42 protein-coding genes, 6 pseudogenes and 1 CRISPR repeat array (1 of these 49 only partly in view) are annotated in these 44,192 nt (G+C 70.8%); of the genes and pseudogenes, 15 read left to right on the top strand and 33 right to left on the bottom strand.

What is annotated here, in order from left to right; genetic code table 11:
• A partial coding sequence (locus tag KM933_RS12305; RefSeq protein WP_221351221.1) for a hypothetical protein occupies window positions 1-223 on the bottom strand: 223 nt, incomplete at its 3' end.
• A gap of 145 nt (window positions 224-368) precedes the next feature.
• On the opposite strand from KM933_RS12305, the gene KM933_RS12300 reads away from it, so the two are divergent.
• The 4 genes and pseudogenes from KM933_RS12300 to KM933_RS40250 all read left to right on the top strand — a co-directional run bounded on the left by KM933_RS12300 (window position 369) and on the right by KM933_RS40250 (window position 4,958).
• Window positions 369-1,244: an adenine nucleotide alpha hydrolase family protein gene (locus tag KM933_RS12300; protein ID WP_221351219.1), complete on the top strand. Its 876-nt coding sequence runs from the start codon at window positions 369-371 to the stop codon at window positions 1,242-1,244.
• Window positions 1,187-2,443, top strand: a pseudogene (locus KM933_RS12295) (DNA cytosine methyltransferase). Before KM933_RS12300 ends, KM933_RS12295 begins: the two are co-directional and overlap by 58 nt.
• The gene (locus KM933_RS12290) at window positions 2,443-3,564 is read left to right on the top strand and encodes a DnaB-like helicase N-terminal domain-containing protein (protein ID WP_221351217.1); all 1,122 of its coding nucleotides are present in this window, start codon (window positions 2,443-2,445) and stop codon (window positions 3,562-3,564) included. Before KM933_RS12295 ends, KM933_RS12290 begins: the two are co-directional and overlap by 1 nt.
• A gap of 53 nt (window positions 3,565-3,617) precedes the next feature.
• Complete coding sequence (locus KM933_RS40250; protein ID WP_221351215.1) at window positions 3,618-4,958, top strand: SPDY domain-containing protein; 1,341 nt, start codon at window positions 3,618-3,620, stop codon at window positions 4,956-4,958.
• A gap of 310 nt (window positions 4,959-5,268) precedes the next feature.
• Here KM933_RS40250 and KM933_RS12280 read toward each other — a convergent pair whose 3' ends face one another.
• The 3 genes and pseudogenes from KM933_RS12280 to KM933_RS40585 all read right to left on the bottom strand — a co-directional run.
• Window positions 5,269-6,228, bottom strand: a complete 960-nt coding sequence (locus KM933_RS12280; protein ID WP_221351213.1) for a PIN domain-containing protein — start codon at window positions 6,226-6,228, stop codon at window positions 5,269-5,271.
• A 257-nt stretch (window positions 6,229-6,485) separates the two neighbouring features.
• Window positions 6,486-7,446, bottom strand: a pseudogene (locus KM933_RS12275) (DUF5655 domain-containing protein).
• Window positions 7,447-8,028: 582 nt separating this feature from the next.
• Window positions 8,029-8,362: a CRISPR direct-repeat array (repeat unit 29 nt; unit sequence CGGAGCATCCCCGCGGGCGCGGGGTCGAC).
• 875 nt (window positions 8,363-9,237) lie between these two features.
• Window positions 9,238-9,342, bottom strand: a pseudogene (locus tag KM933_RS40585) (HipA family kinase); the annotation flags it as partial.
• Between the two features lie 237 nt (window positions 9,343-9,579).
• On the opposite strand from KM933_RS40585, the gene KM933_RS12270 reads away from it, so the two are divergent.
• The gene (locus KM933_RS12270) at window positions 9,580-10,452 is read left to right on the top strand and encodes a helix-turn-helix domain-containing protein (RefSeq protein ID WP_221351211.1); all 873 of its coding nucleotides are present in this window, start codon (window positions 9,580-9,582) and stop codon (window positions 10,450-10,452) included.
• 35 nt (window positions 10,453-10,487) lie between these two features.
• Here the strand turns inward: KM933_RS12270 and KM933_RS12265 are convergent, their stop codons facing one another.
• The 7 genes from KM933_RS12265 to KM933_RS12235 form a co-directional block, all read right to left on the bottom strand.
• On the bottom strand, window positions 10,488-10,925 hold the full coding sequence (locus KM933_RS12265; RefSeq protein WP_221351209.1) for a hypothetical protein: 438 nt from the start codon (window positions 10,923-10,925) through the stop codon (window positions 10,488-10,490).
• A 156-nt stretch (window positions 10,926-11,081) separates the two neighbouring features.
• On the bottom strand, window positions 11,082-11,522 hold the full coding sequence (locus KM933_RS12260; protein WP_221351207.1) for a hypothetical protein: 441 nt from the start codon (window positions 11,520-11,522) through the stop codon (window positions 11,082-11,084).
• Window positions 11,519-12,025 carry a hypothetical protein gene (locus tag KM933_RS12255; protein WP_221351205.1) on the bottom strand — a complete coding sequence of 169 codons (507 nt, stop codon included), beginning with the start codon at window positions 12,023-12,025 and terminating at the stop codon, window positions 11,519-11,521. Before KM933_RS12255 ends, KM933_RS12260 begins: the two co-directional genes overlap by 4 nt.
• A 35-nt stretch (window positions 12,026-12,060) precedes the next feature.
• Window positions 12,061-12,510, bottom strand: coding sequence for a hypothetical protein (locus tag KM933_RS12250; protein WP_221351203.1), 450 nt, complete (start codon window positions 12,508-12,510; stop codon window positions 12,061-12,063).
• A gap of 77 nt (window positions 12,511-12,587) precedes the next feature.
• Entirely contained in the window at window positions 12,588-12,989 is a 402-nt protein-coding gene (locus KM933_RS12245; protein WP_221351201.1) for a peptidoglycan-binding domain-containing protein, read from the bottom strand.
• 106 nt (window positions 12,990-13,095) lie between these two features.
• Window positions 13,096-13,548, bottom strand: coding sequence for a hypothetical protein (locus KM933_RS12240; RefSeq protein WP_221351199.1), 453 nt, complete (start codon window positions 13,546-13,548; stop codon window positions 13,096-13,098).
• A 16-nt stretch (window positions 13,549-13,564) separates the two neighbouring features.
• Window positions 13,565-13,957: a hypothetical protein gene (locus KM933_RS12235; RefSeq protein ID WP_221351197.1), complete on the bottom strand. Its 393-nt coding sequence runs from the start codon at window positions 13,955-13,957 to the stop codon at window positions 13,565-13,567.
• A gap of 588 nt (window positions 13,958-14,545) precedes the next feature.
• On the opposite strand from KM933_RS12235, the pseudogene KM933_RS39250 reads away from it, so the two are divergent.
• Together KM933_RS39250 and KM933_RS39245 are read left to right on the top strand one after the other, a co-directional pair.
• Window positions 14,546-15,079, top strand: a pseudogene (locus KM933_RS39250) (winged helix-turn-helix domain-containing protein); the annotation flags it as partial.
• Between the two features lie 39 nt (window positions 15,080-15,118).
• A complete protein-coding gene (locus tag KM933_RS39245) occupies window positions 15,119-15,592 on the top strand; it encodes an AfsR/SARP family transcriptional regulator (RefSeq protein WP_260333433.1) in 474 nt (157 codons plus the stop codon).
• 433 nt (window positions 15,593-16,025) lie between these two features.
• Here KM933_RS39245 and KM933_RS12225 read toward each other — a convergent pair whose 3' ends face one another.
• The 15 genes and pseudogenes from KM933_RS12225 to KM933_RS12155 form a co-directional block, all read right to left on the bottom strand.
• A complete protein-coding gene (locus tag KM933_RS12225; RefSeq protein ID WP_221351195.1) occupies window positions 16,026-17,012 on the bottom strand; it encodes an LLM class flavin-dependent oxidoreductase in 987 nt (328 codons plus the stop codon).
• 105 nt (window positions 17,013-17,117) lie between these two features.
• Window positions 17,118-17,552, bottom strand: coding sequence for a PaaI family thioesterase (locus KM933_RS12220; protein WP_221351194.1), 435 nt, complete (start codon window positions 17,550-17,552; stop codon window positions 17,118-17,120).
• Between the two features lie 180 nt (window positions 17,553-17,732).
• Window positions 17,733-18,953 (bottom strand): beta-ketoacyl-[acyl-carrier-protein] synthase family protein, encoded by a 1,221-nt coding sequence (locus tag KM933_RS12215; RefSeq protein ID WP_221351192.1) that lies wholly within the window; start codon window positions 18,951-18,953, stop codon window positions 17,733-17,735.
• Window positions 18,953-19,192 (bottom strand): acyl carrier protein, encoded by a 240-nt coding sequence (locus KM933_RS12210; RefSeq protein WP_308013361.1) that lies wholly within the window; start codon window positions 19,190-19,192, stop codon window positions 18,953-18,955. Before KM933_RS12210 ends, KM933_RS12215 begins: the two co-directional genes overlap by 1 nt.
• Before the next feature lie 63 nt (window positions 19,193-19,255).
• The gene (locus tag KM933_RS12205) at window positions 19,256-20,293 is read right to left on the bottom strand and encodes a beta-ketoacyl-ACP synthase III (RefSeq protein WP_221351190.1); all 1,038 of its coding nucleotides are present in this window, start codon (window positions 20,291-20,293) and stop codon (window positions 19,256-19,258) included.
• Entirely contained in the window at window positions 20,290-21,276 is a 987-nt protein-coding gene (locus KM933_RS12200; RefSeq protein ID WP_221351188.1) for a ferritin family protein, read from the bottom strand. The genes KM933_RS12205 and KM933_RS12200 overlap by 4 nt, the downstream gene beginning before the upstream one ends.
• Window positions 21,273-21,827, bottom strand: coding sequence for a flavin reductase family protein (locus KM933_RS12195; protein ID WP_221351186.1), 555 nt, complete (start codon window positions 21,825-21,827; stop codon window positions 21,273-21,275). Before KM933_RS12195 ends, KM933_RS12200 begins: the two co-directional genes overlap by 4 nt.
• The gene (locus KM933_RS12190) at window positions 21,824-22,375 is read right to left on the bottom strand and encodes a hypothetical protein (RefSeq protein ID WP_221351184.1); all 552 of its coding nucleotides are present in this window, start codon (window positions 22,373-22,375) and stop codon (window positions 21,824-21,826) included. Before KM933_RS12190 ends, KM933_RS12195 begins: the two co-directional genes overlap by 4 nt.
• 54 nt (window positions 22,376-22,429) lie before the next feature.
• On the bottom strand, window positions 22,430-22,912 hold the full coding sequence (locus KM933_RS12185) for an SRPBCC family protein (RefSeq protein WP_221351183.1): 483 nt from the start codon (window positions 22,910-22,912) through the stop codon (window positions 22,430-22,432).
• A complete protein-coding gene (locus KM933_RS12180; protein ID WP_260333407.1) occupies window positions 22,899-24,209 on the bottom strand; it encodes an aspartate aminotransferase family protein in 1,311 nt (436 codons plus the stop codon). The genes KM933_RS12185 and KM933_RS12180 overlap by 14 nt, the downstream gene beginning before the upstream one ends.
• 40 nt (window positions 24,210-24,249) lie before the next feature.
• The gene (locus KM933_RS12175; protein ID WP_221351178.1) at window positions 24,250-25,389 is read right to left on the bottom strand and encodes an acyl-CoA dehydrogenase family protein; all 1,140 of its coding nucleotides are present in this window, start codon (window positions 25,387-25,389) and stop codon (window positions 24,250-24,252) included.
• Between the two features lie 36 nt (window positions 25,390-25,425).
• Window positions 25,426-27,060 carry an aldehyde dehydrogenase family protein gene (locus KM933_RS12170; RefSeq protein WP_308013360.1) on the bottom strand — a complete coding sequence of 545 codons (1,635 nt, stop codon included), beginning with the start codon at window positions 27,058-27,060 and terminating at the stop codon, window positions 25,426-25,428.
• A 59-nt stretch (window positions 27,061-27,119) separates the two neighbouring features.
• Window positions 27,120-28,592: an MmgE/PrpD family protein gene (locus KM933_RS12165; protein ID WP_221351174.1), complete on the bottom strand. Its 1,473-nt coding sequence runs from the start codon at window positions 28,590-28,592 to the stop codon at window positions 27,120-27,122.
• Window positions 28,576-29,598, bottom strand: coding sequence for a diacylglycerol/lipid kinase family protein (locus KM933_RS12160; RefSeq protein ID WP_221351172.1), 1,023 nt, complete (start codon window positions 29,596-29,598; stop codon window positions 28,576-28,578). Before KM933_RS12160 ends, KM933_RS12165 begins: the two co-directional genes overlap by 17 nt.
• A 160-nt stretch (window positions 29,599-29,758) precedes the next feature.
• Window positions 29,759-29,850, bottom strand: a pseudogene (locus KM933_RS12155).
• 174 nt (window positions 29,851-30,024) lie between these two features.
• Between KM933_RS12155 and KM933_RS12150 the strand changes: the two are divergent.
• Genes KM933_RS12150 through KM933_RS12140 form a run of 3 tightly spaced genes read left to right on the top strand, consistent with a single transcriptional unit; the run spans window position 30,025 to window position 32,284 of the window.
• Window positions 30,025-31,020 (top strand): DUF2156 domain-containing protein, encoded by a 996-nt coding sequence (locus KM933_RS12150; protein ID WP_221351170.1) that lies wholly within the window; start codon window positions 30,025-30,027, stop codon window positions 31,018-31,020.
• Between the two features lie 10 nt (window positions 31,021-31,030).
• Complete coding sequence (locus KM933_RS12145) at window positions 31,031-31,192, top strand: hypothetical protein (RefSeq protein ID WP_221351168.1); 162 nt, start codon at window positions 31,031-31,033, stop codon at window positions 31,190-31,192.
• Between the two features lie 39 nt (window positions 31,193-31,231).
• Window positions 31,232-32,284, top strand: a complete 1,053-nt coding sequence (locus tag KM933_RS12140; RefSeq protein WP_260333406.1) for a fatty acid desaturase family protein — start codon at window positions 31,232-31,234, stop codon at window positions 32,282-32,284.
• Window positions 32,285-32,474: 190 nt separating this feature from the next.
• On the opposite strand, the gene KM933_RS39240 is transcribed toward KM933_RS12140, so the two are convergent.
• Window positions 32,475-32,675, bottom strand: coding sequence for an alpha-L-rhamnosidase C-terminal domain-containing protein (locus KM933_RS39240; protein ID WP_260333429.1), 201 nt, complete (start codon window positions 32,673-32,675; stop codon window positions 32,475-32,477).
• 103 nt (window positions 32,676-32,778) lie between these two features.
• Window positions 32,779-32,913, bottom strand: a pseudogene (locus KM933_RS39235) (hypothetical protein); the annotation flags it as partial.
• Window positions 32,914-32,970: 57 nt separating this feature from the next.
• Here KM933_RS39235 and KM933_RS39230 point away from each other — a divergent pair.
• The gene (locus KM933_RS39230; RefSeq protein ID WP_260333405.1) at window positions 32,971-33,111 is read left to right on the top strand and encodes a hypothetical protein; all 141 of its coding nucleotides are present in this window, start codon (window positions 32,971-32,973) and stop codon (window positions 33,109-33,111) included.
• Window positions 33,112-33,154: 43 nt separating this feature from the next.
• Here KM933_RS39230 and KM933_RS12130 read toward each other — a convergent pair whose 3' ends face one another.
• Window positions 33,155-34,765 (bottom strand): IucA/IucC family protein, encoded by a 1,611-nt coding sequence (locus tag KM933_RS12130; RefSeq protein ID WP_221351162.1) that lies wholly within the window; start codon window positions 34,763-34,765, stop codon window positions 33,155-33,157.
• A gap of 109 nt (window positions 34,766-34,874) precedes the next feature.
• Between KM933_RS12130 and KM933_RS12125 the strand changes: the two genes are divergently transcribed.
• Window positions 34,875-36,383: an IucA/IucC family protein gene (locus KM933_RS12125; RefSeq protein ID WP_221351160.1), complete on the top strand. Its 1,509-nt coding sequence runs from the start codon at window positions 34,875-34,877 to the stop codon at window positions 36,381-36,383.
• 116 nt (window positions 36,384-36,499) lie between these two features.
• Here KM933_RS12125 and KM933_RS12120 read toward each other — a convergent pair whose 3' ends face one another.
• Window positions 36,500-37,132: a winged helix-turn-helix transcriptional regulator gene (locus KM933_RS12120; RefSeq protein WP_221351158.1), complete on the bottom strand. Its 633-nt coding sequence runs from the start codon at window positions 37,130-37,132 to the stop codon at window positions 36,500-36,502.
• An 86-nt stretch (window positions 37,133-37,218) separates the two neighbouring features.
• On the opposite strand from KM933_RS12120, the gene KM933_RS12115 reads away from it, so the two are divergent.
• Both KM933_RS12115 and KM933_RS12110 read left to right on the top strand, forming a co-directional pair.
• Window positions 37,219-38,427 carry a pyridoxal phosphate-dependent aminotransferase gene (locus KM933_RS12115; protein ID WP_221351156.1) on the top strand — a complete coding sequence of 403 codons (1,209 nt, stop codon included), beginning with the start codon at window positions 37,219-37,221 and terminating at the stop codon, window positions 38,425-38,427.
• Between the two features lie 145 nt (window positions 38,428-38,572).
• On the top strand, window positions 38,573-39,238 hold the full coding sequence (locus KM933_RS12110) for a hypothetical protein (protein ID WP_221351154.1): 666 nt from the start codon (window positions 38,573-38,575) through the stop codon (window positions 39,236-39,238).
• A gap of 89 nt (window positions 39,239-39,327) precedes the next feature.
• Here the strand turns inward: KM933_RS12110 and KM933_RS12105 are convergent, their stop codons facing one another.
• A complete protein-coding gene (locus KM933_RS12105; protein WP_308013359.1) occupies window positions 39,328-41,034 on the bottom strand; it encodes a peroxidase family protein in 1,707 nt (568 codons plus the stop codon).
• 318 nt (window positions 41,035-41,352) lie between these two features.
• Here KM933_RS12105 and KM933_RS12100 point away from each other — a divergent pair, with 318 nt between their 5' ends.
• Window positions 41,353-42,171, top strand: coding sequence for a chitosanase (locus tag KM933_RS12100; protein WP_221351152.1), 819 nt, complete (start codon window positions 41,353-41,355; stop codon window positions 42,169-42,171).
• A 107-nt stretch (window positions 42,172-42,278) separates the two neighbouring features.
• Here KM933_RS12100 and KM933_RS12095 read toward each other — a convergent pair whose 3' ends face one another.
• Window positions 42,279-43,676 (bottom strand): 8-oxoguanine deaminase, encoded by a 1,398-nt coding sequence (locus tag KM933_RS12095; protein ID WP_221351150.1) that lies wholly within the window; start codon window positions 43,674-43,676, stop codon window positions 42,279-42,281.
• Window positions 43,677-43,784: 108 nt separating this feature from the next.
• Window positions 43,785-44,192, bottom strand: partial view of a factor-independent urate hydroxylase gene (gene pucL, locus KM933_RS12090; RefSeq protein ID WP_221351148.1) — the 3' end only. It continues 618 nt past the right edge of the window; 408 of the gene's 1,026 nt are visible here — the last part of the coding sequence; its start codon lies off the right edge, out of view; its stop codon occupies window positions 43,785-43,787.

The raw sequence follows: 44,192 nt of genomic DNA, 5'->3' as shown, positions 1-44,192 counted from the left end.
GGTCCTCACCCACAAACACCCCGACCTGCGACAGGAATTCGAAGCAGCCCGCGAAAGCGTCAATGGAATTCCTGCCGCGTTCCAAAACCTCCAGGCCAAAGTCGGCGACCTCGAAGCCTCGAACAGAAGGCTGCGTGAGCACAACAGCGAACTTGCCGAACGAAATGAGATCTATGCCCAAGTCATCCACGCTCTCACTACCGAACTCGCCGAGCTGCGACAAGGCCGGTCCCTCCCAGCGAACGTCCGCCGTCTCCCGACCGAAGCCACAACACCACGGCGGACCTGACTCACCGACCCTCCGCCCAGGAGCAAGACCGCAACAGCCCCGAAAAGGTGACAGAGGCGCAGGCATTCAGTCCAGTGCCATGCTCGCCCTCTCCGCTAAGGGAATCCTCCCGAAGGTCGACTACGCCATATTCGCCGACACCGGATGGGAACCCAAAGCTGTCTACGCCCATCTCGACCGGCTCGAAAGAGAGATCGCCACACCCGCCGGGATACCCATCCTCCGGGTGTCCTCCGGCAACATCCGCAACGACGCACTCGACCCGGATCACCGGTTCGCCTCCATGCCGCTCTACATCCTCAACCAGGACGGCAAGCAGGGCATGACCAGGCGCCAGTGCACCGGGGAATACAAGATCAAGCCGATCAAGAAGAAGATCCGGGAACTCCTCGGATACCCCTACCCTCAGCGCATCCCGAACGGGATCTTCGTTGAACAGTGGGTCGGCATATCCACCGACGAGTTCCATCGCGCCAAGGATGCCGACGTCCGCTACATGCGCAACCGGCACCCGCTCATCGACCTCAACTGGTCACGCACGGATGCCACGCGCTACCTGGATTCCATCGGCCTCGAAAGCACACCGAAGTCGAGCTGTCTGGGCTGCCCGTTCCATGGCAATGCGCAGTGGAGAAACATCCGGGATACCAACCCGGAAGAATGGCAGGACGTCGTGGAATTCGACGCCGCCATCCGGGCAGGGAACGCCCGGGCGAACGCGAGCGGCAACCCGCTGCTGGGACAGGCGTTCCTACACCGCTCCCGCGTGCCTCTCGACCAGGCGCCCATCGATCATGTCACCGCCGCGGAATGGGCCGCGCGCCAGCACGAACTGCCCGACTCCGCGGATGCGGACGAGGCGGAGCTGGGGGTGGTGGACGGCTGCTCGCCGTGGGCATGCCGCGGGGAGGCGGACACCGGGCTGACGCAGGACGACTTCGGGCTGACCTCGTGACCGTGGTGGACCTGTTCGCCGGTCCGGGCGGCTGGAGCCACGCCCTGGCCGTCCTGGGGGTCCGCGACGTCGGCCTGGAGTGGGACCAGTGGGCCTGCACCACCCGGACCCGGGCCGGTCTGTTGACGCTGCAGACGGATGTGGCGCTGTATCCGGTGTGGCCGTGGGTGGGCCGCACGCGGGGGCTGATCGCCAGTCCGCCGTGCCAGGCGTGGTCGATGGCCGGCAAGCGTCTCGGTCTGGTGGACCAGCCGCTCGTGCACCAAGCGGTCGCCGACCTCGCCGCCGGACGCGACACCCGCGCCGCGCTGCTGGCCGCCTGCCGGGATCCGCGCTCCCTGCTGGCCGCCGAGCCCATGCGCTACCTCCACGCCCTGCACCAGGCGGGCGAGCCGGAGTGGGTGACCATGGAGGAGGTGCCCGACGTGCTGCCGCTGTGACGGCAGTACGCGGCCGTCCTGCGCGCCTGGGGGTTCTCGGTGTGGGCCGGCATCCTCAACGCCGCCGACTACGGCGTCCCTCAGACCAGACGCCGGGCGATCCTTCTCGCCTCCCGCGTCCGTACCGCCCAGCCGCCGCCTCCCACGCACGCCCGGGTCGCCGAGCCCGAGTCGCTGCTCGGTGCGGGGCGCGCCCGATGGGTGAGCATGGCCCAGGCTCTCGGCTGGGGCGCCACCGATCGGCCCGTGCCCACCGTGTGCGTCGGCGGCGGGCCCGGCGGCGGCCCCGAGCCCTTCCCCTCCGGCTCCCGTCAGAGCCTCATCACCGCGCGCGACCGCGGACTGTGGCTGCCACGGAACACCCCCGCGGACGCAACCCCTGGCTCCACCTCCGGCACGGCCGCCCGCTGGAGGTGGGCCCTGCGCAGCAACAACCAGGCCAAGGCCACCGTCCGGACACTGGACGAGCCCGCAGGAACGCTGTTCTTCGGCCACCGCTCCAACGAATGCACCTGGATCGCCGAGCCCGTCCAGAGCCCGCCCACCGATGAGTCCCCCGCGGTGCCGGAACCGATCCGGATCACCGCCCGCGAGGCCGGAGTCCTGCAGACCTTTCCCGCCGACTACCCCTGGTCCGGGAACAAGAGCCAGCAGTTCTCCCAGATCGGCAATGCCGTCCCCCCGCTGCTCGCCGCCCACCTCCTCGCTCCGCACCTTGAGGCCCCCCTTGATCCGGACGACTTCACCCTGGCGGCCTGATGCCCCCTTCTCCCAATCTCGGCCAGGACGACCACCTCACCCCCGATACTGTCCCCGCACCACGAGCGGTCTTCCACGCCGAACAAGCCCTCTTCGGCGCTCTCCTCCTCGAACCGCACCGCCGCCACACCCTCACCAACATCACCGCTGGCTCCTTCTCCACCGCCGAGCACACCGCCGTGTTCACCGCCATCACCGTGCTCCCCACCCCCGCTCAAAACACCCACGCCACGAACACGACGTGGCTCAACCAGGTTCTCGCCACCGCCCGCGAACAGGCCCGCGCCCTCACCGCCCCCTACCTGCACGCCCTCATCCAGGTCTGCCCCCAGCCGCAGCACGCGCCGGCCTACGCACGGATGATCGAGGCCGAACACGCCCAACGGCGTCTGCGTGTCGGCGCCGAACGCCTCCTGCAGAGCGTCCACGACACCTCCCTCCCTCACCCCGTCCACACGGTGCTCGCCGAAGCCGACGCCCTCGCCGCGGCCGTGGACAACATCGCGACCCGCTTCCCACCGCGCGCCGGCCTCCTGTCCCGCACCCCGCTGCCCCCGCCCGGCCCCGCACCCGAGCACGACGATGCGGCGGCAGAGGAGGAGCAGGCGTTGCTCGCGACGGCCGCCGCCCGGCCCGCGGACATCGGCTCGGCACGATGGCTGCTGCCCGGGGACTTCACCCAGCCCCTGCACGCCGGGCTGTGGCGATGCCTTACCGCCCTCGATCGCCGCCACGAGCCCGTCGACCCCGTCACCGTCTTGTGGGAAGCCCAGCAGTACGGCCTGCTGGACGACGGCAGCAAGCCAGGCGAGATCCTGCGCCTGCTGGCCCGGTCGGCTCCTTCCCTGGAGCACTGGGGCGAGCGCATCCTGCGGCGCTCCCTGCTGGCTACCGCCGCGAATGCCGCCCGCCGCATCAGGACTTACACCGATGACCTGGCGAACACGCCGTTCCAGCTCGTCGTCGGCGCCCGCAGGGCGCTGGCCGACCTCGGTGCCGTCCGCACCCGCTGGCAGCACGCCACCGGAGCAGTCCCGCCGCAGCGACCGCGTCCCGCGTCCGCTCCTCGTGCCAGCCCGCCGACTACCACGGCCGCACACGCCACCCACACACCCCGCTGACGCAGCCCAGCACGCCCCCGCCCGGCCTCACAGCCACAGGAGACCACGCCCCCGTGAGCACCGCACCCTCCATCAACGCGCACGTCGGCCTCAACACCCACCCCCACCACCCCAGTGCCGTCGTCGCCACCGTCACCGGCAGCGCCTGGCACATCGCCCAGGCGCACCTGAGTGTGCGCGGCTTCGAGTCCGTCTCCGCCGACACGCTGGTCATGGCCCGCATCGACCGCGAGGAGCCGTACTGGGCGCAGCGGGCCGCCGATGCGCTCACCGCCGAGCGCATCACCGTAGAGATCACGCCCCAGCTGCGCGAGGCCATCAACGAGGAGTGGACTTGGCCCGACTACCCCATGAGCTGGTGCACACGCAGCGAGATCCGTGAGGTCTCCAACGAGGCCCAGAAAATTCACGACGACATCCGCCACGGCCGGCTCATCGTCCACGCCCATGCCCACGACGGCTGGACCACCAAGGCCGTCGGTAGCTACCGGGACGGCAGCAGCGTCGTCCTGCACGGCGAGAATCACCTGCGCACCGTCGAGACTTCCTTCCCTACGGCCGCCGAGGCCCTCGTCGCGTTCGACCGCGTCCACGGTGACGCGATGCGCCCCGGGCCTCCTACGCCAACCGACGTCGAGCGCCAGGCCGACGAAGCCCTCAACACCCTGCGCACCGCCGCCTTCGTGGAAGCCGAGCCGACCCTCCCCCGCATCGAAACGGTGCCGGCCTACGCCGCCGACCCTGCCGACCCCGACGCCACCCTGGAAGCGTTCGTCAACGAACATCGCGAATGGGCGAAGTGGCGCACCTGGTCCGATCACACCACCCACCTCGTCCACGACCCCGATCCTCGTGAGACCGCCTGGACCTTCGCCGCCTACGAGACCCCCGTCTCCGACCGCATGTGGCACCTCACCCTCACCGCCGCCACTCCCGATCCCCTGCTCCAGTCCCTCCTGATCAGCCTCGCCCACGGCGACGCCTGGGACACCGCGCTGGGCAGTCCCGTCATCGAGCGGACTGTTTCCGCCGCCACGCGGTCTCTCACCGACGCCGGCTGGAAGCACACCATCGACGGACGCCACATCCGCTGGCAGACACCCCACGGCGACGCCGGCGTGCAGTTCGATGTCTTCGCCGCCCAGGACCCCCGCATCCACCTCCCCACCTGGACCCTCTGGGCCGGCCTCGACGTCGACCGCCCCACCTGGGCCATCCATGCCTCCCGCTACACCCCCGCTCCGCTCCTGGCCGCCCTCACCGAGGACCTCGCCCACGGCACCGGTACCCGCCAGACACGAACCACCCGCACCGAACACCGAAAAAACTCCGGCATCACTGCGCCGACCGTCCCGCCAGCGGCAGCCGGCCCCGCAGCTGGCCGCATACGCTGACCTCACCGCCCCGCTCGCACGCTCGCCCGCTGGCACCCTCCTAACAACGCTGGAGCATCCTCCGTTGTCGCCATCCGGTCATCATGGCGACTGCCACTGACAACGACCCTAGAGGCGCGGCGTAGTTGTGCTGTCTTATGAGGTTGGTTCCATCAACTGATCCCCGGCGGGCGCCGCGTGCTGACACGCCACCTGCTCCAGCGCCTCGTAGAGGACACGGGCCCGCTGGCTGCGCGGGCTGCCGAATGCCTCCGGCAGGGAACCCTGCTCGCCACTTCGCTCGGCGATCACGCGGGATCGAGCAAGGCCGTTACACCTCGTCCTGTCCATCGCGGAAGACCTCAGCCTCCCTACGGTTCTTCCGCTGTCCCCGCGTACCGTTGCCGCGTGGCTGACTGCCGCGACGGGGCGGCTCGTCGCCAGTTCCCGCCTTGCTCGGCAGCTTGGTCACGGGCAGCCCTGCCAGACGGCCACGGGTCGCTTGCCCTGTATCGCATGTCAGTAGACGTACGTCGCGGCCCGCAACGGCCTGGATCGTGGCGGCACGTTCGATGATCTCGTCATCGTCGATCGGCTGACGGGTGTGCCCCGGCTGGTCAAGCACAATCTCCACGGTGACCTGTTCGATGACGGATTGCCCCTCACCCGGCTTCCGACCATGCAGGATGCCGGTGGCTCCTGAGGTGATCGCCTCATCAAGGCGCCCCAACGTGTGACCCGCACGCCATCTGGGGTGGTCGGCACCTGTCTCCTTGAGCCGGTCGAGTTCGTCGACCACCACGATCGGAAACAGCAGGAGGATCTCTTCATCGGTGGGCAGGCCCATGACCACGTGCAGATCGGTGTCAGCGAGGGGCTTAGGGCTGTTGCAGTAGAAACTCGAATCGGCCACCGCGAGTTGCCCCGGCCCCGACCAGCGCCGAATGTGCTCCTCAAGTGCTTCCACCGCAGCGTCGAGAGCACCCACGCGGTCGTCGAGTTCCTGATGGACGAGCCCGTTGACGAGCCGCTGCTGACTAGTGCCGGCCATGGTGCCGCAGGCCCCGAGGAGGGCGTAGTACCGGCGGGTCTGGACGAGGCGTTCAACGTCCTTATCACTGACTTGATCCTGCAGAATCCGGGCGGCGACGGTGACCCAATCCAGATATCGCAGCAGCCCCTCGTAGTTGGCCGAGCCAGAACTCCGCAGGTTCGATGCGTCCTGGCGAACCTGCGCAAGGGCCCTGAGGATGTTGTCTCGGTGGGCACCGGGCCGCGGAGTGATGAGCATGAACTGATCGTGCCAGGGCACGGGGCGGAACGCCCTGAAACTAGTAGGAGCGGGCGGTGCCAAGTTCGCGACCAAGGCGAGAACCAGCAGGCACCGGGCTCATCACCAGCCATCGGCGGGGCCATATAGCGCGGGATCGTCGGTTACCCAAACCGGCGATCCCGCGCATCATTGATGCTCCACCGCCACGAACTGCCCGCCCGTCGAAGGGAGAAGCCCCGACGCCCGATGCTCACGGCCAAGACGCTGTGGCACCGTCACGCTGCCGCGTAGCTCGCCCGAAACAGCTCTTGCGCCCGCTCCACGTCCCTCGGCGTACGCAACTGCACCTCCAGATCACCCGTTCCGTGATGCCCCAGTCCGGACACGTCCCGGGTGAATCCCGGAACGAGGTCGACCAGCCCAGGATCGACCTTCAGATAGACCAGCAGCTTGCTGCGCTGCGGCGGGCAGACACACGCGAAGTTCCGCAACCGCTGATACGCCCGATACGTCTTGCGCTCCACGCGGTTCACACCGTCCCCGAGCCCCAGCAGCGCCTCGTCCACCGCGTCCGCCAACCCCACCATCGACNACACCGTCCCCGAGCCCCAGCAGCGCCTCGTCCACCGCGTCCGCCAACCCCACCATCGACGCGCCCTGAACGTCGGCCGCCGCCACCCGAACGACCGCCTGCTGGCGTGAGCGGCGCGCTGCCGGCACTCCGCCGCTCACCGACGCCACGGTCTCCAGCCCCAACAGGTCGCTGCCGAAGAACCGGTAGCGGACCAGATCGATCGACCGCTGGTGCTCACGTACGGCATGCACGTCATAGCGGGTGAAGTCGCCGGCGATACAGATCAGGCGCGGGCCGCTCCACAGGACCTGGGACGCGGCCGTCGCACCGAGCCGATCGCGGACCAGGTGCTCGAACTCGGCCCGGTGATCCATCAGCCACGCCAGGCAGAACAAGCCCTGGTTGATCACGCCGGCGTCGACACCGCGCTTGTACTCCACGATGACCGGCGAGCCGTTCTCGTCCAGCCCGAGCGAATCGATCCGGCCCCCGTGCACCGGCCCCGTGCCGTACTCGCTCGCCAGGAACCGCACCCCCAGCAGCGTCTCCATGTGCGCCTCGACAAGACCCTGCACATCTGCCTCGATCTCGGCAAGCCGCGGCAGGATCTCGATCATGCCGCCATTCGTCGTGTCCGCGCGAAACAGCTTCAGGCCCGACACTTTCCCCCCTCGGCTCGGAGATCACCAACGCCGGGAAGGTGCAGGATTATTTCCGTGAGAGGCTTCGGAAGCGTAAAGAGGCGTGAAACCCTAACTACGGCCCAGCCGAAGAGCGCTCGCGTCCCCCAACCAGGGAAATCCGCGATTCCCCCATACGTCCCCCACGCCTCGGGGGACAGTCCTAGGGGACTGCGTTTACGCAGGTCAACCCCGTAAGCCAGGGGATAGAGCAGGCGCCTTCTAAACGCTCACTCCGACCCAACGTGCGCGAGGTGGGCAACATTTTCACCGATGCCCGAACAGGAACGGAGGGTGAGCGATTGAAGCATCTAATTCCTCGTCGTCCAGTTCTCTCAGCACTCACCCAAAACTGCCCAGATAGCAATAGACGAGTGTCCCGTTGGACAGGCAATACACGCTTCTTCAATCTTCCAGTGCGCAACTAACCTGGACAGGTCGAACGGACGATCTCCGCCGACGCGGGGTCCACTCCAGGACGATGCGCGGCCGTCCCTGGTAAGACGACGATCCTCACAAGGGCGGGGTCCACGATCAGCTCGGCGAGCGTCATGGTTCGTCGTCCGGACGATCCCCGCGGGCGCGGGGTCGACATCAGGTCCGGGCCGGGGCTGGTGCTCATGGACGGAGCATCCCCGCGGGCGCGGGGTCGACCAACAGGCTGTCGTGTGGCGGGTCGGGCGTTCCGGAGCATCCCCGCGGGCGCGGGGTCGACGCGTTCAGTGCGGCGCGGAGCCGTATGTAGCGCGGAGCATCCCCGCGGGCGCGGGGTCGACGAGTTTGTCGTCGGCGACGATCGCGGACAGGTCGGAGCATCCCCGCGGGCGCGGGGTCGACACCCAGCCGGTCCGCGGGTCCAGCTCCAGCACCGGAGCATCCCCGCGGGCGCGGGGTCGACACTTGCTGAGCTGGGACTTTAGTAGGCAGGCTGCCTGTTTTCATTCAGTTGCTTTTCCTCGGCGTGGAGGAGCAGCACAACTACTACCCAACACTCTCTTCCCATGACCCAACAGGTCTACCGCACCGCGTTGGGAGCCCATGCACAGACTGCCGGGTTCGCTTCGACGGCCAATGCGATCGACACGCCACCTGCCCAGCCGCGCGGCGACCACTCATACCGGGATGGGCATCATCACCGTCAAACGATGGCGCAACGGCCCAGAACACAGCTGAGCCCTTGGCGCCAAACCGTTGTTTCCCCCACCCCATGTCTGCCGACCCCTGTTCTCACCGGTGGGTCAGAGGTCCTCGACTGCGAAATTTCAGTGCCGCGCGACGGCTTCCGTGGTCCCCGCCGATACAAGGGTGGTTCGGCGGGGACCACGGAAGCCGAGTCCTCGCCCATATACAAAGCAGCCCCACTCCAGTCCGCAGGCAGACACTGCCCACTACCGATGCGTCGCGCACCAAGATCCGGACCATACGCGGGCCAGAGCCTGCCAACTCCCCTTCCGACAGCGCGTCTATACAGGCCAGAGGCATGCAACGGCTGTACCACCAGCAGACGAAGAACCTGCTGGTGGACGACATTTTTCCTACCACCGTCAGTTACTCACCGTGTCTGTAGCAGTGTCACAGGTCGACCAGCTCCACCTCCTCACGGCACGGCCGACGCTGGGGAGAATCTGGGGAGAATGAACAACGCTGGGGAGCGCGTGGAGAGGATGGGCTGCATAACGCAGGACGAACCTGAAAGGCGCTGAAACAAGCATCAGCGCAGGTCAGAAGCACAAACGGCCGTATAGACGCAGGTCGACGCCCTCAGCTAGACGACTTCACGACGTAGGTGCCCAGGTCGTCGGCCTCGACGACGCCGGGGACGGAACCGCCGGAGTGGAGGGGCGTGATGTAGCGGGTGGCGACGACCTCTCTCAGCATCTTCCAAGACCCCATAGCTTTTTTGCCTTACATTCCACGGCAGGATCCTGCGCGGTACGGCGCTTGCCTCCGGCCTCCGGCATGGAGTGAGCATAGTAACCAAGCGTGACAGCGGGGGACGAGTGCCCGAGCCGTCGTGCCGGCGTCACCACGGCTTCCCTGATCCACGCACGTGGGCCGACTGGCGTCGGCCGGCTGTCACGCGCTCGGCACCGGCCATGCATTACCGTCGGAGCCATGACTGCTGTCATTGGGGGCGCCGGCAACGGCACAACCGTAGGAGCCCTGCTCAGAGGCTGGCGTGAGCGGCGCCGGATCACTCAGCTCGAACTGGCCCTGAGTTCCGAAACCTCGGCACGCCACATCAGCTTCATCGAAACGGGGCGTGCCAAACCCAGCCAGGCCATGGTGCTGCGTCTCGCGGAGGGGCTCGACGTTCCCGTGAGGGAACGGAACGCGCTGCTGGTGGCCGCCGGCTATGCGCCGGCCTATCCCGACACCCCGCTGACGGCTCCGGCGATGAAGGCCCTGCGCTCGGGTCTCGACAGTCTGCTGGCCGCGTACGAGCCGAACCCCGCCCTGGTGATGGACGGCACCTACGATGTCGTAGCCGCCAACCGCGGCGTGCGGGCCCTGCTGAGCGGTCTGCCGGAGCACGTGCTGGCCCCACCTCTGAACGCCATGCGGCTCATCCTGCACCCGCTCGGGCTCGCGTCGCGCATCCGCAACTTCGACGAGTGGCGGGCACATCTCCTGCAGCGGATCGAACGTCAGATCATGCTGCGTGCCTCGGACGGGCTGCGTCGGCTCCACGACGAGTTGATCGCCTATCCGGCACCGCACCGTCATGGCTCCGACGTGGTGGGCGTCGGCAGTGGTCACCTCGGCGCCCACGGCGCCCACGCTTTCGCGTTGCCGCTCCACGTGGAGGTCGACGGGCAGGTGCTCTCCTTCATTTCGACGGCCACCACGTTCAACACGCCCATGGACGTGACCGTCTCCGAGTTGGCGGTGGAGGCATTCCTCCCGACCGACCCGGAGACGGCCAAGGTTCTTCAGGAACTCGTCGACGCGGTTCAGCCCTCGGTAGCCGGGCCAGGAGTCGGCTGACGTCGTCGATTCCGCCCGTCCTCGGGGAGCGTGGATCAGTCCTGGCCGGCCCCCGCGCGTACCTGGCGCAGTGCCATGTACTGCAGGAGAGCGAATCCGCCGACCACGACCGCCTGCAGCGGGATCCAGATCCAGCCCGCAGTGTGGGGATCGTCGAACCAGACGGTCAGCGCGACGGCACTGAGAACCGCCCACAGGGCATTGGTCTCGATCACGGCCTGGACCGCCCGCACCGCCGGCCGCGGCCGGCCGGCCAGATACCCCACCGCCGCTCCGTACAGCGCCAGAACGGCGCCGAGGCCGAGCAGCAGCCCTTCTCCCACCCCGAGCAGCCGCCCCAGCGGTCCCGAGGCCAGGAGGTAGGCGAGCCCGTTGACGGCCGTGACAGCCGCGTCCAGGGCGAGAAACCTACGCAGCCACACCAGCGGCAGCTCTTCTGTCTTGGATTGTGCGCGAAGTCCGGCCGTTGACACGACAGCGACCTCCTTGTGAGTGATGTCCGGTTGACTTTCAGATCCTCCGCACGATCACGATGCTGGATGACCGGGATCATGTCGATTACCGCTGAGGTAATCCGGGAGCCGGGCCGCGCCGGGCGCGATCGGCGCCGCCGGCGGGCCGACCGGGGGTTACCACCAGGGGCAGCGCGGCAGCCCCGGGAAAGGATCCTGGTCCGCCCACAGATGGTTCGCGGGGATGGTGCCCCACGCCTGGACCGACGGCACCTGTACCGTCTCGTCGCCCTGCGTGTAGTACCAGACGTTGTTGCCGCCCGGATGCGGTTCGCCCATCGTCCAGCAGACGAACCAGCTGGTCGTGCTGTTGAGCAGACCGGTCACCGGAGCCACGAAAGAGGCGCGCCCGTACAGCTTGCCCGGGCTGTTCTCGCAGTACAGGTCCTTGGTGAAGGCGTTCCCCAGCGTGTCCTGGTGCGTCACACCCTCCCGGATGTGGCACGTCCGCCGGACGGCGGCACCGGCGGTGGAGTCCGTGGACAGCACCGCCGTGACCGCGAGCAGGAAGGCCCCCGCGACGGTAAGGCCCCTGCGGCCCGTTGCGGGCCGCGTCATGACCGACCCGCCGGGCCGGCCTTCTCCTTCAGGGAGGGCACGCACGGCGGGAGGCCCGGGAAGGGGTCCTCCGTGGTCCACAGGGAGAACGCGGGAACGTAGCCCCAGCCCTTGCGCAGGGGCCAGTTGAGGATGCGGTCGCCCTGCGTGTAGTACCAGATGCGGTTGCCGCCGGCGTGCAGTTCGCCGGTCTCCCAGCACACGAACCAGCTCAGTGTGGTGGCAAGCTTGGCGATCACGGTGCCGTAGTTCTGCGGGCCGGCGAAGACGTCCGCGACGGCGTTCTCGCAGTACAGGTCCGTGGAGAAGGTCCTGCCGGTGTGATCGGTGTGCGACACGCCGGTGCGGATCTCGCAGATCCGCTGCGCATCGGCCTCCTGCCCGGTGCCTGCCGCAGCGGACGGCGTGGTCACGGCTGCGGCCAGGACGACGGTGGCGGCGAGTGCGGCCCAGCGGCCCGTTCGGCGCCGGTCAGGTCTCCCGGCCGGCTCGTTCGCTGTCATGTCTCCCCCTCTGTCTCCGTGCTGTTGTCGTCTCGTCATCCCCAGGGACACCTGGGCAGGCCGGGCGCCGGGTGGCTGCCGGAGTACACCATGGAGGCCGGCATGTAGCCCCACGCCTGGGTGGAGGGCCGGCTCACCACCTCGTCGCCCTGCGTGTAGTACCAGATGCTGTTGCCGCCGGCGTGCGCGTCGCCGAGCTTCCAGCAGACGAACCAGCTCCGGGTGGTGAGCGTCCGCCCGACGACCGGGCTGGACGCGAAGGACTGGAGCCGTACGTCCCCCGGTGCGTTGTCGCACACCACGTCGTGGTCGAACCACATGCCGGTCCAGTCGACGTGCTGGACCCCTTCGCGGGTCTCGCACGCGCCCGCGGCCGCGGGAGGGGTGCCGCCCGCCCAGGCGTTGCCGGGCACGGCCGTCGCCGTGGCCGCCAGGGCCGCGGCGACACCGAGCACGCCCCGGGCCCGGGCCCGTGATCTCTTCATGACTTTCCCTCCCGTGTCCTGGCCGGTCCCGGCAGGGACCGGAGTGGCCGACCTGCCGGCGCGGCGCGCCTGTCCGGTCAGGGGTGCAGGGCGGCCCAGGTACGCGGACCGACGAAGCCGTCGGCGGTGAGGCCGACGGACTGCTGGAAGTCCACGACCGCTGCGCGCGTCGTGGACCCGAAGATCTTGTCGGCGACAACGCTCGTGTAGCCGTACACCTGGTTCAGCACGCACTGAAGGTGCCCCACGGCGTCGTTCGCGTGGCCCTCACCCAGTTCCGGGTGGCCACCGGTGTAGGCGCACAGCCGCCATTCGCCGTTGACGGCGTTCATCACGTGCGGGGCGGTGTGCGTGGCGGACTCCTGCCGGCCGGGCCCGTCCGGGCCGGAGCCCAGTGCCGTCACGGGGGCGGACAGCAGTGCACAGCCGAGCAGGGACGCCAGCACGGCGCCCAGGTATCTCCTGCGTTTGACGGTCATGGAACTTCCCAGGTCGAGATGGACTGCGGTCTGCGCCGGCCCGGCAGGTCCCGCGGTGCGGTGCCCGGGACCCCAGCAGGCCGCCGCGTGGGGAAACTGCGGCGGATCAGACCCACGAACAGCGGGGCAGGCCCGGATGGGGGTGGGACGGGGCCTGCACGATCCTGGCGGGCACCACGCCCCAGCCCTTGATCCGCCGCTGGGTCAGCACGCGGTCGGCCTGCGTGTAGTACCAGACCCGGCTCTCCCCGGCCGGGGCGTCACCCTCGGTCCAGCAGACGAACCAACTCGGCGACAAGGCCAGGCGCCCGGTGGTCGGTGCGCCGAAGGCGGCCCTGCCGTAGACGTCCGACGCCAGGTTGTCGCAGTACAGGTCGAGGGAGAAGACGTTTCCGATGGCGTCCGCGTGGGGCTGCTGCTGGCGCAGCGAGCAGGTCGCGGCGGCGGCGTCCGGGGCCTCGGCGTTCGCCATGGCGGCGGGTGTGGCGCCGAGGCCCAGGCAGAGCAGAACGGAAGCGAGCGCCCTGCGGATCCTGGCCGGGGTGCGTACGGCTCTCAACACGGCCTCCCGGGCCTCACGACCAGGTGCACTGGCTCAGGCCAGGCACCGGATGGGTGGATACGCGAAGCTCTGCCGCGGGCAGGTATCCCCAGCCCTTGGACATCCGGCTGGCGGAGACCGTGTCGCCCTGTGTGTAGTACCAGATGTCGCTGCCCTGGTACTGTCCGCCCCGCTTCCAGCACACGAACCAGCTGGGGGAGAAGCGGATCTGCCCGTTGACCGAACTCTGGGTCGTGGACTGCAGCCGTACGGAGCCGAGGTGGTGCGGACAGACGACGTCGCCGACGAAGGTCATCGGAGTCCAGTCGACGTGCTGCACGGTGGGCCGTGTCTCGCAGGAGGCAGTGGCGTGAGAGGTCCCCGGGGCCATCGGTCCGCTGCCGGCGAGCAGGGCGGTCACCGCCACCGCTCGTGCTCTGCCACCCGGTGTGCATCTGCGACGCCCGGCCCGGGTTCTGTCTCTGCCGCTCTTGCCGGTCATGTGTGATTCCCCCTTGATGCAGGTGATCCGGCTAACACCTGTGAGCAACGGCGAGGTGGTGGACTTCAGCCCGCGTTACGGCGGCCCTCCTCGCTGCTCGTCCATTTTGGCCAGCCCCTCTGACATTCAACTGACATGTGCCTGATTTCACCGCCCTGGGTCTCGGATGCCGAACCCCGGACGATCTCTATGCGGCGGCCCGGACGTCGAGACCAATGAAACCCGGCAGGTCGAGGCGGGTTTGTCCGAAAGGGATGGCTCGATGGACCTGACAGCGGACAACGTGTGTGAGGCACCCGAGCCTGGGCAGGGTTTGTGAGAAATGAACGACAGGGTTGACGGGGCGGTGGAGCTCGTCCCGCGTCATCGGTCGATCGGGGGGTGGTGAGCCCATCACGGGCGCCAGCACGGGTCCCTGCAGGGACGATGATCGGTGAAGGTGAATACAGAAAAGGCTCCCGGAACCGCCGGTAGACCTACGGTTCACCATGCCTTCAAGCGCCCGCATCCATCATGTGCGCATATACCGGTGCCGTTGACATGCAGTCGGCCACCCATGATACGGATGAAAGGCATTCCCCAGGCGTACCGAGGACCCCTGCATGCAGTCCACTTACACGAATCGTCATCGTGGAGAAATCCGAGGCGCTGCACCGTGCACGACATCCCCTGCCGGCGCCCCCACCAGATGGAAATCCGAGCTGCGACCGAAGACAACGTGCATCCTTTTTCCCGAATTCCCGAATTCTCGAATTCCCGAAAGGAAAGAGCACTGTGCTGAAATTTTCCATTCTCGGAGCTCTAGAGATCAACACGTCCAGGGAAAGGATCGAGGTACCCGGATGCCTGCAACGCTCGCTGTTGCAGACGCTACTGGTCGGGGAGGGCGAGCCGATACCGAGCGAGGAGCTCATGCACAGCATGTGGGGAGACGCCGCCGAGGAAATCCAGGCGAATTCCTTGCATGCACATGTCAGCCGTCTCCGGCGCCGGCTGCGAAGTCTGGAACCGGACCGGCCCTCGTCCCGACTGACCGCACATCCGACCGGCTACCGGCTGGCCCTGTCGGAGGGAGAACTCGACGCGATGGAATTCGTCAGGGTCGTCAACGAGATCGAGGCCCGCCCTCGCGTCCCTCCGCACGAGTTGGCCGACCACCTGCGGTCGGCCCTGTCCATGTGGCGCGGACCGGTCTTCGGCGGCTCCGTCGAGACCCCGTTGTGCCGAAGGGCCGCGGCCCGCTACGAGTCGCACCGGATACGCGCCCTTGAACTGATGTTCGACGCCGAGCTTGCGGCGGGCCGTCACGCGGGCGTGATCGCCGAGCTGTACGAACAGCACTACGCCCACCCCATGAGCGAACTCTTCTGCGAGCAGCTCATGATCGCGCTGTACTGCTCGGGTCGACAGGCCAAGGCCCTGGACGTCTACCGCCGGATGCGCCAGAGGCTGTCCGAGGAGCTGGGTGTGGACCCCTCGCCCAAGCTGCGCCGGGTGGAACAGGCCATCCTGGCGCACGATCCGGAGCTGGGAGCGCTGGCTGAGGCTCCTCTGTCATGATGCGCTGCACGGTTTCTTCGAGCCGCCGAGGAAGGCATCGTCGCCCCCGGTGCGCACGCGCGGGCCCGGGGGCGAGGATGCTGCGGCCGGGGCGGCCCCCGCCGCCCGCGGCTGTCCCGGCCGGCGGCGCGACCGGGAAGTGCTGCATGGTGGTCGCCGCCGCGAGGGAGACGGAGCGCACCCCGCGAGCGCGCCGCACCCGCACGGCCGCGAGCAGGTCGGCGCCGCACCCGCCGGGTGCCACGGGCACCGGTGACCCCGGGCCGCCGGCCTGGCCGAAGAGACGGCTGCCGGGACTTCCCGACGTCTCCGGATGCGCCGGGTCCTCAGCGGCCGGTGACGGTCCGGGCCGGGCAGCAGTTCTTCCCGTACAGCGCGTTCACGCTGCGGACGCCTCGCACCCCGCGCTCCCTCCCGGTGCCACGGTCCGTCCTCATCGGCCCAGTTCGCGCACCTGCGGCACCACGGTCGCCGCGATGTCCTTGAGCCGGGTCCCGGGCTGGAGGGAGCCGACGCGGATGATCAGGTGCCGGGCACCGGCACGCACGTACCCGGCGAGCCACTGGGCGCACTCGTCGGCACTGCCCCAGCAGTACGCCTGGATCGCGGACATCTGGTCGAGTGAGCGTCCGTAGTAGTGGTGGACGTAGTGCTCCAGTTCCGCGCGGGCGCGGGCCCGGTCCGGGTCGACGGTGAGGGTGGCGTACAGGGCGGGGGTGATGGCGTCCGCCGGGCGGCCGACCGCGTCGCGGGCCTGCTGGATGCGGTCCCAGGCGCGGCCGTAGACCAGGGCGGACGGGACGAAGGGCATCCAGCCGTCGTAGTGCCGGGCCACCCGCTCGATGACGCGGGGGGTGTCGCTGCCCGCGAGCCACAGGGGCGGCCCGCCCCGCCGGTGGGGTGGCGGCAGCCGTTCCAGGCCCTCGGCCTGCCAGTACCGGCCGGTGAAGCCGACCCGGCCGCCGTCGTCCCGGTGCTGCCACGCGGTACGCCACAGGGCGGCGATCTCGTCGAGCCGGCCCGCCCGGCCGGAGAAGCTCGCCCCCACCGCGTGGAACTCCTCCTCGGTCTCCGGAACGGGGAAGCCCGAGCCCAGGCCGAGGACCAGACGGGATCCGCACACGTGGTCGAGGCTGGCGACCATGTTGGCGCCGATCAGGGGATGGCGCAGGGCGGGAGTGAGCGCGGCGGTGCCCAGGGTGATCCGTGTGGTGACCGCGCCGGCTGCGGTCAGGACCACGAGGGGGTCCAGGCGCGGGCGCGCGGTCAGGGAGTCCCCCGTCCACAGCGAGTCGAAGCCGAGGGATTCGGCCCGGCGGGCGAAGTCCAGCAGCGGGGAGACGGCGACGTTCCCGGAGATGGCCTGCTCCCTGGTGGGGAGCAGGACGCCGATGCGCAGGGGGTGCCGTTGAGGGGCCATGTCTGCTTCCGTTCCGGTTCGAGAGGCGTACGTGTTCGCGTGGCGTACGTTGCTGCCCGGCCGGAAGGGAGCGCCCGGGCGCCCTGTGCCGTCCCCGGGGAGGGGTCAGCTCCCGGCGCCGTCCTTCGCAGCGAGCACGATCTGGGTCTGCGTGGTCTGTCCCACGAGCCGGTCCTTGTCGTCCCGCAGGTCGGTCTGTACGACGACGAGCTTCCCGCCGACATGCAGGGGGCGGGCGGTGGCGTGGACGCTCCCCGAGGCCACTCCCCGCAGGAAGTTGGTCTTGGACTCCACCGTGGACGTCCCGGCGCCCGGCGGGAGGTTGAGGTAGGCGCAGACGGCGCCGACGGAGTCGGCCAGTGCCATCAGGGCCCCGCCGTGCAGGGCACCGCCCACGGTGCAGCTCCCGGGGGACCACGGCAGACTGCCCACGGCCCGGTCGGGGGCGGCCTCGTGGAGTTCGATGCCCAGTCGCGTCGCGAAGGGCATGGCCGCCAGGAGGTCGGCGGGGCTGGGGGCTGCCGTCTCGGAAGGGGACATGGCTTGCTGCCTTTCGGGTAAGGGTTCGCGCTCTCGGGGACGCCGTGACGATCGTTCGGCGTGCAGATCGGCAGTGTCGCAGCCCCCGCCGGGAGGGTTAAATCAACGGACGAGAACGCGCCACGGCCGCGTCGCGGGCACCGCGCCCGTCGCGTCCGGCCACGGCGCTCCCCCGTCCGGTCACGCCCGGGCGATGACCAGGACGGCATTCTGGCCTCCGAATCCGCAGGAATTGCTGAGCGCCAGGTCGAGAACGCCTTCCTCGACCGACCGCGCCACCTCGATGTCCATGCGTGGATCGAGCCGGCGGAGGTTGGCCGTGGGCGGCACCAGCCCGCGCTCCACCGACAGCACGGTGAACGCGGCCTCCACCGCACCGGCGGCCCCCATCAGATGCCCCGTCACGCCCTTGGTGGAGGTGACCGACGGGCCCTGCGGCAGGACCTGCTGGATCACACGGGCCTCCGTCAGGTCGTTGCGGGGCGTGGAGGTGCCGTGCGCGTTGACGTGCCGGACGTCGTCGGGAGCGGCCCCGGCGTCGGCGAGGGCCGCCCGCACGGCCAGCGCCAGCCCGGTCCCGTCCGGATCGGGTGCGGTGATGTGGTGGGCGTCGGCGCTGGCGCCGTAGCCCACGATCCGGGCGCGGACCCGGGCGCCGCGGGCCCGTGCGTCGCCGGTCCGTTCCAGGATCAGCATGCCCGCCCCCTCGGCCGCGACGAAGCCGTCGCGGTCGGCGTCGAACGGGCGGGACGCGCCCGCCGGGTCGTCGTGACGCCGGGACAGGGCCTTCATCTGGGCGAAACCGGCCATGATCAGCGGCGTGACCAGGGCTTCGCTGCCTCCGGTGAGCACGATGTCGCAGCGGTCCAGGGCCAGCAGGTCGCGGGCGGTGCCGATGGCGCTCGCCCCGGAGGCACAGGCCGTGGCCACCACCAGGTTGGGACCCCGGGCGGCGAACTCGATGGCCACCTGTCCCGCCACCATGTTGGGCAGTTCCATGGGCAGCAGCAGCGGCGAGACCCGGCCCGGTCCTTCCTCGCGCAGCACGCGGTGCTGCTCCTCGACCGTGCCCGAGCCGCCGCCTGCCGAGCCCAGCACCACCCCGACCCGGGCACCGTCCCAGGTGCGGGGGTCGAGCCCGGCGTCGGCGATCGCCTCGCGTGCCGCCACCAGCGCGAACTGCACGAACGGGTCCAGGCGATGGGCTCGCCGCGCCCCGAGCAGCCGTTCGGCGTCGAATCCGGGGATCCGGCACGAGATCCGCACCGGCTGGTCCCGGAGAGCGGGGTCCAGTGCGGCGGCGGACCTGCCCTCGCAGACCGTGTCCCAGCCGGCCTCCACGCCGATGCCGGCCGGTGTCACGAGACCGAGCCCGGTGACCGCGATGTCCGAGCGGGCCATCAGACCGCCGCGCTCCGTTCCTCCAGCAGCCGCACCAGAGCGTCGACGGTCGGGGCCTCCATCAGCTCGTCGTCACTGATCCGCAGGTCGAGTTCGTTCTCCAGCACCAACGACAACTCGACCACCGCGAGGGAGTCCAGTTCGATGTCCTCACGCGTCGCGTCGGGCATGATCTGCTCCGGGTCCACCTTGAGTTTGCTGACCAGGATTTCCTTGAGCTGATCGAACATGGCGGACATGGTGATCTCCTCTCGTTTCGGGTGGTACGGGACTCTCACCGGTGCCGGGCCGTCCGGAACCGGTCAGCCGGCCGTGATGTCCGGCCAGGTCAGCGTGGTGGCCCCCCAGGTCAGCCCGCCGCCGAACGCAGTCAGCAGCACCCGGTGGCCGACCGTGAGCCGTCCGGTCGCCGCGGCCTCGGACAGCAGCAGGGGGATCGACGCGGCACCGGTGTTGCCGACCTGCGCGACGTTGCTCAGCAGCCGCTGAGGGGGCATGGACAGCCGCTCGGCGACTGCGGCGATGATGCGGGCGTTGGCCTGGTGCGCCGCGAACCGGTCGACGTCCGCGAGGTTCCAGCCCGCGCCGTGGGCCGCCTGCTGCGAGGCGGCCGTCAGCCGCTCGACCGCGTGCCGGTACGTGTCGCGGCCGCGCATCCGCAGGTAGGTGTCCCCGGGCCCGGCCGGCAGACGCGCCGAACGCTGCCGGGACCCGCCCGCCGGCACCTCGATCAGCTCGCTCGACCCGCCGTCGCTGCCCAGCACGAACGGGCCGGTCGCACCCGGCTCACCGACCGTGCCCGCGCGCAGCAGCACCGCGCCGGCCCCGTCTCCGAAGAGGACCGCGGTGTGGCGGTCGTCGGGGTCGACGATGGTCGTGAACGCCTCGGCGGCGATCAGCAGCACGCTGTCCGCGATGCCCCCCGCGATGAGCGAGGAGGCGGTGGCGAGACCGTACAGGAACCCCGTGCACACCGCCGAGACGTCGAAGGCGGCGGCTCCCGTGCAGCCCAGCCGCGCGGCCACCTGGGGCGCGGTCGCCGGGCAGGGCTGGTCGGGCGTGGTGGTGGCCAGGACCACCGCGTCGGCCTGGGAGACGCCCGCGGACTTCAGTGCCCGCTGCCCTGCCTCCACCGCCAGGTCCGAGGTCGCGATGCCGGGCGCGACCCGGTGCCGGGTGAGGATTCCGGTGCGGGCACGGATCCACTCGTCCGTCGTCCCCAGCCGGGCCGTGAGGGCGTCGTTGGTCACCACATCGGGCGGAACGTACGACCCGATCCCGGCGATCACCGCGGCCCGCCGGCCGGGGCGGGGGGCGTCCGCGGAGTCCGTGGCGCTCATGCTCCGGTCTCCCCCTCGCCTGCCAGGACCTCCAGGGGCAGGCCCATGTAGGCCATGCGGGCCTCGGCCAGTTCGTCGGTCCATGCCTCGGCCGTCTCGTAGCGCTGCACAGGTGTCGTGTCCAGCATCCGCACGCCGGGCCACAGTTCGTAGTCGCCGATGAGGTCGGCGTGCTGAAGCATGCCCTCCTGGAACATCTCCTCCCGGGGGAGGACGAACTCGCGGTCGGGTACCTCGTCCCACAGCCTGACGCCGGCCCGGAGGATCTCCAGCAGCCGGGGACGGTACTCCGGGTGAGCGGCGACGTGGTCGCGCAGGATGGTGCTGGCGACCGTCAGATGCCGGATCTCGTCGATGGCCGTACCGCGGGATATCTCTCCGGTGGCCGGGGACAGCGGGGTCCACTTCCGCTCGCTCAGTTCGGCGGCGGGGGCCAGCACCCCTTCGATGACGATGGCGAAGACCGCCACGCCGCCGGGGAAGTCGGCCTGCTCGCGCACGATGTCCACGGCGAAGTCCTCCACCGGTTTCAGTACGCGCCGGCGGTAGTCGGCGGCCATCTCGTCGATGTCCCGCAGCAGGGTGCCGGCCGGCTGCCCGAGTTCCACGAGGTGGTTGCGGAAGACCCGGGCGTGCCGCGCCTCGTCGATCAGCTGGGTGGCGTAGAACTCCATCTCCGGGATTCCGGGCGCGATGGTGACGTAGTGTCCGAGCAGTCGGGTGGCCAGTTCCTCGGACAGTGCGCGGAAGCCGAACTCCAGCACCAGTGCCTCGCGCAGCGGGCCCGGCTCGGTGAGGAAGTCCGGTACGGTCGCGTCCCGGTGGTGTCCGGTACTGCCTCTGTCCTTCAAGGTGCCCTGCGCCACCTCGGTGATCCAGTAGGCGAGGTCGCACTCCTGCGGGCCGAGCGTGAGTTCCTTCGCTCCCTCCAGCAGGCCGGGAGCCCGGTCCCAGTCGGCCTCCGTGGCAACGGAATCGGTCATGTCGCGATGTTCTCCTTCCTGTTCCTGGCGGGGGCACCGCAGGCCGCGGCCGACGGGATCGCCCCCGCGAACATGTCTCCGGCGTACGACAGGAGCGGCACGCCCTGGTGGGCTGCGGCACGAGTGACACGGCCGAGGAGTACGTCGTGGTCCCCCACGCGCGGCAGGGCGAGCACCCGGCAGCTGTAGTGGGCCAGGGCTCCGGCCAGCAGCGGGGCGCCGGTGCAGGGGTCGGGGTTCCAGGGGACGTCGGTGAACTGCTCGGCACCGTCCGCCCGGGCGCGGTCGGCGAACCGCCGGGCCAGCCCGGTCTGTGACGCGTCCAGGACGTTGACCACGAACCGGCCTTCGGCCATGGCGAGTTGGGCAAAGGTCGACCCGATGCGCAGGCAGACGCCGAGCAGAGGGGGCCGCTGGGACACCGCGGTGACGGTGCCGACCGTGGTTCCGTGCGGCCGACCGCTGTGACGTACCGTCAGAATCGAGACCGCGGAGGCCAGATGACGCAGCGGGCGCGGCTGCCGTGGGCCCGCGGACACGGTGACGCTCACCGGACCGCCCCCTGCTGCTCCCGCGCACCCGGCCGGTGCCTTCGTACGGTGGCGGGCACATGACCGACCGGGACCGGATCGAAGGCGTGCGCGGCCGGTTTGGGGTGGGCGACTCCCAGATCGTCCAGCAGTCGCAGATAGCCCGGCTGACGCACGGGTTCGAAAGGCAGGGCGAAGGGTTTGTAGAAGTTGCCGAACAGCCCGCGATCACCGAAGAGATGGAACGGCAGCGCCAGCAGGGCCCATTCCGGTTTCACCAGCCAGCACCAGAGCGCGGCGACGGCTCCCTGGGTGATCAGACTGTGCATCACGTTGTAGAGGACGTAATACGTCTTCGCTATGGGCCGGCCTTTTGCACGCCGGAACGCGATCGCCCCGGGGATGTAGCCGACGAGGTCGATGTACAGGAACAGCCCGATCGCGGGCAGCCAGCGGATCTCATCGAAATACGCGATGATCAGCCCGGTGGTGACGGCGAGTCCGACCAGGTATTCGGCGCGGTGCAGCGAAAAGGTCCTCGGTGTGTCGAAGGGATTGGCCTGATCCATCGGTTCGGCTCCTCAGGCAAGGGCGGGATGCGGTGACGCGTACGCGCGGCGCTCTCATACGGCGTCTCCTCGGGCGGGAATCAGATCGGTCTCTCCGAGAATCTCCGCGCGCGGGAAGAGACCGGTCAGCGCCCAGGCGACGCTCTCCTTCAGTACGCGCTCTGCGATCGGGTCGAGAATTCCCTCCATGCTCGGAATACCGAAGTCGAAATCGGCCCGAAAGAGGACCTCGACGTCATCGCCGGTCCGACGGAGTTCCCAGCGGCCGGAGAAGCTCTCGAAGTCGCCGTGCGTCTGGGCGAAGCGGATGATCAGCTGCTCCGGGAGGAACTCCTCCTCTTCGGACCAGCTGAGCAGTCCGCTGCGGAAGTGCAGCTCCCAGCTGGAGGAGCACACCTCCGCGGGCGGGGCGGCGTGCACCTCGGTGGCGTTCACGTGCGGGGCGAGCTCCGGGTATCTCTCCCACGCACCGATGCGGTCGAGTGCCGCCGTGGCGTCCTCGTCGTACAGGACGGCTCGCAGTTCAACGCAGCGCATGGGAAGCTCCTTCCGGCATCCTGGCCGAGCGGCGTACGACGTCGTGGGTCGCCCGGTCGAAGGCGTCGAGGAGGTACGAGACCTCGCCGGGGGTCAGCGTGGCCGGCGGGGTGAACCGCACGACCGCGTTCCCGTTCATGGAGTGGTTGGCGACGACTCCGTTGTTGAACAGTTCGATGAGCAGTTCCCCGGCCAGGCCGGCCTCGGCCAGCTCCACCCCGATGAGGAGTCCTCGTCCGCGTACGTCGGCGACCAGCCCGGGCAGGTTCCGGTGGGCGATCTCCGACAACCGGGGCAGCAGCTGTGCCCCGAGGTCCATCGCCCGGGTGATCAGGCGTTCCTCCTTCACGGCACGGATGGCCCCCTGGACCGCGGCCATGAGCACCGGCTGGCCGGAGAAGGTGGCGGTGTGAACGAAGGGGTCCTTGTCGAAAGGGCTGAACGCCTTGCGCGTGGCGGCAGCCGCGGAGACCGGCAGCACTCCGCCGCCGAGCGCTTTGCCGGCGAGCAGCACATCGGGCCGGATGCCCTCGATGTCGGCCCCCCACCATTCCCCGAGCCGCCCGAACCCGCACTGGACCTCGTCCAGGACGAGGAAGCCGTCGTACGCGCGGACCAGTTCCTCGACCTGCTTCAGATGGCCCGCCGGGGGGATGACCACGCCGCCCTCGCCCTGGACGGGCTCGACGACGACGCACACCTCGCCCGGGTGGGCGGCGAGCTCTGCCCGCAGCGCCTCGGCGTCGCCGTACGGCAGGTGCGTGAAGTCCGGCAGCAGCGGGCGGAACGGTCGTTGATAGACCTCCTTGGCGGTGGCGGACAGGGCGCCGAGCGTCTTTCCGTGGTAGCCGCCCGTGAAGGAGACGGTGCGCCGGTAGCCGTTCGCACGGGCGAGTTTGAGTCCCGTCTCGACCGCTTCGGCGCCCGAGAGCGCGAAGTGCACCCGGTCCAGTCCCGGTGGGAGCACCGAGACGAGTTCCTCGGCGGCCCTGGCCACCGTGGGTTCGAGCAGGATGCGGGTGGCGGTGGGGTGGGTGTGCAGCTGACGTGTCACGTACTCCATGACGAGCGGGTGGCGGGCTCCCATGATGAAGACGCCGTAGCCTCCGGCGTTGAGGAAGCGCTCGCCGTCGCTCGTGGTCAGCCACGCCCCGGAGGACTCCACCTCCATGTGGCTGCCCAGCAGTTCCGCGAGGGTGGCTCTGCCCTTGCTCAGATGGGCCCGGTAGAGAGCGAGGATCTCCTTCTCGGAGTCGCCTCGGGCCTCCTGGCGCACGCTCACGGCTGTTTCCTCCATGTCGGCGTGGTTCGGGACTGATGCGGGTGTCGGGGGTTCTTCAGGCGAGTTCGAGGGGGCCGCCCGTGAAGTAGCCCAGCAAGGGCTCCGCGGCCGCCCGCCGGGCCGGGGGATGGAAGGAGAGGGGGCGTACCGAGGCGGCGAGGTGCGCGGTGTCGAAGGAGCGGATGAAGTCCATGCCGCCGAGAAGCTCCAGGGCCCGCTGAGCGATCCGGACCAAGGCGTCCTGCGCGGAGTAGCGGGCCACCAGGACGCCCGCGACGGTCGCCTCGCCCGGCTCCTCGTCGCGTGCGGCGCGTGCGGCGCCCTCCAGCAACCCGAAGGCCGACTCGCACTCGACGACGAGGTCCGCCCGGTCCTCGGCGGATCCGGCCCCGCGCTCCAGCAGGCGCTGCACCAGGGCGCTGGTCGCCCCGGCGTACCCGGCGGAGATCAGCAGCTCGAACCATGCGAATCCGGCCGTCTGCAGATCGTCCAGCCTGTGCGGATCGTCCGCGGCGGTCCGCACCACGAGTTCCTCGGGGACGAAGACGTCCGCCAGCCGGACCTCGTCGCTCTCCGCTCCCGCCAGGACCTCGTTGCCCCAGAACGGGTGAACCGACAGCCCCGGAGAGGACGCGGGGACCAGGGCCACGGCCAGCTCGGGCGTCCCGTCCCCGCCCGGCACCGCGATGCTCGCGGTGAGCAGATCCATGGAGCGCGACAGACTGCACGGCTTCTTCGCGCCCGTGAGGACGTAGCCACCGTCGACCGGGCGCGCGGTGACCGACGGTGTCAGCACGTTCGCCCGGGTCCGCCCCTCCGCCCAGCCGGAGGCCATCAGCCTCTGCCCGGGGACCACGGCGCGCAGCAGGTCCACCTGGGCGTCGGTGAGGCGTCCGCGTTCCGCGGCCAGCGCGTACAGCATCGCCGCGGTGAAGTGGTGCATCGTGGCGGCGGCCGCCAGCGAGGGAGACAGCGAGCCGATCGCTCGCTGGACCCGGATCGCGGTGAGTGGATCGGCGCCCTGCCCACCGTAGTCGCCGGGCACCAGCAGCCCGACGCCGCCGCATGCGCGGAAGAGCTTGATCACCGGGCTGCCGGGCCGCTCCCGCTCGGCGTACGGCACCTCTTCCAGGGCCTTGACCAGTCCGGGATGGTGGTGCTCGCACACCGCGCGCGCGAAGTCCAGGGACCGCACGGGGAACCTCCGTTCAGCTGTCGCCGTGAGGGGATGTCAGGTGCCGAAGACGGCCTGGCGTGGGCTGATGCCGCCGGCGATGCTGACGCCCTGCAGGTGCGAGGTGCGCAGCATCGGGTAGTTGGCCTCGCCGAAGGCGCCGCCGGTCAGGCCGGTGCCGCCGTGGCTGGGCAGGCAGGGCACGAACCCGATGTGGGAGTCGTTGACCTTCAGCAGGCCGCCGTTGCCCACCCGCCCCACGAAGTCGTCGATCACCTGGCTGGACCGCGCCCACAGGGAGTTGCGCAGGCCGTAGGGGTTGGCGTTGACGAAGTCGATGAAGCTGTCCAGGAGTTGCGCGTCGGCTGCGGGTTCGGGCACCACGACGGGGATCAGCGGGAAGAAGGTCTCCTCCCGCACCAGGTCGTAGGAGCGGGCGTCGGCCAGCCCGTCGATGCGCACCACCGTGGGCTGGAGGAAGACGCCGGTGTCCGAGGGGGTGCCGTCCAGCTCCGTGCGCCGTCCGCCGGTGACGAGCTGCGCCCCCTTGTCGAGTGCCTGCCCCAGCAGTGCGAAGAAGCGTTCGCTGCGCCGCACCGGGGACAGCAGCACGTCCTCGTCCTCGGGGTGGCCCGGTCGGATCGAGGCGACCTGTTCCCTGACGCGGGAGAGCAGTTCGTCGGCGACCAGCGGGTGGACCAGGACGCAGTTGGGCACCATGCATATCTGGCCGGAGCCGTAGAACGCCTCGGTGACGGCCTGCGCCGCCCAGTCGACGTCGGCGTCGGACCAGACCACGATCGTGTCGTTGCCGGCCAGCTCCAGGATGGGCTTCTTGCCGTGGGCCACGCAGTCCTGCTCGAAGCGCAGGCCCTCCGCGCTGCCGCCGATGTAGAAGATGTCGTCGACGAGCGGACTGGCCACCCAGCGGTCCAGTGTCTGCTTGGGATTGCCGCACACCGCGTTGAGCGTTCCCGGCGGAGCGCCCGCCTCGTCGAGCAGCGGGGCCACCACCTCCCGCAGCAGCCACATGGTGCTCAACGCGATGCTGCGGGGCGCGCGGACCACGACCGCGTTGCCCGCCATGAGGACGAGGACCGCGAGGGCCGCGCTGGACATCGGCGCGTTCTGCGGGGGGTTGAAGGCCACGACGCCGTCCGGCCGGCGCCGGACGATCAACTGCCGGCCGCCCTGCCGGAACTCGGTGTGCATCTGCCGCCGGCACCAGTCGAGGGTCTCCTCACTGAAGATCTGCAGCAGGCCGCTCAGCTCCCAGCGCGCGAGTTTCATGGGATGCGACTCGACCACCAGCATGTCCAGGAAGGTCTCCTGCTGCCGTACCAGCTCCTCCCGGAAGCGATGGCCGAGCTGCATGCGCCGGTCCAGCGGTACGGACGCCCAGCCGGGGGCGGCGGACGCGGCGGCCTCGGTGGCCAGATCGATCTGAGCACCCCCGGCGACGGCGCAGCGGCCCACGACGTACGGATGGTGCGCGGCATCGGAGTCCGGGTCGCGTTCCAGGGAGCGCTTGAGGCCGATGCTGGTGAAGACGTCCTCCAGGAGGGAGCGGCCGCTGACGGTGTAGACCCAGCCCTCGCCTTCGACGTCCTTTCCGGCGATCAGGAGCGGATGGCTGAGCAGCGGCCGATCGCGCGGGGGGTGGCCGGGTGCCGTGTCTGAGGTCGGGTCCACCGTGGGGCTTCCTCCCTGCTCCGGGACGCCTGTCGTGCGGTGCGGGCCTGCCGGGCGGCTCATCGCAGCGCCGCCGTGAGCCACTCGCGCAGTTGGCGGGGCGGCATGCCGGCGACTTCACCGACGGCCGCGGCGACATCCTTGTCGCCGCCGTGGGCGAGGAATTTCTCCCGCGTCAGTTCGGCGTGGTGGGCGCGGGTGTGAGGGCCGGCGGCGCCGAGCGGAATCAGTCTTTCCGCGCTGTGGGTACGCCCGCCGGCCAGCCGTACCGTCACCCGTGCGCCCGTGGCCTTGGTGGCGCCGCTGAAGTCGGGGGCACGGTGCCCGGCGGCGGCGTCGGCGGCGATCGCCGCCAGCCGGAGTCCGGCGAAGTCGCGCAGCCAGGGGACGGCCGCGTCTCCGGCATGCCGCACCGCTTCCCCGAACGGTGCCTCGGAGGCGAACAGAGCACGGGTGAACGCCTCGTCGTGCACGAGACGTACGCGCCGCGCGACCTGCCAGCGCTCCCGCTCCCGCACCCGGGGGGCGGTGAGGTCGGCGACCGTCAGTTCACCGGTGAGCAGAGCCGTGGCCACCGGATAGGGGGTGTGCAGCACGAGGGCTCCGGGCGGAGCGTCCGGACCCGTGACATAGCGCTCGGCCGTCCGGCCGGCCAGCAGTGTGTACAGCGAGGTCTCCACGACGACCTCGGCGATGTCGTCGGGACGGGGGGAGCCCAGCTCGTGATGGAGGTCGGCCGCGCAGTCGACGGCGGCGTCGATGCCGGGCCCGCCGGGATGCATCTTGAACGAGAGCGTCTCGGTGTGCCAGCGGGTGCCGAGCGCGGCGTTCACCGCGGTGGGAAGCGGTACGGTCGCGAAGTGGGCCAGGAATCCGTCGGGGTGCTCCATGATGTCCGCGGGCCCGCTCAGACCGGCCCGGGCGGCGTCACAGGCGTCCATCGCCGTACGGACGGGGGTGAGGGAGTTGAACAGCCTGCCGTCGCTTGCCAGGAAGGCACGCATCAGCGGCCGGTTCGGCATCGCGAAGGCCAGGCCCAGGGCGGCGACCCACAGGGAGCGGTCGGCGCCCTCGCAGTGCAGCCTGCCGCACACCGCGCCGGCCAGATGGGTGTGCACGGCGCTGTGACCGCGCAGCGGGCCGAGCGTGGCTGCGGCGGTGACCCGGGCGGCGCACTCGTTGGCCGCCACCACCGAGGTCATCAGTGCCTCCCCGGAGAGCCCGAGCGCGTGGGCGAAGGCGACCGGCACTGCGACGGTGGAGTTGGACAGGTGCCCGGCGTACGCGGTGTCGTCGAGGTTCAGCCAGGATCCGAGCCCGGACAGGACACCGGCCGAGGCCCGCGCGTCCGGCTGGAACGGCGGACCGAACGCATCGGTCATCCGGCGCCCGAGCGGATGGGCCGCGCCCGCGCGGATGGACGCGAGCTGGGACAGCAGCTGGCTGCCGGCCAGATCCCGCACCCGGTCCGGGATGTCCTCGGCGCGCAGCTCGGCCGCCCAGTGGCACAGATCCTCAAGGACGGTCGGCATGGGCCCTCCCGGGACCGGTGGCCGCTCCGGACGCACACCACACGGGCAACGCGTGCGGGAGGACCTCCAGGGTCATGCGGTCCCAGCGTTCCTGCTGGAGTTCGCCGTCGTGTTCGAACACCAGTGGCCTGCCGTCGAGGCGCTCCACCGTGATGCGCCGTCCCCGGCCGTAGTGGACTCCCGGACGGCCCAGGTGCTCTCCGTCCCGGGTCAGCTCCGGGACGTCCGCGGGGGCCACCTCGTCGCCGATGACGCAGACGTCGAGCAGCCCGTCGTCGAGTTCGGACCGTGGCAGCAGCAGGTACTGGCCGCCGCGGTGGCGGCCACCGCCGACATTGGCGAGCACCGTGCCGCCCTCGTGCAGGACGGTTCCGTCCACGGTCACGCGCCCTGGGTACGGGACGAAGGCCTCGGCGGTCTCGCGGTACGCACGCCGGTACCGGGCGTGGCCGGTCAGCGGCAGGGTCCGCGCGGTCGCCAGGGCCTGCGCGACGAGCCCGGAGCAGGCACCGAGCAGCACCGGCGCACCGGTCTGCGCCAGTCGGGCGAGGTCCAGACGGCGCACCACGGCACGGTCCCCGTCGCCCGTGAGGACGGCCGACAGCGCCTCCTGCCAGGGCCGCACGCCCCACAGCGCGCGGTAACCCGAGTTGCCGGTGCCGAGCGGGACGATGAACAGGGCTGCCGACGGTGTGCGCCCCGCCTCGGTCAGGCCTTCGGCGACCTCGCGTACGGTGCCGTCGCCGCCGACGGCGATCACCAGATCGAGGTCCGGCCGTGCGCCGGAGCCGTGCAGGACGTCGCGTACGGTCGCGGTCGCCTCGCCGCGGCCGCCCGTCAGCCGCACCTCGACCGGGGCCGGCCGAACGCGACACAGCTCGGTGAGTTCCGTCAGATGGGTTTCCTGGAAGGTGCCTGCGGTCGGATTGGCGACGATGAGGGCACCGCGCGGCGGCCGGGTACCCCGAGCCGGCACGGTCAAATCCGTCGGACTGTGAGTGGTCATGCCGTCCTCGTACTCAGCGGAAAAGAGATACTGAAATGCGTCGGGGCATTCGGGGATCGATTGCAGACCATGGAAAGAACGGCGGACACCGCGGAGATCGGCCACAGCGGCGATGCGGCTGCGCTGCAATGTGCCAGGACTCTTTCCATGGCCAGTGACATGGCGGAGAGGGCAGGATTCGAACCTGCGTGGGCGTGAACCCAACCATGAGCAGCGCTCCGGTTCCCGATAAGCCACTCCGGGCACCTCTCCTCGTTCCCGGCCCGGTTCCCCGAGCCGTTCACGTGAACGACTCTACCGGGCCCTCTCTGATACGCCTCTGACGCCTCGCTGACGTGCCATCAAAGACTGCTCCCGCCCTTTCGGTCACGGCACTTCGGTGTTTTACTCGTCGAATCGCCGTCTCTCCGAGAAGGGAGCGCGCATATGTCTGCACCAACTGCCGTCCACCCCGTTCTGCACGCGGTCCGCACGCATTCACTCGCGGAGAACCCGAGTGCCTTCCTGGCCCTCAACAGAGGGAACAGCGTCTTTACGGTCCCGGGTACGGACGGTGTGATCGTCCATCGGCGCGCCGGACGCCACGTGGTCCAGTTCGGCGGACCGTTCGCGGGTCCGGACTCCTACGGGACGCTGCTGGAGCGGTTCGTGGAGCACATCAGGGACCGTTGTCTGCGGCTTGTCGGCGTGCAGTTGCAACGCACCGACGCCGAGCGGTACGCGGCGGCCGGCTTCACCGTCAACCAGATCGGGGCGTCGTGGGCGGTCGGCCTCCCCGACTTCAGCCTCCGGGGCACCCGTTTCATGCAGTTGCGCAACAAGATCTCCCGTGCTGTGCGCAGCGGACTGCAGGTCAAGGAGGTGATCGCCGACGACTGGTACGACGCGCTGGCACGGATAGACAGCGCGTGGCTGGGGTCCAAGGGGGAGCACGCCCGCCCCCTGGAGTTCCTGGTGGGTGAGGTCGGGGGCGAGTTCCAGGCGCACCGGCGGCTGTTCCTCGGCACCATCGACGGGTCCCCGGTCGGCTACATCTCGTATTCCCCGGTCTACGGCAGCCGGGCCGGCTGGATGCACGACCTGAGCCGGCGGGTGCCGGACGGCTCGCCAGGGCTCATGGAGGCCATCAACGCGCACGCCGTCGAGGAGTTCCGGGCGGAGGGCGTCCAGTGGCTCCATTTCGGTTTCACGCCCTTCACCGGTCTCGACCCGCAGCACGAACTCCCCGGTCACAGCCCGTCCTTCCAGTGGCTGATGCACTGCCTGTGGGCACAGGGCGAGCAGCTGTATCCGGCGCAGTCGCAACTGGCCTACAAACAGAAATGGGCACCGGACCTGGTGATCCCGGAGTACGTCGCCTTCGACGGCCAGGCGTCCCTCTCCTCCTTCGCCCATGTCTTCCGTGCCTGCAATGCTTTTTGAGGAGGGATTCATGAACGAGGAAGCGACAGCGCGCCAGGACACGGGCGGCCTCGACGCGATGAGGCTGTCCCTGGTCGATTACCTCATGCGCATCATCCAGGCACCCGACGACGAAGGGCTCGCGCGGCAGGCGGACACCGTGCTGCGCGACCTCGACGCCCGGCCGAACTGAACACCGGACGTCGAACGCGAGATGAGGAGAGCACAGCAGATGCAGTCTCGACAGCCTACGGCAGCGTCCGCCACCTTCACCGAGCTGTTGAAACAGGTGAAGGACGAGGGGCTGCTGGATCTCGATCCGCGCTACTACGCCGGCCGGCTGGCGCTGAACACCGGGCTCCTGGTCAGCGGTCTGGTGGCCTTCTTCCTGATCGGCGACTCCTGGTGGCAGATGCTCGTCGCGCTGTGGATGGGGTTGTGTGGCGCCCAGAGCGGATTCATGTGGCATGACGCGGGCCACAAAGCCATGTTCCGCAACAAGAAGGCCGCCTCCGCCGTCGGCTACATCCACGCCAACTTCGTCAACGGTGTCAGTTACGGGTGGTGGGTCAACCACCACAACAAGCACCACAGCAATCCGAACCACCTGGGCCTCGATCCCGACATCGGTCGGCGGACGGCCATCTTCCACGTCAAGCAGTACGCCAGTCGTCGGCGTGTTCAGCGTTTCATCGTGCGTCACCAGGCGGTTCTCTTCTTCGTGCTGCTGGTGCTGGAAGCGTTCAAGATGCAGAAGACCTCGGCGCGGTCGATCGCGGCTGGGAACTCCAAGCGGCCGGTGCTGGAGTCGGCACTGATTCTCGCCCGGGCGGTCGTCTACCTGACGTGCGTCTTCGTCGTGCTGTCGCCCCTGCAGGCGGTCTGCTTCGTCGTGGTGCAGCAGGTATCGATGGGGATCTACATCGGACTGCTCTTCGCGCCGAACCACAAGGGAATGGAGGTCCGCGACGGTGAGACGGAGACTCTGGACTGGCTGGCCCGCCAGGTGCTCACCTCCCGGAACATACGCCCCTCCTGGTACATCGATTTTCTCTACGGCGGACTCAACTACCAGGTGGAGCACCATCTGTTCCCCGCAATGCCCCAGAAGAGTCTGCCGCGGGCACGGGAGTTGACCCGCGCGTACTGCGCGGAGCGCGGACTGCCGTACCACGAGGTCGGCTTCTGGACCTCCTATCGGGAGGTGGCCTCGTATCTGCACGAGGTCAGCGAGCCCATCCGCCGCGGCGAACTCGACCAGGCCGAGCACCGCGCGGCCGCCTGAGCCCGGGTTTCGCCCCCGGAGCCGGCCGCGGCCCGGTGGGTCACCCATGATGCGGCGACCCCGTACCCGGAGGCCATGGACGAGGACCAGGCGTATCGGGCGACGGACCTGCTCGTGGGCGCGAAGACCCGGGCCGCGGTGCAGCAGGCGGTGTTCCTCGCGGCGGCCGGCCTGCTCGGTCCGCAAGGGGTCAGGCCGCCTCCGCGGCCGGTTCCGTGGTGTCGAGGACATGGGCACCCGGGCCTGGATCCACCGGCGGGCAGCCGGGCAGTTCGGCGGTGGCCCGGCAGCCGTCGGGAATTTCGGCGCGGGCGGTCAGGCCGCCGGACGCGGTCCGTTCCCAGTCCAGCGAGACGGTTCCGTAGGGGGTCTCGTGGCGGGTATTCGCCAGTGCCCCGTACCGGGTGGCGTCCCCGTCCTTGCCCAGGTCCGCCGGCCGCCATGAGGGCGAGGCGGCGTGCGGAGTGGGCGAGGTAGGCGGTGGCGACGAGGTAGCGGTCGGTGCGGCCGGCCGCGGGGTCGTCGGGCGGGGCCGCCGGGTCGAGCCGGTCCCCCAGCTGCACGCCGGTGTCCCAGGGCCGGGTGGGTCCGGCGAGGCGTTCCACCAGGTCGACCCACGCCTTCGCCATCGGGGAGTGGAGGCCCAGCTGACCCAGGTCGCCGTAGCGCCGGTAGAGCGTCCACGGGTGAGCACCCCGGCGTCGCCCCAGGCGGGCATCGGCGCCCTCATGGTCGAGGGCGCCGGCACCCCCACCGACACGATCGTCCCCGGCGCCGAACCCGTACCCCTGCCACCGGGCCGGAGCCGCACCCGGCAGCGGCCGTGACCGGCCCGCGTCCCGGGCGGCTCCCGGACAGCCGTGCCCGCTGTCAGGCGCCCGGCCCGCGCGGGCCGTCCGGCAGGCGCAGGGGGTTCGGGACGGGCCGGTAGCGGGCGGCCGCGCCGTCCGCACCCGTCCAGCGCAGCAGCAGGTTGGTCTTGCCGGGCAGGGTCGGCGCGCCGAGGAGGTCCGCCACCTCGGGCAGTTCCGGGGCGTAGCGCGCCAGCTCGCGCCGCGCGGGCTCCCACGGGTCCAGTCGCGGGTACCGTTCCCGCAGCGCCTCCGCGATCTCCAGGAGGTTGTTCACGACCAGGCAGTACACCAGCCGTTCCCAGCCGGCCGCGCGGGTCACGTCCGGCAGCAGCTTCACGCCCTCCGCGTCGCGGAACAGGGCCCGCACGGGCGTCCCCGCCCCGTCCACGGCCACCACCGTGTTCTGCAGATGCGCCTCCAGGACGACCCCGTGCCGGGCGAACACCTCCAGCACGGGCGGCACGACGTGGCGCAGGTACGCCGTCCACCAGGCGGCCGGATCGGCGAGGGTGTCCAGGGGGTTGCCGTCGAAGCCCGCCGCGTCCTCCGTCAGGGCGGCCGCCAGCAGGGGGGTCGTACCGGGTGCCACGTGCCCGCCCGTGCCGTCGCGCACGAGGACGGCCAGTTCCTCGAAGGCGAAGTCCGCCGTGCGGTAGCCGCGGTCGCCGAGCCAGGCCGCGCCGCCGTCCAGGGTGCGGAAGGCCGACGTCACCGCGGCGTCCGTACGGCGCAGGGCGAGGAGGTCGTGACGCCACAGACGGCGGATGTCGTTGGTGATGCGGACGTCGAGGCTGAACTTCAGGAAGAGGTCGGCGCCGGGGACGTACAGGGTGCGGATCGCCGCCGTGGGCCACGCGGACCACGGGGAGGGGCCGAGGTGGACGAGGCGGCCGTCGGCGAACGCCGCGCGGAGGTACGGGCGGGCGCCGAGGAGGGCGAGCTGCCAGGGGTGGGCGGGGAGGAGGCGGTAGCCGTCGGGGGCCGCGCCGAGGGCGTCCAGGGCTCCGGTGGCGCCGGTCTGCGCGCAGACGTCCTCGCGCAGACCGAGCAGCACGAGCGGGAACTCGGCGTACGACTCCGGGGCGTACGGGAGCCAGCCGGCGGCCGGGCCGCCGCCGCGAGCCTTGGGAGCGGGGTGGTGGGGGTGTCCCGTGATCAGGGACTGCTCGGAGCGCCGGTACGGATCGGCCGGCGGGGCCGTGCCCGCGCGGGCCGCCAGGACGGCCGCCACCACGTCGCGGCTGTGGGTCATCTCGGCGGGCAGCTCGGAGTTGGACAGGCCGGTGTGCAGGCGCAGTTCCTCCGCGGCGAGTTCCACCAGCCCGGCGTGGCCGAGGGGCTGCCAGGTGCCGTCGGCGAACAGCTCCGGGTCACGGGGCCTGCGTCCGTCGCGCACCCGCAGCAGCCGCCCCCCGGCCGGCAACCGGTACACCCGGCGCCCGCCCGGCCCACCCGATCCGTCTGATCCGTCCGATCCGTCCGGGTCCGGCGGACCCGCTCCGGGTTCGCCGATCTCCCGCAGCAGACAATTGAGCAGCGGAGCGGAGGCGTAGGCGTCGGCTGCTTCGGCGACGCGGTCACCGGGCCGTACGGGCTGCGGGGGGTGCAGGGAATGCAGGGGGTGCATGAGATCCACGCGATCCGTTCGTCGTCCACGGTGCACTCGCGCTCAGTATGTCCGGATGTCCGGCGTCGTGTCCGGCCGCGACGGCGCCCCCTCACCCTAGGAGTCCTCTGTGCACCCTCCCCACCCCCCGGCCGAGACCGAGGCCGCCCTGGCCGCCGGGCTGCGCGCCGTGCGCCCCGCCCTGCTGGCCCCGTACGGGGCCGCGCTCCCGGACGCACGCGCGGCCGTGCTGTCCCGGTTGTGGCGCGGGCTCGCCCATGAGCCGCTGCCGTGGGTGACGCACCGCCCGGCCGGGCGCGACGGCCTGACGCTCGCGCTGGCCGACGGCCGCCGGCTGCACGGGCCCCGCCCCGACCCGTACGCGACGGGCACAGCCGTCCCGGAGGTCGAGCTGGACGGGGTGGCGTACGACCACCCCGCGGCGCTGATGGCGGCGCTCGGTCTTCCGCACGCCCGGTCCTTCGCCGCGGAACTCGCGCACAGCGTCGCCTCGCTGGCCCTGTCCCGGGCCGGCCAGGTCCCGTCGGCCGGTCCCCGCACCCTCTGGGAGTGGGAACAGCGGGTCGTCGACGGGCACCCCTTCCATCCCAACTGCCGTGCGCGGCCCGGCTTCTCGGTGGCCGAGCAGCTGGCGTACGCCCCGGAGCACCGGCCGGTGGTCGAGCTGGGCACGGTCGCCGTACGGGAGGAGGACTGCCGGTCGACGGGCGCGTGGCCGTACCGGGAGGCGGGGCGGCTGCTGATCCCCGTGCATCCGTGGCAGGCACGGCACGTGCTGAAGGGCGAGTACCCCGTCGCAGCCGGTGCGGCCGCTCATCCCCTGATGTCCCTGCGCACCCTGGCCGTGCCGGGCGGGACGCACCTCAAGACCGCGCTCAGCGCCCGGCTGACCTCGTCCGTGCGGGACATCTCGGTGTACTCGATCACGTCGGCCGCCACGGTGTCGGCGTTCATGGAGTCGATGGCCGCCCGCCTGGGCGGGCTGCTGCACATCACGCGGACGCTCGGCGCGGTCACCGCCGGCACTCCGGACCTGGCCGCCGTCTCACGGGAGTCCCCCGACCTGTACGCGGGGACGGGTGAGCGGGTCGTCCCGGTCGCCGCTCTCGCGGCGGGCGTCCAGCCCTTGTCCCCCGCCCGGCTCGCGGAGTTCAGCAGACTCGCGCTCACCGTGGGGCTGCGCCTGCTGGAGCTGGGCGTCGCCCTGGAGGCCCACGGACAGAACCTGCTCGTGGTGCTCTCCCCCGCCGGGGATCCGGTACGGCTCGTCTACCGCGATCTGGCGGACATCCGGATCAGCCCGGCCCGCCTCGCCCGGCACGGCATCCCCGTCCCGGACCTGGCGGGCCGTATCGTCACCGACGACGAGTCGGTCCTGCGCGGCAAGCTCTTCGGCTCGCTCGTCGCGGGCGCGCTGGCGGCGACGGCGGGTTCGGCGACCGCGCTGCGCGAGGCGCTGTCCGCGGCGGCACCGGACCTGCCGCGCACCGCGGACCTGACGGCGTTGCTGCACGAGCCCCTGCCGGCGAAGGCGCTGACGCTGATGCGGCTGTCGCCCGAGCGGCCCGGCGACCTCTGGGCACACCTGCCGAACCCCCTGGCCGGGGAGTTCCCGTGAAGGCCGTCCGGGCCTCGTCCTTCTCGGGGCACGTCCGTGTGATGCCGGGTGCCGGACGGTTGTGGCTGAGCGCGCAGTTCCCCGCGCCCCTTCGGGACGCGGGGACGTCAGAGGGCTCAGGAGTGGCGCAGGGCCTTGGCCAGGGGGCCCTCGCCCGTTGCCTCGACGTGGCCCTCGCGTACCGCCGTCAGGAGGTTCAGGTCACCCCGGGCCAGTGCCGCGCAGGCCCCGGGGCCGAGGGTCAGGCGGGCGTCGGGGGCCTCGGGGGCGGGGCCCTCCCCGTACACCGGGCCGGTCCCCGTGCCGAGGCGTACGTGGAACGTGCCCTCGTCCAGGTGCACCTGGACGACCCCGTCGCCCAGCCCCGCCAGCGACCGCAGCAGCGGCAGCGCGAACCAGTGGGCGCGCACCGCGTCGGTGGGGCGGCGCTCCGCCAGCAGGGGCGCGCCCCACTCGCCCAGCGCCTGGAGCACGGGCAGCAGCGCACGGCCGCGGTCCGTGAGTTCGTACACGTGGGCCGCGCCCGGCGGGGGCAGCCGGCGGCGTGTCACCAGGCCGTCCCGTTCCATGTCCTTGAGGCGGGAGGCCAGCACGTCCGTGCTCACACCGGGCAGGTCGGCGTGCAGGTCGGTGTAGCGGCGCGGACCGGCGAGCAGCTCGCGGACGATCAGGAGGGTCCAGCGGTCACCGACGGCGTCGAGCGCCCGGGCAGCGGAACAGTACTGGTCGTAGCTTCGGCGAGGTGACATGCGACGCAGTCTAGACAACTTGTTGGACTTTCCAAGCGACTACTTGGTAAAACCAAGCAACGTCACAACCTGGAGGTGCGCACCGCATGGAGTTCCGGCAGTCGAGCAAGCTCAGCGAGGTCTGTTACGAGATCCGGGGCCCGGTCATCGAGCAGGCGAACGCGCTGGAGGAGGCGGGCCACAGCGTCCTGCGCCTCAACACCGGCAACCCCGCGCTCTTCGGCTTCGAGGCACCGGCGGAGATCCTCCAGGACATGATCCGGATGCTCCCGCAGGCACACGGCTACACGGACTCCCGCGGCGTCCTCTCGGCCCGCCGGGCCGTGGCGCAGCGCTACCAGGAGCGCGGCCTCGAAGTCGGCGTGGACGACGTCTTCCTGGGCAACGGCGTCTCCGAGCTGGTCTCGATGGCCGTCCAGGCGCTCGTCGAGGACGGCGACGAAGTCCTCGTCCCCGCCCCGGACTTCCCGCTCTGGACGGCGGTGACGACGCTCGCGGGCGGCAAGGCCGTGCACTACCTGTGCGACGAACAGGCCGAGTGGTACCCGGACCTGGACGACATGGCGTCGAAGATCACGGACCGCACGAAGGCCGTCGTCATCATCAACCCGAACAACCCCACCGGCGCGGTCTACCCCAAGGAGATCGTCGAGGGCATCCTCGACCTGGCCCGCCGGCACGGCCTGATGGTGTTCGCCGACGAGATCTACGACCAGATCCTGTACGACGGCGCCGTGCACCACTCGGCCGCCGCGCTCGCCCCCGACCTGGTGGTCCTCACCTTCTGCGGTCTGTCGAAGACGTACCGCGTGGCGGGGTTCCGCTCCGGCTGGCTGGTCGTGACCGGCCCGCGCCAGCACGCGAAGAACTACCTGGAGGGCCTCACCATGCTGGCCTCCATGCGGCTGTGCGCCAACGTGCCCGCCCAGTACGCCATCCAGGCCGCGCTCGGCGGCCGGCAGTCCATCCACGAACTCACCGCGCCCGGTGGCCGGCTGCACGAACAGCGTGACGTCGCGTGGAAGAAGCTGAACGAGATCCCCGGTGTCTCGTGCGTGAAGCCCAAGGGCGCGCTGTACGCGTTCGCGCGCCTCGACCCCTCGGTGCACAAGATCCACGACGACGAGAAGTTCGTGCTCGACCTGCTGCTGCGCGAGAAGATCCAGGTGGTCCAGGGCACCGGGTTCAACTGGCCCCGCCCCGACCACTTCCGCATCCTCACCCTCCCGTACGCCGACGACCTCGACGCGGCGATCAGCCGGATCGGGCGGTTCCTGAGCGGCTACCGGCAGTAGGCGGCGAGGGGATGTCGGACCCGGGCCGTAGTCTTCGGTGAACGGGTCCGCCGGTCGCCGTCGCCGCCTGCGGGCAGCGGGGCCGGGTCCGCCGTGGCCCGGGAGGAGCCCCGGAGGAACCCGAACCCGGAGGAAGGAGCGCCCCGTGACCCGACCGCCGACCGCCGCACAGCGGCGCGTCATCGACGCCGCCGAACCCGTGACGGGGCGCCTCAGGGGCGCGCAGAGCCAGCTCGCGGCGCTGGTACGGCACGGTCTGGCCTTCCGGCATCCGCGTCCGCCGCACGACCACTTCCTCACTCCGGCGGGCCACCGGGTGCGCGAGGGGACGCCGGACGGGCCGGAGGATGCCGCGGGAGCCGCCTCCGCGTTCCCCGGTCCCCCCGCCGCCGTCCGTGACACCTCCGGGGTGTTCGCCGCGCGGGTCGGCGGCGAGGAGGCCGCCGCCGACGGGGCCTCGCGCACGCGGGAGGTGCGCAGCGCCTGGCAGGGGCTGCTGGAGCTGCGGCGGATGACCAACACGGGCGGCGCCGTGGACCGGCCCTGCGCGTGGGAGCGTACGCATCTGGTGCAGGCGGCGGCTCTGGCGCTGGAGGCGGCGGGGCGCCGTCCGGCGGGAGCCGGCGCCGGTGCCGCGGGGTACCGGGTGCGTGCGACGCCCCAGCCGGAGGCCGTCGCCGTGCGCGAGCCGGACGCGGAGGCGCTGAGGGAGTGCGCGGCGACGCTGGAGGAGGCGGGCTGGCAGGTCGGCGAGCACACGGAGCCGCGCTCGGGGGCGCGGTACCTGCTGGCTTCGCCCCGGCGGGTGTGAGGGCCCGCGGCGCCGCATCGCACGAGGAGGGAGCCGCGCCCGGCCCGCGCCCGGCCCGCCCGGGTGGGGCGGGGCGGGCCGGGCGGGACTCACCCCAGCGGGTTCAGCAGATCGGCGTCGTTCTCGAAGGCGAAGAGCAGCAGGTCCGTCATCGTGAACGCGCCCCTGCGATGGGAGGGAAGGCTCGGGCGCCACCCCGGGTGCTTCACGATCGACGTGCGGCTGCCCTCCATCGCGCGGTGGAAGACCTCGGCTACGAGCCTGCCGCCCACACCGGTGAGCCGGCCGGGGTGGCGCTCGTTCACCTCGGCCTCGCGCAGGACGTAGAACCACAGCGGGGTGTGCGCCACCAGGAGCCTGCGCTCCTCGGCGGTCAGCCCGTCGAGCACGGCGCCGCCGGCGCCCCGCAGGATCTGGTCCTCGGTCAGCGGCGCGACACGCATCTGCGCGGCCAGTTGCGGCCCGGTGGCCAGCTCGACCATGGCTGCCCGGGTGAGGTTGCGGAACGCGAGATTGCGCTGGACCGGCGGCGGGGCGGGACGACCGCGGCCGTCGAACGTGCCGGTGGGCAGCGCGGCCAGCGGGTCGACGAGCAGGGTGTCGATGCGCTTGGCGCGGTTGAACTCGGCCTCGGGCACGACGAGATCGTCCCGGCCCGCCTCGCCGAAGTCGAAGAGCCTGCGGAAGTCGGCGATCCAGTTGCTGGGCAGCCGCAGGTTGGCCCCCGCGTTCGGGTCGTCGAGGTCGCTCAGGTCGTTCGGGTCGTCCGGGTTCCCCGGAGTGAGGTTGCCCGCCGTGCCGCTGAACCGGAACAGCAGACCGAGCGTGGCGGGCCCGCCCCGTCCCCCGGTACGGAAGACCCTGTTCCACTGGTAGGTGGTCCGCACCATGCTGTGCCCGAACCGGTAGGCGGCGACGGAGAACTCGATGGGCATCGTCGGCAGGTCGCCCGGCCGGGACCGCCCCGGCACCTCGAAGTGCCGGCGGCCGCGGGTGAAAACGCTCTCGACGATCTCCGGGTCGACGATCCGCGGCAGGAAGTCCGTGCGCAGCATCCACTGGTAGTGCTTGACCACGGTGTCGCGGGCGGCGCGGAAGAGGCGGGACTCGGGCACCCCGCGCTCGGCCAGCCGGTCGACGACGCGGTTGTGGAAGCGGATGAAGGCCAGGTGCAGCTGGCCGACGGCGAGGTTCTCGTCGTTGCGCGGGTCCGGGATCAGCGGGGCCCGCCGGTCGGCGCGGGTGCCGCCCGCGGTCTCCCCCGCCCGGGGGAGGTCGAACCCCTCCTGGTCGATCTTGACGGGCGGGACATCCGACGGGAAGTCCGATCCCAGCGACGTACCCGTCTTGAGGTGGCCGTCGGGCTCGTAGAAGCGCGCGCTGCCGGCGTGGTCCGGGCCCATGCCGTACAGCGAGTCGAGGTCGAGGGCGGGGCTGCGCCCCTGCAACAGCTCCTCGACCGGGACCGGTTCGCCCAGGCCGACCCGTGTCCTGTCGAGAGTCAGGTCATGGTCGACGAACTGCCCGAGATAGGTGAAGCCCGCCGGCACCGGGGTACCGGGCGGGCCCGAGTCCGGGTCGTCCCCGCCCTGTCCTACGGCGGTCATGGCCTCGGCGAGCCGGGCGCGCAGGCCCTCGTCGAGCTGTACGCCCTTGTCCTTGCTCAACCTGGAGAAGCGGAAGGCCAGTTGCTGCTCGGCCGCGGTCGGTACGCGCGCGACCGACCGCCCCTTCTCGAACTCCAGGATCCGGCCCTCGTCGACGACGTAGTAGGTCTCGCGATGGTGTCGGTGCACGATGTGCTCCGTTTCTCGTCCCCCGTGCCCCGCGGCCGGTCCCCACCGGTCGCGGAGAGGTCATCCCCATATGACCTTGTACCTCTGCAACGCACCACGCATGGGCGATAGTTCCCGCATAGGAGTGCTAATTCCGCCATTGTCTTCTATTGCCGAAAAGTACCTCACGCCCCATCCGTCACACGCCGCGAACGGCACACGCGAGGGACGGGTGTGTGCGAGGAACGGGTGTACGCGACCCGCGATCTCTGGTAGGAAACTTTCCTAACAGTACGGACGACGGTACGGAAGAACGACATCCACCCCACTGGAGGTCCCGTGCACACCCCCCACGTACGCTCCTCGCGCCGCACCCTCCTCGCGCTGATCGGAGCATCCCTGGTGGCAGGACCCGCCGTTGCGGCCGCCGGCCCCGCGAACGCCGCGGCCACCGGGCTCGACGACCCGGCGAAGAAGGAGATCGCCATGAAGCTCGTCTCCAGTGCGGAGAACTCCTCGCTGGACTGGAAGGCCCAGTACGGGTACATCGAGGACATCCGCGACGGCCGCGGGTACACCGCCGGCATCATCGGGTTCTGCTCGGGCACGGGCGACATGCTCGACCTGGTCGAGCTGTACACCCGGCGCCGGCCCGGCAACGCGCTGGCCGGCTACCTGCCCGCCCTGCGCCGCGTCGACGGCACCGACTCGCACGAGGGTCTCGACCCCGGCTACCCGGACGCCTGGCGCCGAGCCGCCCGGGACAATGCCTTCGAACAGGCCCAGAACGACGAGCGCGACCGCGTCTACTTCGACCCCGCCGTGCGGCGGGGCAAGGCGGACGGCCTCGGCACGCTCGGCCAGTTCGCGTACTACGACGCCGTCGTCATGCACGGCGACGGCGGCGACCGCACGAGTTTCGGCAGCATCCGCGGGCTGGCGCTGGACCGGGCCAGGCCCCCGGCCCAGGGCGGCGACGAGGTGACGTACCTGCACGCCTTCCTGGACGCCCGCGTCTGGGCGATGAAGCAGGAGGCCGCCCACGAGGACACCACGCGCGTGGACACCGCCCAGCGGGTCTTCCTCAGGAACCGCAACCTGAACCTGGACCCGCCGCTGGACTGGCAGGTCTACGGGGACAGTTACCACATCGGCTGAGGACACCGCCGTCCGGACGCCCGAGCGGCCGGAGCACCGAACGGCCGGAGCACCGAACGACCGGAGCACCGAACGACCGGCAGGCCGGAGTTCCCGGTGGGGCGGGGTCAGGCCCGCGCGGCGATCCGCGCGAGGCGCCGGGCCTCGTCCCGCGTGGAGCGGGCGACGGCGTCCTCGTCGACGTGCAGCAGACGGCCGTCCTCGACGATCTGCACACCGTTCACGAAGGAGGCGGTGACCGGCGCGGCGGCGCCGAGGACGAGGGCGGCCACCGGATCGGCGATCGACGCGTGGGCCAGGGTGTCCAGCTTCCACAGCACCAGGTCGGCGAGCTTGCCCGGTTCCAGGGAGCCGATCTCCGCCGCCCGGCCGAGGACCCGGGCTCCGCCGTACGTGCCGAGCCGCAGCGCCTGGCGGGCGGTCAGCGCGGCCTCGCGGTGGGCGCCGAGGCGGTTGACGAGCAGCGCGTTGCGCAGTTCGGTGTGCAGTTCGCCGGACTCGTTCGACGCCGCGCCGTCAACACCCAGGCCGACCGGGACGCCGGCCGCGAGCAGGTCCGGGACGCGTGCGATCCCGGCCGCCAGCCGCGCGTTGGAGGAGGGGCAGTGGGCCACCCCCGTGCCCGTACGGGCGAAGGCGGCGATGTCGGAGTCGTCCATGTGGACGCAGTGCGCCATCCACACGTCCTCGCCGAGCCAGCCGGTCGACGCGAAGTAGTCGGTCGGGCCCATGCCGAACAGTTCCTCGCAGAACTGCTCCTCCTCGACCGTCTCCGAGCCGTGGGTGTGCAGCCGTACGCCCTTGTGCCGGGCCAACTCGGCTGCCCGCTTCATGAGTTCGGTCGACACGGAGAACGGTGAGCAGGGGGCCACGGCCACCTGGGTCATGGCGCCGAAGGAGGCGTCGTGGTGTTCGTCGACGGTCGCCCCGGTGGCGGCGAGGGCGTCTTCGAGGGTCTCGACGGCGAAGTCCGGCGGCAGTCCGCCGTCCTTCTCGCCGCGGTCCATGGAGCCGCGGGCCAGGGTGAAGCGGACGCCCGTCTCCCGTGCGGCGCGGATGATCGGGCCCGACAGGTCGCCGGAACCCTTCGGGAAGACGTAGTGGTGGTCCACGGCGGTGGTGACCCCGCCGCGGGCCAGCACGCCGAGGGAGCCCTGGGCCGCCGCGTAGGTCATCCGCTCGTCGATGCGCGCCCAGGTCGGGTACAGGGCGGTGAGCCAGTCGAAGAGGTTGTGGTCCGTGGCGAGGCCGCGGGTGAGCCACTGGTAGAAGTGGTGGTGGGTGTTGACCAGGCCCGGGGTGACGAGGTGGCCGGTCGCGTCGATCCGGCGTACGACGTCCGCCAGGCCCTCGGGGGCCCGGCCCGGGCCGAGCGACTCTATGCGGTCGCCCGCCAGGACGAGGTGGCCCGGGCTGTACTCGGTGTCGTCCGCGTCCACGGTCGCCACCGAGCAGTTCTCTATGACGATGCGTCGGTCTGCGACGAGGCGTCGGTCTGCGGCCATGGTTCGTCCTTCTGCTGTCGGAGGGGGAGCCGTGCGGCGGAAGCCCTGCGGCGGAGCCGTGCGGAGGCAGTGCGCCGGAGATCGTCAGAGGCCGGTTCGGACGCCGGTTCAGGGGCCGGTGAGGTCCACCGGGATGCGCGCCTCGCGGCCGTCCCGCAGGACCGTGGCCTCGATCAGGCCGTACGGCCGGTCGGCGGCGAAGTACACCTCGTTGTCGTTCTCCAGGCCGAAGGGCGCCAGGTCGACGAGGAAGTGGTGCTTGTTCGGCAGCGAGAGGCGTACCTCGTCGATCTCCTCGCGGCGCTCGATGACGCGTGCCCCCATCCGGTACAGGGTCTGCTGCAACGACAGCGAGTACGTCCGCGCGAATGCCTGGAGCAGGTGCCCGCGCACCTGCTCGTACGACGTGTCCCAGTCGGGCATCCGCTGTGCGCCGCCGGTCCAGCCGAACCGCCAGCGTGCGGAGACCTCGGTGGCGAGGACGCGGTCGTACGCCTCGTCGAGCGTCGTGTACTC

This window comes from Streptomyces beigongshangae (assembly GCF_019710745.1).
Lineage (GTDB): Bacteria > Actinomycetota > Actinomycetes > Streptomycetales > Streptomycetaceae > Streptomyces > Streptomyces beigongshangae.
This window is presented reverse-complemented; position numbering and strand designations above follow the sequence as displayed.

Coding starts and splice junctions, on each gene's coding strand:
- KM933_RS12165 (WP_221351174.1), bottom strand. CDS start 28,592: ATGCCGACCGTCCTTGAGGATCTGTGCCACTGGGCGGCCGAGCTGCGC.
- KM933_RS12270 (WP_221351211.1), top strand. CDS start 9,580: ATGACTGCTGTCATTGGGGGCGCCGGCAACGGCACAACCGTAGGAGCC.
- KM933_RS12225 (WP_221351195.1), bottom strand. CDS start 17,012: ATGGCCCCTCAACGGCACCCCCTGCGCATCGGCGTCCTGCTCCCCACC.
- KM933_RS12220 (WP_221351194.1), bottom strand. CDS start 17,552: ATGTCCCCTTCCGAGACGGCAGCCCCCAGCCCCGCCGACCTCCTGGCG.
- KM933_RS12260 (WP_221351207.1), bottom strand. CDS start 11,522: ATGACGCGGCCCGCAACGGGCCGCAGGGGCCTTACCGTCGCGGGGGCC.
- KM933_RS12205 (WP_221351190.1), bottom strand. CDS start 20,293: ATGAGCGCCACGGACTCCGCGGACGCCCCCCGCCCCGGCCGGCGGGCC.
- KM933_RS12160 (WP_221351172.1), bottom strand. CDS start 29,598: ATGACCACTCACAGTCCGACGGATTTGACCGTGCCGGCTCGGGGTACC.
- KM933_RS12250 (WP_221351203.1), bottom strand. CDS start 12,510: ATGAAGAGATCACGGGCCCGGGCCCGGGGCGTGCTCGGTGTCGCCGCG.
- KM933_RS12180 (WP_260333407.1), bottom strand. CDS start 24,209: ATGGAGGAAACAGCCGTGAGCGTGCGCCAGGAGGCCCGAGGCGACTCC.
- KM933_RS12115 (WP_221351156.1), top strand. CDS start 37,219: ATGGAGTTCCGGCAGTCGAGCAAGCTCAGCGAGGTCTGTTACGAGATC.
- KM933_RS12150 (WP_221351170.1), top strand. CDS start 30,025: ATGTCTGCACCAACTGCCGTCCACCCCGTTCTGCACGCGGTCCGCACG.
- KM933_RS12215 (WP_221351192.1), bottom strand. CDS start 18,953: ATGGCCCGCTCGGACATCGCGGTCACCGGGCTCGGTCTCGTGACACCG.
- KM933_RS12290 (WP_221351217.1), top strand. CDS start 2,443: ATGCCCCCTTCTCCCAATCTCGGCCAGGACGACCACCTCACCCCCGAT.
- KM933_RS12140 (WP_260333406.1), top strand. CDS start 31,232: ATGCAGTCTCGACAGCCTACGGCAGCGTCCGCCACCTTCACCGAGCTG.
- KM933_RS12280 (WP_221351213.1), bottom strand. CDS start 6,228: ATGCTCATCACTCCGCGGCCCGGTGCCCACCGAGACAACATCCTCAGG.
- KM933_RS12130 (WP_221351162.1), bottom strand. CDS start 34,765: ATGCACCCCCTGCATTCCCTGCACCCCCCGCAGCCCGTACGGCCCGGT.
- KM933_RS12120 (WP_221351158.1), bottom strand. CDS start 37,132: ATGTCACCTCGCCGAAGCTACGACCAGTACTGTTCCGCTGCCCGGGCG.
- KM933_RS12145 (WP_221351168.1), top strand. CDS start 31,031: ATGAACGAGGAAGCGACAGCGCGCCAGGACACGGGCGGCCTCGACGCG.
- KM933_RS12095 (WP_221351150.1), bottom strand. CDS start 43,676: ATGGCCGCAGACCGACGCCTCGTCGCAGACCGACGCATCGTCATAGAG.
- KM933_RS12300 (WP_221351219.1), top strand. CDS start 369: ATGCTCGCCCTCTCCGCTAAGGGAATCCTCCCGAAGGTCGACTACGCC.
- KM933_RS12200 (WP_221351188.1), bottom strand. CDS start 21,276: ATGACCGATTCCGTTGCCACGGAGGCCGACTGGGACCGGGCTCCCGGC.
- KM933_RS39245 (WP_260333433.1), top strand. CDS start 15,119: ATGGAATTCGTCAGGGTCGTCAACGAGATCGAGGCCCGCCCTCGCGTC.
- KM933_RS12245 (WP_221351201.1), bottom strand. CDS start 12,989: ATGACCGTCAAACGCAGGAGATACCTGGGCGCCGTGCTGGCGTCCCTG.
- KM933_RS12190 (WP_221351184.1), bottom strand. CDS start 22,375: ATGGATCAGGCCAATCCCTTCGACACACCGAGGACCTTTTCGCTGCAC.
- KM933_RS12185 (WP_221351183.1), bottom strand. CDS start 22,912: ATGCGCTGCGTTGAACTGCGAGCCGTCCTGTACGACGAGGACGCCACG.
- KM933_RS12255 (WP_221351205.1), bottom strand. CDS start 12,025: ATGACAGCGAACGAGCCGGCCGGGAGACCTGACCGGCGCCGAACGGGC.
- KM933_RS12210 (WP_308013361.1), bottom strand. CDS start 19,192: ATGTCCGCCATGTTCGATCAGCTCAAGGAAATCCTGGTCAGCAAACTC.